Here is a 57,671-nt window from a genome sequence, read left to right as displayed (position 1 = left end):
CTATAGATTTTGAGAATGCCGGGCTTTCCAGCGTATGGCTCAAACCGCCAGGCTTTGATCCGGACAAGGTAGCTGATACCTATAAGCTTATTCCCAAGGAGTTTATCGATACCGGGGTAAAGATGCTAAAACCGGTCAATAATTTCTGGGGTACCTATACCCGTTTGTGGAAAAATATAGAAGAAGGGGTTTCGATAAGATCCTGGAAAGCCTTGAACAAATGGGTAAATGACAATGTGCATTTTCCGGGTGCTGCCTACCGCCAGTGGATAAAAGAGTTTTACCAGGAAAATAAGCTTGTAAAGAATGAATTCAGGATAAAGGGGCAGGTAGTTGACCTCAAAAATATAAAAGCTTCCCTTTTAGTTCTGGCCGGGGAAACTGACCATATAGTACTTCCCCATCAGACCAGGGCTATTCTGGAGCTTTCTTCCTCCACAGACAAAGAATTTCACCTTTTCCCGGTAGGGCATGGGGGGCTGGTATTTGGAAGTGTTGCCAAAAACAAGGTTTACCCGACTATTGCAGGCTGGCTGGCGCAGAGATCCTAGGCGGTCAGTTGTTTGTGCACCCAGGAGGCTACATTTTTAAGATACAGCAGTTCGATGTGGTTTACAGGCATAACAGTTTTTTCTAGGACTTTAGCGCCATTTTTAGCCATGCCCTCTGTATTAAGAGCACTGTCCACAAAGACTATGCCGTCACTCATAACTGCTGTTTGTATGGGAATAACCCCCATAAAGTTATTGTTGCCTGCCAGGACAGCAATTTCTATATCAGGTGATATTCCTCTGCTTTCCAGCTTGTCTATAAGAAAGCCGCCATCTTTTATGGCGGCTTTTATGCCGCGTGAATGGCTTATAAATCCAGTTCCTCCATAATAGGTTGTCCACCAGTCCTGCTGGGTGGTATCCAGCGGATATATGTCATCCCACCTGTACAGAATCTGGCTTTGCCCGGGAAAACAGCCGTCATGATAAATGGAACGGGGAGTAATATCTATCATGTTCCCCAGGTAGATAATTTTGTCCCAGGCGATGACCCCATTGCCGCCGGCCATAAAAATAAGATAGGATATGGTGGGATTACGGAAAGCATAATCGGTTCCCAGGTTGGGAACCCCTAACATTATAAAGCGCCTTACATCACCGCGGTAAGGGGTAGAAGCCAGATTGGAAAGATAGATGCGAGCAGCTATACCCCCTTTGCTGTGAGCGACCAGATCAAGCTTATGGGTTTGGCAGATTTTATTTATCTGTTTCACCGCATCGGCGATTATTTCTGCCTGTATAAAGTTATCCCCATGGGAGTGGGGAAAAGTTATGGCAAAAACTCGGTGCCCCCTTTCGACCAGCCTCTGCTGCAGTCCCTTATAACCAAGGTTGTAGATATTGGTAAATGATGAGGCATCCAGGCCAGCTCCGTGAATAAGGAGAACTGGAGGGTTAAGCTTGTTTTTGTCCCAGCCTGGCGCGTAGTGAAGGAGATAAGTATCGGAAGAAGGGGTATCGCTGCCGAACAGGTTTATAAAATCAGGGTCTACCTGGGTATTTACTTCGCAGAATCTTTCCCTTACCCCTTTTAATTTTTCCACCTTACGTACTTCAATTTTTTCCCAGTAGCAGGCACTCCCCCTGCCCGGAATGCGGGGATTTAAATGATAGTTGCCGGCATGCTTGTAATAGTTGTCATTATACATAAACTTGCCCTCTCTTTAGCCAGAATTTTATAATATCAGATTAATTTTACCAGAAATTGCTTGAACTGTCCTCAGGTAAAGTTAAAAGATGGATGACAAAATAGAGTTAGGTTATAATTATGTACATTGCTGGCTGGTGGATATATAATATAGAATGATAATTTGTAAATAAGGTTTTGAGGTGCAGAGATGAAGTTATGGAGTGGAAGATTTACTAAAAATACGGATAGGTTGACGGAAGATTTCAATGCTTCCATATCTTTTGACTGCCGTATGTATAAGCAGGATATAAGGGGAAGTATGGCCCATGCTGCCATGCTTGCCAAACAGGGGATCATAAAGGAAGAGGAAAAGGAGCTTATAATAAAAGGGCTTGCGGAGATAGAAAGAGAATTGGAAGAAGGCAAGCTTAATTTTACGGTAGAAGCTGAAGATGTGCACATGAATATCGAAACTTTTCTTATCCAGAAGATAGGTGATGTAGGCAAAAAGCTGCATACGGCAAGAAGCCGCAATGACCAGGTAGCCCTCGATCTGCGCCTGTACTTGAAAGATGAAATGAAGGAGATAAAAGGGCTTATTTTAAGCCTCCAGGAAACCCTGTTAAATCTGGCTGAGGAACATATAGATACCATAATGCCTGGGTATACCCATTTGCAGAAGGCGCAGCCGGTAAGCCTTGCCCATCACCTGATGGCCTATTTTGAGATGCTGCGCCGGGATGTGGAAAGATTGGAAGACTGCTGCAAGCGGACAGATTACATGCCTTTAGGATCTGGAGCTTTGGCGGGGACCACTTTTGATCTGGACCGCGATTTTGTGCGTGAACAGCTGGGATTCAGGTATACGACCAGAAACAGCCTGGATGCGGTGAGTGATCGGGATTTTGCCCTGGAATTTTTGAGTTTTGCCAGCATACTTATGATGCATCTTTCCCGCTTTTCGGAAGAGCTTATTCTCTGGTCGACTGAAGAATTCGGTTTTGTGGAGATGGATGATGCCTTTGCTACCGGTTCCAGTATCATGCCCCAGAAAAAGAACCCGGATCTGGCTGAACTGGTGAGAGGAAAAACCGGGCGGGTTTATGGGGATCTGGTAGCCCTGCTTACAGTTATGAAAGGACTTCCTTTGGCGTATAACAAGGATATGCAGGAAGATAAAGAGGCCGTTTTTGATGCAGTTGATACCGTGAAAAAGTGTTTGTTAGTGTTTGAACCTATGCTTAAAAAGGCTAAATTTAAAAAAGAAAAAATGGAAAAAGAGGCCAGGGGCGGGTTTACTAATGCTACCGACCTGGCAGACTATCTGGTAAATAAAGGGCTTCCTTTCCGGGATGCCCATGAAGTAGTAGGCAGGACGGTTTTGTACTGCATCCAGAAAGGAGTAAGTTTGGAAGAATTGAGTTTAGAGGAATATAAGGCCATGTGTCCCCTTATTGAGGAAGATGTCTACGGATTTTTAGATGTAAGGATGTGTGTAGCTCGCCGCAGGGTTAAAGGGGGGCCGGCACCAGAACAGGTTAAGGCAGCGATTGAGGAAGGAAAACAGTGGCTGGGGGGGAAGAAAAATGTATAGTTTGAGCAGATTTGCTTCTGTAAATGGAGTGCCGGACAGGGAAGAGGTTGAGAACTGGGCGGAAGCTTATTTTTATAATATGCTGAACCTTTTGAACGCTTTCTTTTGCCAGGTGGAGATAGGCGACGCTCTGGACAGGATGCGCAAAATACCTTTTGCCAGGCTGGTAGAGGAAGAGCTGGAAAATGAAAGCGAAGAAGTAAAAAATATCGCATTAAGGAAAGTTATGGAGCTTTGGGAAGCGGAAATAAAGTATATGGAGGCTTATGTTGGATAGAGTGGAGGCTTTTTAGTCAGAAGGGGGAGGATTATTGTGGATAAGTGCAGCATATGCGGTAAAAATTACCCAGAGGCTACATTAAAAAAAATGGTTCAGATTTCAGGGCGTAAAGCATATCTGAACCAGATTTGTCCTGCCTGCCAGGCTATAGTATTGAATAACCCAAGTTATTACTACCTAGAAGAAAAAGCGGCTAAAAAAAATAATTAAGTATTGACGCAGAATAAAATGAGCTGTTATTATTAACTCTGTATAAAGTTAGAATAGTTAGCCGATGTGGCTCAGTGGCAGAGCAGCTGATTCGTAATCAGCAGGTCGCCGGTTCGAATCCGGCCATCGGCTCCAGTCCTGAAAATAGGTATTTTAGACTTCTATAAGGAAAGTAAAATGGTTGATAGTCAATTGTCGATAAAAGTCGCTTTCGTGGCGTGGTTTGCCATGAAAGCGACTTTTTTATATATGGATATATATGGGAAACGGAACAAAACTTTATTGAGCTTATCTTAAAGAAGAGGAGATATTGGAAATAAAAAAGTGTAAATAACTGAACAAAGTTATTAGATAATTTATAATTAAAAATATAGATAATGAAGAAGGAGGGTTTTTATGGGAAAAAGGCTGGTAATCATTGGGGGAGTAGCAGCTGGCATGAGTGCTGCTGCTAAAGCGAAAAGAGTTAATCCTGATTTGGAAATAAAAGTTTTTACTGAGGGGCAATACATATCTTATGCTGCTTGTGGCCTGCCTTATTTTATAGGTGATAAGATAAAAGAAGTTGATAAATTGTTTGCCCGGGATCGGGATTTTTTTGTCAAGCAGGGGATAGAAGTACACACAGGATATCGCGCAGAGGAAATTATACCGCAAAAAAAAGAAATTTCTGTATTTTCTACAGCAGACAAAAAAATGATGAAGGTGAATTATGATAGGCTGATTATCGCTACAGGAGCAAGGGCTTTTGTGCCTCCTATGGAAGGGATATTTCTTGAAGGGGTATTTACATTGCGCAATGTAGAAGATGGCTTGCGCATAAAGAAGTATATTTTAGGGAAAAAGCCTGGAAGAGCAGTTATAGTTGGGGGCGGGTATATAGGTTTAGAAATGGCCGAGAATTTGGCTGAATTAGGGATAAAGGTTAAGATCCTGGAAAGATCTAAACATATACTGCCTAACATGGATATTGATATGGCTGAACTGGTAAAGGGATATTTGCTGGATAAAGGAATAGATGTTGTTACAGAAGTAGGTGTGCAGAAAATTGATGGGGACATTAAGGTAGAAAAAGTTATTACGGAAAAAGGCGATATAGAAACTGACATGGTTATTTTATCTGTAGGGATAGTCCCTAATACTGAACTGGCAGCTAGAGCAGGTATAGAATTAGGTTATAAAAACGCAATAAGGGTGAACAGTAAGCAAGAAACTAATATCCCTGATATTTACGCTGCTGGTGACTGTGCTACCGTTTACCATTTGCTAACTGGCAGGGAAGTTTATGTGCCTTCAGGGCCTACTGCCAATAAGCAGGGGCGTATAGCAGGAGAAAATGCAGCGGGCGGCAATGAGGCTTTTTATGGCGTGGTTGGCACTGCTATTACTAAAGTTTTTGATTTGGAAATAGCACGTACAGGCCTTAGCTGTCGGGAATGTGAAGAAATAGGCTGGCCTTATGAAACTAGTTTTATCAAGGCCAAGAATGCCGCTGAGTTTTACCCGGGAAACAGGGAAATAAATATAAAGCTGATAGCCCATAAAGGGACGGGAAAGCTTTTAGGGGGACAGATTGTTGGATTTAATGGCGCGGGCAAGAAAATAGATGTCATTGCTACTGCGATAACCTTGGGAGCTACTGTGCAGCAGTTGAAAAATATGGATTTAGCATATGTGCCTCCTTTAAGTCCTGTATGGGATGGTTTGCTTATAGCCTTAAATCAGTTTGCATGATTTAAAAAGAAAGTTAAAATCCGGCAGAAGAAAAACCTAGTTTCTGCCGGATTTTTTTTACGCTTTTTCAAAAAGATGTTTGGGAATTGGCTTTTGTTCATCCTCATCGTAATATTCGAAGCCGATGTCGGTGCTTATTATTTTGACCTTGTTTTTGGTTACCAGTTTGTTGATGGTCTGGCTTATATCATCTAGAAGCGATATCAGGGTGCTGTTTTCTTTGATTATAAGGAGAATCCCCAGTTCGCCGTAGTATTCAAAACCATTGTTCTCGCCTACCTTGGAAGCTTCTTCGGTTATTACCTTAAATTCCTGCACAAATATATCCGGATTTTTGATAAAGTTTACCGGTATTTTGGTTAGTATTTCGCTTTTACGGGCAAATCCCTTGAATATGCATTCCACCTGATACATATAAACACCCTCTCCCAGTTTTCTGTTTAAAATTTTTTGTAATTAAAAGATAACATAAAAATCTTATAAAATCACAATTTTTATTAATTATATCTTTAAGCTTGATGTATAAAAAGGATGCCTTTAAGCAAAATAGAGAGAGGAGGTGTTTAAAATGATAAATCTGACCCAGAAGGAAAAGATGCTTTTGGAAGATCAAAAGAGCCATGAACAGATATGTGTACAGAAGTATAATGAATATGCAAACAAAGCGACTGATCCCCAGTTAAAGCAGCTTTTTGCTGCCTATGCCAAACAGGAGCAGATGCATTATGACACTATTAACCAGATCTTAAACGGTCAGCTTCCATCAATAGGAGGAGGACAGGGAGGGGGATTGGCGCCTCTGCAGGGAGGAGTACAGCCAGGCTCTGGCAATCCTTCTGATGCTGCTTTATGCAATGACATGCTGATGACGGAGAAGTATGTATCTGATACCTATAATACGGCGATATTTGAATTCCGGGACAGCAATATACGCAATATATTAAATCATATTCAGAAAGAAGAACAGCAGCATGGGGAAGGGATCTTTACCTATATGAGCGCCAAGGGCATGTATAATCCGCAGTAAAAACAAGAAATTCAAGTATTTATAATAAAAAGGCATCAAACCTGAAGTTTGGTGCCTTTTTTGTATAGAAAAGCATTAAAACGTAAGAGAGAAGTCCTGTTTTTTTTGTAGGGGAAAGGAGGAAAAAGTAGAAAAAAGGAGAATATAATCAAAGATTAAGATAAACGGTTTCGAAAAATAAGTTCAGCTTGGGGGGAAGGTAATGAAGTTAAAGTTTACCCAGAGCATCCGGTTTAAAATCCTTATTTCCGTAGTTTTGGCCTGTATTATAGCCAATGTAGTACAGGGGACGGTTGCAACTCTAAGCGGCAGAAAACTTCTGGAAGAAGAGATAAAAAATCACCTTAAAGATGTAGCTTCTGGTTACAGCAGCCAGATTAGTGCTGTTCTGGAAGGAAGGCTTAATGAATTAAAGATTTTGGCGCTGGCGGAAGATGGAAGTTATGAAAATATGAGCGATGCGGAGATTATAGGCTACCTTAAAAAGGCCAAGTCAGATGCCTATGATAACCTTTATTTTATCTGGCCGGATGGGAGAGCAGTTACCGATGGGGGAACTTATGTAGACCTTTCTGACCGGGAGTATGTTAAGAAAGGGCTTAAAGGGGAAGCCAACATCGCCAGTCCAGTGATATCCAAAGCTACAGGCCATATGGTGGCTCCCATGGTGGTGCCGGTTTACAACCAGGAGGGGAAAATTATAGGCCTTTTAGGCGGCGCCCTTAAAATGGATTCCCTGGTAGAACTGGTAGGAAGCATTAAAGTGGGAAAAACCGGAGCTGCCTATATGATAGACAGCCAGGGCAATTGCGTGGCGCATCCTAACCGGGACTATATTTTAAAGCTCAACCAGTTCCAGCTGGGAGATGAAATGGCTAATATAGGAAAAGATATGGTGGCCTTAAATACAGGTATAGGGGAATACACTTTTAAAGGGGAGAAAAAATATTTGGCCTATGCTCCGGTTAAAGCTGCCAGCTGGTCTGTAGGGGTTAATATTCCGGTCAGGGAAGTAGCTGAGCCTTTGGCAATCATGCTAAGGAATAACATAATTGCGGTATCCCTGGTTCTTATAGCTTTAGCCCTTTTTATCTGGTACATTTCCGGGGCTTTTGCGCGTCCGGTATGGGAAATGGTCAAAGTTACTTCCCGTTTGGCTGGCAAAGATTTAACGGGGGATATAAAGGTGACCAGCTCTTCGGAATACGGCATCCTGCAGCGTTCGTTTATTGAACTAGGCCAGAATTTAAGGGATATAATCGGTGATATCAGGGGGACTTCGGATGAGCTAAGCCAGACTTCCAGCCAGCTGGTAAGTATAGCCCTTGATACCCAGTCAGCAGCAGAGCAGGTGGCTTCAAGCTCAGAACAGGTAGCCAGGGCAGCTTCTTCCCAGGCAGAAGATGCCGCCAGGATGAGCGAGCTGGCCAGGCAGGTAAACAAGGCTATGCAGAATGTAGGGGAAACTACTGAGGAAATAGCCCGCCAGTCTGCTAACTTTAAGGGCATTGTTGACAAGGTAACCGGCATAATGAGGTTACAGCAGGACAAGATGGGACAAACCGTTTCTACTGCCCATAATGTGGCTGGAGTTATCGAACAGTTGAGCCGCAAGACCGGGGAAATAGGAGAAATAGTTACGGTAATAACTGGTATTTCTGAACAGACTAATCTTTTGGCCCTTAATGCCGCTATTGAAGCTGCCAGGGCAGGAGAGGCAGGAAGAGGGTTTGCTGTGGTAGCGGAAGAAGTTCGCAAGCTGGCAGAAGAGACTTCAGCTGCTACCCTTAATATAGCAGCTATCATCAAGGAAGTGCAGGCCGAAGTAGAAAGAACTGTAAAACAGGTAAAAGAAGTAGCAGACCTGGTAAGCGAACAGGGAGTTTCCTTAAATGAAAGTGCAGCTGCCTTTAAAGATATAGAAACGGGAGCCGATCGTATTGACCAGTCCATACATGATATTACCGCCGCTTTTGAGGAGGTTATTGCTTCGGTAGATGAAATAACCAGGGCGATTGAAAATATTTCGGCGGTTACCCAGGAGTCAGCTGCCGCAGCCGAAGAGGTTACTGCTATTACCCAGGGGCAGCTTAATGCGGTACAGAATATAAAAGACATAAGCCAGGAACTTGATAGTTTGGGCAGGAAGCTTAAAGATATTATTAACCAGTTTAAATTATAAAAATAAATATAAAAGGGCAGTTTTCTCATAAGGAGAGAAAAGCTGCCTTTTTTCATGCATAAGAAACCCTTTTTTAAATAAACTAATAGCCAAAAGAGGATATAAAGGGGTAATCGGATTTGCTGCACCACTTTATGCACATAACTTTGGAGCTGCTGGCTGGCTTTATAGCCCTGATGATCATAATAAAGTTTTTGGGCAAATCACAGATAGGAGAGCTGCACCCTTTAGATTTTATAACCGCTATTGTGTTGGGGGAGCTGGTAGGGGCAGCTATTTATGAGCCGGAGGTTAATGTTTTTTACATACTCTATGCCCTTTTTTTTTGGGGGCTTTTGCATTTGGGGACCAAATATATTACCCTGAAATTTAACGAAACCCGGTATTATATAGATGATAGCCCCTCTATTGTTATAAGAAACGGGCAAATAGATAAAGAGGAACTGGGAAAGAACAAGATGGATATAAACCAGCTGCAGAACCTGCTCAGGCAAAAAGGGGTTTTTTCAGTAAAAGAAGTGGCTTATGCTATCCTGGAACCGGATGGTTCATGCAGTGTCATGAAAAAGCCTGAATACAGCACCCCTACCCTGGCAGACCTTAAGCTGCCGGGCAAGCCGGCCGAGCTTCCAGTAACGGTAGTTCTGGATGGAGAGGCTATAGAAGATAACCTTGCCCTTATTGGCTTTGACCGGGATTGGCTCGAAAGGGAGCTCAGTTTGCAGGGTATAGATGACATAAAAAAGGTTTTGCTGGCTGAATGGCAGCCCAGTTCAGGGCTTTATGCCGTACTGGATAAAACAAAAGATGGTTCTTCTTGAACCATCTTTTGCCAGGGAGGGAAGCTAATCCATTGGTCCACCTTCGATGTACTGCCGGATTTTGCGCAGGGCATAACCGCCGAAATATAATCCGTTGATAAAAGCCAAAGGTATTGCCAGAGCTCCAAACCAGTGGAATTTTTCTTTTAAATCTTCTCTGCCGTCTGTTGTACGGTATCTGGTCATATTATCCCCCCTTTGGTCTTATTTTTTGCCTGAAGACCTATTATGATACAGGGGGATGATTTTTATTTTTTGTTTAAGATAGTAGGTATTACCTTAAATGCCAGAAGATAGGCAAAAGTGCCTCCTAAAATGAGAAGGAGAAAAAAGCTTATTATTTTTTCTGCCAATTTTATCACCCATTTTAGTTTGCGAAGAAAAAAATTTTTTATTCCTGTTTTTTATTTCTTGGCATACATATTATTTCTTTTACTTCGGTAGCGAAAAAATTATTGGAATGGGCAGGTGTGATTATTATGGCGGCATCAGCTCCGCTGCCTGTTCCCCCGATAGATATTATTTCTTTTCCATAGGGGATAAGACCAGCATCCAGTGCCATAACAGCTATTTCTACTGCCACTTTTATACCTTGCCCAAATATGCGCAGGGTCTGGGCCATTATTTCAGCCGGGTATACTCCCCCAAAATGGTTGCGGATAGCTCTATCTACCCCAGCCAGCAGATGAGTGGTGGTAAGCACTTTTACTCCCTGATCTTTAAGCTTTTTTCTTACTTCCTCGCTCATTTCATTGACTCCCGGCTCTCTAAAACCGGTGTGGTGGGTTACGCATACTATATTAAAGCGGCTTGGGGCCAGGGATACTAATTTTTCAGCGGTTTCTCCCTCGCAGGAAGCTACTACTATATCTTTTATCCCTTTTGCTTCTGCTTTTTGCAGAGCCAGTTTTAAAGTTTCTTCAGTATTATGTTCTCCTGCTCTTTCGAAAAACAAGGAAAATGCCTCCTTTCAGCCTTTGATAATTTCTGCCAGCTCTTCCCGGGAAAGGGAGCGGGTTATTATTACCGTAGTCAATTTGGAAAGATCAACTTCGTAAGGCCTGCATATCCTGCTTGAGCTCCGGTTGTAAATCATTTTTAATACCGGGCGGGTAGGGGCTTCTTTGTTTACATCGACTACTATGCCTATATCGCCGGTATTTAGTTCTACAATAGTCCCTATAGGATATACGGCTATGTTGTTAAGCAGTGCGCTTACACATCTTTGTTCCAGATAAATCCCCGCCATGCGCGTTAATATGGTTATGGCCTGGTTTATAGTATACGAAGGGCGGTAGGGCCTGTCAGCCAGAAGGGCATCATATACATCGGCCACTGCTACTATCCGTGCATATTCGTGTATACTTTCCCCGGAAAGGCCTCGGGGATAACCTTGCCCATCCCAGCGCTCATGGTGCTGAAAAGCTACATGGGCAGAAAGTAAAGGTATATCTGGATATTTGCGCAGTATTTCAAATCCGTATTCGGTATGGCGTTTTATTTCTGCATATTCTTCTCTGGTAAGGTCATCTGGCTTGTTTAGTATAGATTTGTCGATGTAGACTTTTCCTATGTCATGCAGCAATGAACCTATGGCCAGTTCTTTGAGTTTTAAATCATGATATCCCAGTGTGATGCCAGTCATAATGGAAAGGATGCATACATTTACCGAATGGCTAAAGGTGTAATCGTCAAATGTGCGTATATCACACAGATTTATGAGTATATCATTGTTGGAAAGGATTTCATCCAATATTTTATTTACCAGGCTGCTTATGGCGCGCGTATTCATACAGCGGCTCTGTTCGATGGCCTCAAAAGCATTTTTTACTTCTTTTACCGTTTCTATGCGTGTTTGTTCAGATACAGGCTCTCTTATGGGCAGAGGGATTTGTTCGTCAAATTCGTCTTTTATGTATACCGAACCTATACCCAGATTCTGCAGGCGTTTGATATAGTTTTCGTTAAGTTCGATGCCTGCATGCAGCAGTATACGGCCATCGCTGCTGTAGATGCTGCGGGCGGTTATCATGCCAGGGGCTAGATTTTCAACTCTTATTCTTATCATAACATCCCTCAAGAAAAAATATTTTAGACATTTTATGCGACGAATAGCTATTTTCTTCGCATTATACTTTATTTCCTGCTCATAAAATTATTTTTTTGTCGTTTTATAACTGGTTCTAGGATAAAGAGTAAAAAAATAAACTTATACCATAAAAAACCAGAAGGATAACAGGTTTGCTATTTCTTGAATAAAATGATACATTACTTGTTAGCACTACAGCATGTACAGGAGTTGAAGATGAAGAGAAAGACATATCTACCCAAACCGGTTTTGAAAGGAATAGTTGCAGACATAAAGAGATTTGTCCATGACAATGAAGGAAGGTTTATGATTCTTGAAGTAGCCAGAGAGATTCCCCATGAGATAAAAAAACATCTGCTGGAAGAATTATCCTTGTTTTATGATGAGGACCTGGCAGTATTTTTTAAGCTGTTTTTGGAAGAATATGACGAAGAGTTTAAGCCTGTATGTGTGCGGGCATTAAATAAATACCGCATGGCAGGATGTGATGTAGATAATATTTCTTTTCGGGAAGGGACTTTTTATAAAGCTTATGCCAGTTTAAGCAGGCAGAGCGGCAGCATAACCCTGGAGGTTGCCTGGCAAACAGGAAGCAGGTGTCTTGATATAGAGTGTTTTTATTTATCTTATGGAACAGAAGGGATTCACAGTTTTATGCTGCTTGGGGATATGCCGGCAAGAAGGTATGAAGCGGAAAGGCGTCAAGCTCTGGATATGGTAGAGCTGGATTTAAAAGAAGTTTGCCTGCTCGTTAGGCAGGCTTATGAGGTAAATAAGAGAAATATGACTCGTCCCGCTACCGGCAGATTTTTATACAAGAAATATCTGGATACAGAAATAGAGGTGGGAGAAGAAGAAGTTTATTCCCTTACCTGTAAACTTTCTCCTGAGCTTATGCCAACACAGCTTATAAATAGTTTTTTCTATGCCTTGAAACAGAAAGATTATACCTATATTGCTTCGGTGCTGGACAGGCAAAAACTCCCTCTCAAGAAGGTCAAAAAATTGTTCGCCCCGGTTATTATACCGGGCAATCTTTTGCTGGAAGCCAAAGCAGATGAGGCCTATCTGGAAGGGGATATGGTTAAGGTTAGTGGACATCTTTGCCTGATGGATAAAGAAGGAATTTATAGATATGATTATGTGTTTGTTGTAGACAAAGATGAAAACCTGAAAGGGAAGATAAATGATATACAGATAGCAGACAGGAGCAGAACAGATGCTTACCTTGGCCTTAAACCTGATAAAAAAGCTTTTTACTGTCTGGTTTATGAGATTGCGGATATTGATGAACTTTTTATTTGGCTGGAAGGGATAAGGCTGCTTAAGGTGGTAGGAGAACTGCCCAGGGGTATACATTTGAGGATTTCCCCTCTATATGATGAAGAAGAGTGGGATAACGGGATATCTTTTTTGGGTCCAGGCGAAGTTGACATCGTTATAAATGGGGATGAACTGGTTATCATATGTCTGGATGATGATTTTCTAAATGAGCTGGATGAAGAGATAGAGAGGGAACTGGAAGAAACCCTGGAGTTTAAAGGCCGGTATGAAGTTGATTTAATGGCCGTTTACAGTTATATAGAGGGGCAGTATGCCAGTTTTGAAGATATTGCTGTATCCAGGGAGGAGGAGAAAAGCTTTTCAGGGGGCATGCGCTTTTTGTCTGCCCGTTATCTGGTAAAGAATTATCGTCAGGTTTATGATTTTTTGGCTCTGGTAAGCGATCATTTTTATGACCTTAATGATTACTGTATTTTTTACCGGCTGGAAAAAGATGAAAAGGAACCTCTTTTCCTGGCTGAATATATACTGGATGAAGAATACCTTACTGTATCAGCTTTTGGCGAAGATGATTTGAGCCGCCTGCGGGATGACCTGGCGGAAAAGGTTTGTGACTATCTGGAGTTTGTTGGCATTGAAACGAGGAGGGAGGGGCTTTTTGCCGTTCTTTCCCCGGAAGTTAAGCGTTCTTACCCTCAGCTGGAAATGGTATTGAAAGAGTTTTATTTAAATAAATGGGTAAAATCCAGCCTCCCGCTTTTGAAAGGAATGACTCCCAGGGAAGCTTTTCAGAGTCCGGAGGGACAGAGAATGCTGTGGGATATGTTTAAGCAGATGAAGAAGAGCGAGAATAGCTGGCAGAATAAATCCTGTATTATAAAATTCAGGGACTATATGAGCAAGCTGGAAAATAAATGGGAAAAAATAAAATAAAAAAATCATTGACATGGCAAGGGAGTTTAAATATACTATGTAGATAAATAAGTGAATCGATGTAACAGGCTGTGAAGGGAAAGACTTATGAAATCACTTAATCACAGAGAGCCGGGGGTAGCTGAAAACCTGGTATTAATATTTCATAAGGGATCATCCCGGAGCCGCGATCTGAAAGGCCTTTTTAAAAAAGGCTTAGTAGGTGATGCCGGATTTTAAGGTCCGTTATCATGCCTTATTGTGCGGAGAGTGGTCGCATTTTGCGACAAGCAGGGTGGTACCGCGGGAAATCCCTCTCGTCCCTGAATGGGTAGAGAGGGTTTTTTTATACCTAGTTTTTAGACAATGCGATAAACTATAGAACCTATCTTTGAGGTTTAAAGGGAGGAGATTCTTATGATCAGCGATCGGGTCAAAAAAGGACTGGAAAAAGCTCCCCACCGTTCGCTATTTAAAGCACTGGGCTTGACTGATGAAGAAATCAGCCGTCCTCTTATTGGGATTGTGAACTCCAAAAATGATATAGTGCCTGGACATATAAATCTGGATAAAATAGTAGAGGCTGTGAAAGCCGGGGTGAGGCTTAAGGGGGGAACCCCTTTAGAATTCAGCACTATTGCTGTTTGTGACGGTATAGCCATGAACCATATAGGTATGAAATATTCCCTGGCCAGCCGGGAACTTATCGCTGATACGATTGAGGTAATGGCTACTGCTCACGCCTTTGATGCTTTAGTTTTTATCCCCAACTGTGACAAGGTGGTTCCCGGGATGCTGATGGCTGCTGCCCGCCTTAATATACCTTCTATTTTCATAAGCGGTGGGCCCATGCTGGCAGGAAGCTTTAAAGGGAAAAAAGTAAGCCTTTCCCAGGTTTTTGAAGGGGTAGGGGCTGCTGCTGCTGGAAGGATGACGGAAGAAGAACTCTATGAACTGGAGGAAAATGCATGCCCTACCTGTGGTTCCTGTTCCGGGATGTTTACTGCCAATTCCATGAACTGCCTTACGGAGGCTTTAGGCATGGCGCTTCCTGGCAATGGAACGATTCCTGCTGTATATGCGGAAAGGATAAGATTGGCTAAAAAAGCCGGCATGCAGATAATGGAGCTTCTTTATAAAGGGATAAAACCGCTGGATATCATGACCGAAGATGCCTTCTACAATGCTATCCGTTTGGATATGGCTATTGGATGTTCTACCAATTCCGTTTTGCACCTTATGGCTATTGCGCATGAGGCGGGAGTAAAGATTGATTTAAACCTTTTTAACCGGATAAGCCAGACTACGCCTCATCTGTGCAAGATAAGCCCGGCCGGGGAACATCATATGGAAGATTTATACAGAGCAGGAGGGATTTCTGCCCTTTATAATGAGCTTAACAAAAAAGGGCTTATAAAGACTGATTGTCTTACGGTTACCGGCTTTACTGTAGGGGAAAACATAAAGAATACTCCGGTTTTGGATTATTCAGTGATAAGGCCGATAGATAGTCCACACAGTGAAAGTGGTGGATTGGCCATACTTTTCGGCAATCTTGCCCCTGAAGGGGCAGTAGTCAAAAAAGGGGCGGTAGCTCCGGAAATGATGCAGCACGAAGGGAGAGCACGGGTTTTCGATTCAGAAGAAGAAGCAGTGGAAGCTATACTGGGTGGAAGGATAAGTAAGGGCGATGTCATTGTTATACGCTATGAAGGGCCTAAAGGAGGGCCAGGCATGAGGGAAATGCTTACTCCTACCTCGGCAGTGGCAGGTATGGGTCTGGATAGGGATGTAGCCCTTATAACCGATGGACGTTTTTCCGGCGCTACCAGGGGAGCTTCGATAGGCCATGTATCTCCGGAGGCTGCTGCTGGTGGGCCTATTGCCCTGGTGGAAGAAGGGGATATTATCCGTATCGATATACCTGCCTGTAAGCTGGAACTTCTGGTAGATGAAGAAACTTTGCAGGCAAGAAGGGCCAGATGGAAAGAGCCGGAGAGCAAAATAAAAACCGGATATATGAAGCGATATGCCCAGATGGTGGAATCAGCAAGTACGGGTGCTGTTTTCAGGAAATAAAGCGGTTAAACCACAAAAAGCGGGCATATTAGCCTGCTTTTTTTGTAAAATATAAGTTTTGCGATGATTTTTAAGATTTAGTTAATTGAGGATTAACATCAAAAAGGCATAATTTTATTTAAAAAAACGGAGGTGAATCTATGAAGCTTAAAGGGGCGGAAATTCTGCTGCGCTGCCTGGAAGAAGAAGGGGTAGATACTATTTTTGGCTATCCAGGGGGAGCAGTTCTTCCTATATATGATGCGCTTTACCATTCCAAGATAAGGCATATTTTGGTCCGCCATGAGCAGGGGGCTGCTCATGCTGCTGATGGCTATGCCAGGGCAACCGGAAAGGTAGGGGTATGTATAGCTACTTCCGGGCCGGGAGCTACCAATCTGGTTACCGGGATTGCGACTGCTTATATGGATTCCATACCGATGGTTTGTTTTACAGGGCAGGTAGCTACCCATCTTATAGGAAAGGATGCTTTTCAGGAAGCAGATATAACAGGAATTACCCTGCCGATAACCAAGCATAATTATCTGGTGGAAAAGACCGAAGATGTAGCCAGGGTGGTGAAGGAGGCTTTCTACATTGCCCGTACCAACCGTCCGGGGCCAGTAGTAGTGGATTTGCCAAGAGATGTAATGGACAGGGAAATCGAATATGAGCCGACTGCGGAAGAAATCAACATAAGAGGCTACCGGGTTATGAAAGGGTATAACATGGGACAGGTAAAGCTGGCTGTAGAGCTTATAGAGAAAGCTGAAAGGCCGGTTATTTATGCCGGTGGAGGAGTGATAACTTCCGATGCTTCTTCAGAGCTTATAGAGCTGGCAGAAAAAAGGAAAATACCGGTTACTACCACTTTGATGGGCCTGGGGGCTTTCCCTTCCCAGCACTATCTCTCTTTAGGCATGCTGGGCATGCATGGAACCCGTTATGCCAATTATGCGATTTCCGAAAGCGATCTGATTATAGCCGCTGGAGTAAGGTTTGATGACCGGGTTACCGGCAGACTGGATGCTTTTGCTCCCCGGGCCAAGGTAATTCATATCGACATAGATGCTGCCGAAATTGGAAAGAATGTAGAGGCCCATGTACCTATAGTAGGACAGGTAAAGGAAGTCCTGCGGGCGATAAATGAAAGGCTTGAGCCGGTAGAGGAATACAGTGAATGGCATAAGACGATAGACCGCTGGAAAGATGAATATCCCTTAACCTATGGGGCCCCTTCCGAAGGAAGGATTATGCCCCAGCATATAATAGAGAAAATATCAGAGATTACTAATGGAAAAGCTATAATAGCTACCGAAGTGGGGCAAAACCAGATGTGGACTGCCCAGTATTATAAGTTCAGGTATCCCCGTACTTTCATAAGTTCCGGGGGATTGGGGACTATGGGTTTTGGATTCCCGGCTGCCATTGGAGCCAAGGTAGCGCGGCCTGATTGGCCAGTTTTTGATATAGCTGGGGATGGGAGTATTCAGATGAATATTCAGGAACTGGCCACTGCTGTCCAGTATAAACTGCCGGTTATCATATGCATACTGAATAATCAGTATCTGGGCATGGTAAGGCAGTGGCAGGGACTTTTCTATAACCGGCGCTATTCTTATACAGATATAAGCCATCAGCCGGATTTTGTCAAACTGGCAGAAGCCTATGGAGCAGTAGGCATGAGGGTTAAAGATTCTGCTGAGGTAGAAAGCGCGATAAGAAAAGCCCTGGAGGTCAAGGACCGTCCTGTAGTCATAGATTTCTGGGTAGAAAGGGAAGCTGATGTATATCCCATGGTGCCTCCTGGCAAATCATTGCTGGAGATGGTAGGGGGTGACTGATAGAGATGAAAAAACATATACTGGCCGTTACGGTAGAAAATAAACCGGGGGTATTAACCCGGGTAGCCACCCTGTTCAGGCGCAGGGGTTATAATATTGAAAGTTTGGCAGTAGGAGAAACCGAAAACCCGGATATTTCCCGCATGACCATAGTGGTAAGCGGAGATGACCGGATTATTGAACAGGTAACCAAACAGCTCTACAAGCTGATTGATGTTATAAAGATTGTTGATATATCAGAAGAAAAAGCGGTAGAAAGAGAACTGATGCTTATAAAGGTTAAGGCTGATGCTACAGTGAGGGCAGAAATACTGCAGATTGTTGAGATTTTCAGAGCCAGGATAGTAGATATAGGGAGGGACAGCCTTATAATAGAAGCAACAGGCGATTCTGAAAAGATAGAAGCTATTGAAGATTCATTAAGGCCTTTTGGCATAATAGAGCTGGTTAGAACCGGGAAAATAGCCATGGTTAGAGGTGGCGCCAGAAGTTAACAAAAATAAATATTAAGGAGGAAGTTTAAAATGGCCAGAATGTATTATGATGCAGACGCTAATTTAGATTTGCTTAAAGGAAAAACTATTGCTGTAATAGGTTTTGGATCCCAGGGGCATGCCCAGGCTCAGAATCTTAAAGATAGCGGATTGGATGTAGTGGTAGGTTTGAGAAAACCTTATGATGAAGCTACCCAGGCCGAATGGGACGCGGTAATAGCAGCCGGCATTACCCCTATGACAGTGGCAGAAGCTGCCCAGAAGGGGGATATTATCCAGATTCTGGTTCCTGATCAGATTCAGGCCGCTGTCTACGAAAAAGAAATTAAGCCTTATCTTAAGGAAGGCGATGCTTTAGGGTTTTCCCACGGCTTTAACATCCACTATGGACAAATAGTTCCTCCCCCCTATGTGGATGTTTTTATGGTGGCTCCCAAGAGCCCTGGACATCTGGTACGCAGAATGTATGTAGAAGGAGCCGGGGTTCCAGGTTTGGTAGCTGTTGAACAGGATTATACCGGAAAAGCCAAGGAAATTGCTCTGGCTTATGCATGCGGTATAGGCTGTACCAGGGCAGGAGTAATTGAGACTACTTTCAAGGAAGAAACCGAAACTGACCTTTTTGGTGAACAGTGTGTACTTTGTGGAGGAGTTACAGAACTGGTCAAAGCCGGGTTTGAAACCCTGGTAGCTGCTGGTTATCAGCCGGAAATAGCCTATTTTGAATGTTTGCATGAGCTTAAACTTATAGTTGACCTTATGTATGAAGGCGGCATGAGCTATATGCGCTACTCTATAAGTGATACCGCTGAGTGGGGCGATTATATCATAGGGCCTCAGGTAATAGGAGAGGAATCAAGAAAAGCTATGCAAAAAGCCTTGAAGGATATCCAGGAAGGAAAATTCGCGACAGAATGGCTCCTTGAAAATCAGGTAGGAAGGCCGCGTTTCAATGCCTTGAAGAAGAAGAATGCCGAGCATCTGATTGAAAAGGTGGGCAGAGAACTTAGAGCCATGATGCCCTGGCTCAAGAAAAACAAGTAGGGATTATAAAGGGGTGGGGTGATTTTTCACCCCCGTTTTTTAAAAATTAAAACCTTGGCAAGGAGGGGTATGATGGCAGAGAGCAGCCGTATTTATATTTTTGATACTACTCTGCGGGATGGAGAACAATCTCCCGGGGTGAGCCTTAATGCGGATGAAAAGCTGGAGATTGCACGTCAGCTGGCTCGCCTGGGGGTTGATGTCATAGAAGCCGGATTCCCTATCGCTTCTCCCGGAGATTTTGCAGCAGTCAAAAAGATTGCGGATAATGTAAAAGGGCCAGTTATTGCCGGTTTGTGCCGGGCTAATTATAAAGATATTGACCGGGCCTGGGAAGCGGTAAAAGGAGCCGAATCCCCCCGTATTCATACTTTTATTGCTACTTCTGACATTCATCTCAAGTACAAACTGAACAAAACCCGGGAACAGGTGCTTGAACAGGCGGTAGAGGCTGTCCGTTATGCCAGGAAGTACTGCAGTGATGTGGAATTTTCGGCAGAGGATGCTTCAAGGAGCGATCTTGATTATCTGGCTCTGGTGGTAGAGAAGGTCATTGAAGCCGGGGCTACCGTAGTTAATCTGCCGGATACCGTAGGATATGCGGTTCCCGATGAATTTGGCCTTTTTATAAAGTCAATTTGTGAAAGAGTTCCCAATATCCACAAAGCGATTATAAGCGTACACTGCCATAATGACCTGGGATTGGCAGTAGCCAACTCTATGGCCGGGATAATGAATGGGGCACGGCAGGTAGAGTGTACGATAAATGGGATAGGAGAAAGGGCTGGCAATGCCGCTTTAGAAGAAATTGTCATGAACCTCTATACCAGAAAAAGTTTTTATCAGAAGGAAACCCGTATAAATTACCGGGAAATCTACCGCACCAGCCGTTTGGTAAGTACCTTGACCGGAATGCCGGTACAGCCCAATAAGGCGATTGTGGGACAGAATGCTTTTAGCCATGAATCCGGCATTCACCAGGATGGAGTATTGAAGGAACGTTCAACTTATGAAATCATGAGCCCTGAGCTGGTAGGGGTAAAGAGCAGTAACCTGGTTTTGGGCAAACATTCCGGAAGACATGCTTTCAGGGAGCGTTTGAAAGAACTGGGTTATAATCTTACGGAAGAAGAACTGGAAAAGGCCTTTATCAAATTTAAAGATATAGCTGACAGGAAGAAAGAAATAAACGATGATGACCTGGAAGCTTTGGTAAATGAGCAGGTGAGGGCTATTCCTGAAAGATTTAGCCTGGAATATCTTCATATTTCCAGCGGAACCAGCATAGTGCCTACCGCTACGGTAAAGCTGAATATAGAAGGGAATATACTGGAAGCTGCTTCTACGGGAGATGGGCCAGTTGATGCGGCCTGTCATGCGGTAGATAAAATAACCGATATTTACGGCAAGATGGTCGATTATAAGCTTAACTCTATAAGCGGCGGCAAAGATGCTCTGGGTGAAGTTATTGCCAAGATTGAAATTGACGGCAAGCTTTATACCGGACGGGGATTAAGCACTGATATTATTGAAGCCAGTGTCAAGGCTTATATAAATGCAATAAACAAGTATTATTATGAAAAGCAGCTGCGCGAATAAAGATAAAAGGGACAAAGGAGGAGTAGAATAAGATGGGGATGACCATAACCCAGAAAATACTGGCCAAACATGCAGGCAAAGATTATGTAGAGCCTGGGGAACTTATAAACTGCAAGGTAGATGTGGTGCTGGGCAATGATGTTACATCACCGGTGGCCATTGCGGAATTTAATAAATTAGGGGTAGACAAGGTTTTTGATAAGGATAGGATTATGCTGGTACCTGACCATTTTACCCCCAATAAAGATATAAAATCAGCAGAGCAGTGCAAAATAGTGCGTGAATTTGCCCGCAAGCATGAAATAACCAATTATTTTGAAATAGGCAAAATGGGCATAGAACACTGCCTGCTGCCGGAACAGGGCCTGGTTCTGCCTGGTGATCTGGTTATAGGCGCTGATTCTCATACCTGTACTTATGGAGCTTTAGGAGCTTTTGCCACCGGGGTAGGGTCAACGGACATGGCAGCAGCTATGGCTACGGGGGAAGCCTGGTTCAAGGTGCCGGAAACCATAAAGTTTGTCTATTATGGAAAGCTTCCGGAATGGGTAAGCGGCAAGGATCTTATCCTGCATACCATTGGTGACATTGGGGTGGATGGAGCCCGCTATATGGCGATGGAATTTACCGGAGAAGTAATAAAAAACCTTTCCATGGACAACCGTTTTACGATGGCTAATATGGCTATTGAAGCAGGCGGCAAAAACGGCATTATTGAGCCTGATGAAATAACCCTGGCTTATGTGAAGGGGAGAGCCAAAAGGGATTTTGCAGTGTATAAATCTGATAAAGATGCCAGGTATTTTGAAATCAGGGAATATGATGTTTCCAAAATGGAGCCTCTGGTAGCTTTCCCGCATCTTCCGGAAAATGTAAGGCCGGTCAGTGAAGCTACCCATGTAACAATAGATCAGGTGGTTATAGGCTCCTGTACCAACGGCAGAATTGAGGACCTGGAGATTGCAGCCAGGATTATGGCAGGCAAAAAAGTGAATCCCAATGTAAGGGTTATAATTATTCCTGGTACCCAGGAAATTTATCTGGAAGCTATGAAACGCGGGTATATCCAGATTTTCATTGAAGCTGGTGCGGCGGTAAGCACTCCTACCTGTGGGCCGTGTCTGGGCGGACATATGGGTATTCTGGCTAAAGGAGAAAAGGCACTGGCTACTACTAACCGCAATTTTGTGGGACGTATGGGGCATCCGGAAAGCGAAGTGTATCTTGCGAGCCCGGCGGTGGCAGCTGCCAGCGCTATCAAAGGCAGGATTACGCCTCCCTGGGAAGTTTAGATTCGAGAACTAAGGAGGAGTCGAAAATATGAAATTTACCGGCAAGGTTTACAAATTTGGTGCTGATATAGATACAGATGCCATTATACCTGCTCGTTATCTTAATACTTTTGATCCAGCTGAACTTGCCAAACATTGTATGGAGGATGCGGATCCCGAATTTCCTAAAAAGGTGAAACCGGGCGATATAATTGTGGCAGATAAAAATTTTGGCTGCGGGAGCTCCCGTGAACATGCACCGATAGCCATAAAGGCAGCCGGGGTTTCCTGTGTTATTGCCAAGTCTTTTGCCCGTATTTTCTACCGCAACAGCATAAATATCGGGCTTCCCATTCTTGAATGCCCGGAAGCGGTAGATGCTATAAATGAAGGTGATGAGATTGAAGTTGATTTTACAACCGGCAGGATAAAAAACCTGCGTACCGGGGAAGAATTTCAGGCCAGTCCTTTCCCTGCTTTTATGCAGCAGATAATGGATAAAGGCGGTTTAATAAACTATGTAAAAGCTAAAATACAGCAAAATGCTTAAAATTAAGGAGAAAGGGTGCGTAAGATGTATAAGATTGCAGTTTTGCCAGGGGATGGAATTGGGGTAGAAATTGTACCAGAAGCAATTAAGGCTCTGGAAGCTATTTCAGAAAAGTTTGGGCATAAATTCGTTTTTACTGAAGCTCTGGTGGGAGGAGCCGCTTACGATGCCGTAGGGCATCCTCTGCCTGATGAAACCCTTGAGCTGTGCCAGAACTCAGATGCGGTTTTGCTGGGAGCTATCGGAGGGCCCAAGTGGGACGATTTGCCGGTACATTTAAGGCCGGAAGTAGGTGCTTTATTACCTTTGCGCAAAGAATTGGGCCTTTTTGCCAACTTAAGGCCCTGCATGCTTTTCCCTGGACTTATTCATGCCTCTACCTTAAAGGAAGAAGTTATCGAAGGGGTAGATATTCTGGTTGTGAGAGAACTTACCGGCGGCCTTTATTTTGGGGAAAAAAGCAGGGAAAAGACAGCTGATGGAGGCCAGAAAGCCACTGATGTTTTGAGCTACTCTACCTATGAAATTGAAAGGGTAGTCCGTTTTGCCTATGAAGCGGCCCGCAAGCGGAGAAGAAAGCTCTGCTCGGTAGACAAAGCAAATGTTCTGGAAAGCTCTAGGCTCTGGAGGGAAGTAGTTACTGACCTCGCAAGGGAATATCCAGATGTGGAAACTGTTCACATGTATGTTGACAACTGTGCTATGCAGCTTATACGCAATCCCAAACAGTTTGATGTTATAGTTACTGAAAATATGTTTGGCGACATACTTACTGACGAAGCTTCCATGCTTACCGGTTCTATAGGCATGCTTCCCAGTGCCTCCATTGGCGGGGAAGTAGGGCTTTATGAACCGGCTCACGGCAGTGCTCCTGATATTGCCGGGCAAAAGAAAGCCAATCCGCTGGCTACCATTTTATCAGCGGCCATGATGCTGAGGTATTCTTTTAACCTGGAGGAAGAAGCAAGGACGATTGAAAATGCGGTAAGGCAGGTACTTATGGAAGGCTACCGCACACCGGACCTTATGGAGCCGGGCAAAATCCTGGTTAATACCGAAGAGATGGGAGATAAAGTGGCAGAAAAAATAAGACAAGCCAAATAAAAATGATAAAGGAGGAAAAATGGTTGGGAATAAAAAGCTTGATGTTGTAATTTATGATACCACTTTGCGGGACGGTTCCCAGGGGGAAGGCATATCCTTTTCCCTGGATGACAAGCTTAAAATTGCCAAAAAGCTTGATGAACTGGGAGTCGCTTATATAGAAGGGGGATGGCCGGGCAGCAACCCCAAAGACCTGGAATTTTTCAGACAGGTAAAAAACATTGAGTTTAAAAATTCTAAAATCGCTGCTTTTAGCTCTACGCGCAGGGCAGGGATACCGATAAAGCAGGATAACAACATAAAAACCCTTTTGGAGTCAGGAGCCAAAACGGCGGCTATTTTCGGAAAATCATGGGATTTTCATGTTTTGCGAGCCCTGGAGACTACCCTGGAAGAAAATCTCCGTATGGTCAGGGATACCGTATCATATCTCAAGGATAAGGGGCTAGAAGTAATATTTGATGGAGAACACTTTTTTGATGGATATATAAATAACCCTGATTATGCACTTCAGGTTTTGAAAACAGCGGAAGAGGCAGGGGCAGACTGGATTGTTTTATGCGATACTAACGGGGGCACTATGCCCTGGGAAGTGGAGAAGATAATACTTGAGGTCAGAAAACATATAAATGCTCCTTTAGGCATTCATGCCCACAATGATTCAGCCTGCGCGGTTACCAATTCCCTGGTAGCTGTAAGGGCTGGCTGCACTCAGGTGCAGGGAACCATGAATGGTTTTGGGGAAAGATGCGGCAATGCTGACTTGTGTGCGGTAATTCCCAATCTGGAATTGAAGATGGGGCTAAAATGCCTGCCGGAAGGGAAGCTGAGGCATCTTACAGAGGCTGCCCATTATATAAGCGAGATTGCCAATATGCCGCATCACAACAACCAGCCTTTTGTTGGTTATGGCGCTTTTGCCCATAAAGGCGGGGTACATGTAAGCGCACTGCTTAAAGATTCACTTACTTATGAACACATTAACCCAGAAGATGTAGGAAATCATCGGCGGGTACTGGTTTCTGAGCTTTCCGGGCTTTCTAACCTCCTTTACAAAGCACGGGAGTTTAATATGGACATAAATAATTATGACTCCAGAACCCGGGAAGTAATAAAGATGATAAAGGAGCTGGAAAACCAGGGTTTCCAGTTTGAAGGTGCTGATGCTTCCCTGGAACTGCTCCTGCGTAAAGGGTTTGGACAGTGTGAAGATTTCTTTAAGCTGAATAACCTGAAGATTATACTGGAAAAAAGTGAAGAGGAAAAGATAACTTCGGAAGCCATGATAAAAGTGACAGTAGGGGACAAGGTGTTCCATACGGCAGCAGAAGGAGATGGTCCGGTAAATGCGCTGGACAACTGTTTGCGCAAGGCGTTAACCGAGGTTTATCCTGAAATAAGCGAAATGCATCTTACCGACTACAAGGTGCGTGTGCTGAACGGAAATGAAGGTACGGCTGCCAAAGTAAGGGTACTTATCGAATCTTCTGACCAGACTTCCAAATGGAGCACGGTGGGGGTCTCCGAAAATATTATTGAAGCTTCCTGGCAGGCTTTGGTAGACAGTATAAATTATCTGCTCATGAAAAGAAGAATGCAATAAAAAAGGTAGCCTAAAAGGCTACCTTTTTTAGTTTAAAAGAAACCAGAAGGGGATAGTAAAGATAACTAGCGAAGCAAAGTTGTATATGGAAAATTCTCGCAAATATTTGCGCTTATGTTCCCGGTATTCATTTACATAAAACTTGTATGAGATTACACTGGCCAGGGAGGCAATGATAGTCCCCATACCCCCTATATTGACTCCCAGGAGCAGTTCCTGGTAATTATGGGTAAATCCTGATAAAAGGATGGAGCAGGGGACATTGCTCAAAAACTGGCTCAAGGCTATAGATGATATAAAGGTGGATTTGTTAAAACCCAGCATATGGGAGAATATATCCCTGATACCTGTAAAATGGGTAAGGTTGCCGATGAAAATAAAGAAAAAAATAAAAGTCAGCAAAAGGTTGTAGTCTACCTTTTTGAACAGTTTTCTGTCCAGAAACAGGGTAGCGGCGACTATTGTCCCTAAAGCCAGATAATAGCTTATCAGTTTCAGTATAGATAAGACAGCAAGTAAAAAAAGCAGAATAAAGGCTATGGTTTTTTCCTTATTTTCGATCTTTATTTCTTCTATATTAAATAAGATAGTTTTATTCGGAACCAGTAAATTAAGCATGGCCATTAAAAATATAAGGCCGGCTCCGGCAAAAGGCAGCATTATGTGTATAAATTCCTTGAGGGGGATGCTGTATTTATAGTATAAATACAGATTTTGCGGGTTGCCCATGGGGGTTAAACTGCTGCCTATATTAGCGGCCAGGGTTTGTAAAATTATGATCAGGGTCGGGTTTATATCTGCTTTTTTGGCTATGATAAGGGTTAAGGGAACAAAGGTTATAAGTGCTACATCGTTGGTAACCAGCATGGAGAATAAAAAAGTTATTATTATGATAACAGAGGCTACTTTTCTTTCTTCCTTGAATTTTTTAAGTATCTTTATGGAGATGGCCTCCAAAAGCTTCAGCTTTTTAAATGCTTCAACTACCAGCATCAGGTTAAAAAGGGCTATCAGGACTTTGAAATCTATATAGCTTATACTGGGCGGCTTGATAAAAGAGGTTGCTGCTGCCAGAATAAAGGCAACAAGCAATAAGGTGTCTTCTTTTATCCTGTTTATTATTTTTCCTGGCAATCTTTTTTCCCCCTCTGATAATGAAGATTTTGCCGCATTGGTTAATTTATAACGGATATATCCACCCAAGTACCAATATTAACAGATAAGAAAGGGTTGATAAAGGGGAATTTACAGGCAAAAGAAAAAGATAATGTCATAACAGTTTTTTATATAAGGGGATAAAATTATTAAGTTAGACTTAATGGGCGGGATATTTTATCATAAATTTACAGATATATACATAAAATGTAGATTACACCTCACCAGCAGGCTTTTCAAGAGGGGAGGGATATATATGCTAAAGAAGGAGGAGAAAGCAAGGATAGCCAACTGTTACCGGGCACTCCTGGCCCAGTTGAACTATCTGGACAGTGTTTATGAGGAAAAAAGGGATATGAAAGAATTATATGAGGAAATGAGCGTGCTGGCTTTTTACATAATGCAGGAAGATTATGAACGGATAATAAAGATTATAAATGAGATAAAAGATTTAAGCCGGGAAATTGCAGAATTAAGAATAAAAGAGGAAAATAAGGCGTCTGATTTAAATCTGATTTTGGAAGAGATTAAAACCCATCTGGACTATCTCCTTTTGCAGTATGCCTGAAAAAGCTGACAATTAACTTATCTTTGCCTGTTTCTTTAATAGCAGGTAACCTGCGTATTGAGCACGATGGGGCAGATTTTGCAGCCTGGAAATATCAGGGCAGTAAAAGAGCAGGAATACCTGCTTTTTTTGTTTTTAGAATATTTTTACATATTGATAGGGTGCTGACCAAAAAAGGTCTTAATGGTATAGTAAATTAAAATGGTTTTGTGCGGGGAGGGTTACAAAAATGAAAGCAATGATCATGGCAGCAGGTGTAGGCTCCCGGCTTATGCCGCTTACCTCGGAAATACCCAAACCTATGATACCGGTGGCAAATCGCCCTTTAATGGCCGGGATAGTCGAGCTTTTGCGGGAGCACGGGTTTAATGATATTATTGCCAATCTGCATTATCATGCTGATGTAATTGAAGATTATTTTGGAGATGGCAGCCGTTTTAAAGTGTCTCTTCAGTATTCCCGGGAAGAAGAATTAATGGGGACTGCGGGAGGGGTAAAAAAGTGTGCCTGGTTTTTAGACCAGACTTTTGTGGTCATGAGCGGAGATGCCCTTACGGATATTGATTTGACTGCCCTTTTGGAGGAACACAGGAAAAAAGGGGCTTTGGCTACCATTGCTATCAAAAAGGTGGACGATGTAGAAAGGTTTGGGATAGTTATAGCTGATGAAGAGGGAAGGATAAGAAGTTTTCAGGAAAAGCCGAAGCGGGAAGAAGCCTTGAGCAATTATGCCAATACCGGAATCTATATATTTGAACCGGAAATATTTGACTACATACCCCCTGATGAATTTTATGATTTTGGCAAGCAGGTTTTCCCCCATCTAGTTAAAATCGGGGCGCCTTTTTATGCTGCCTTAACTGATGCTTACTGGTGCGATGTGGGCAATATCCATACCTACCATCAGGCCAATGTAGATGTACTGCTGGGAAAGGTAAAGAGCAAAATGGAGGGCAGCCTGGTTAAAGGGGAAAATTACTGTCTGCTTGTAGGGGAAGATGCCGTGGTAGATGAGGAAGCAAGGATTATCGGCTATAATGTGGTGGGAAAAGGATGCAGCATAGGAGCGGGAACTGTTTTGCACAATGCGGTAGTATGGGAAGGCAACCGGGTAGATAAAAATACGGTGCTAAAGGATTGTATACTGGGGCGGGGATGTCTGGTTAACTGTCTGGATTTGGTGGATGCAAAATAAAAATTCGTAATTTTTTAACAAAGAACAGTTGGAAGACAGATTCTGACTGTTCTTTGCATTTTTATGCAGGAATTACTGCCAAATACCCTTATATTTAAACATTCTGTCAAAAAGGAAGGAAAAATAATTTTTAAAATAGAATAATTAAAAATTAACCAATTTTTAAAAGGTTGGCTTGGGGGGAAGGTATGGTGGATAATGTCTTGCTTAGGGAAAATATGCTAAAAAGCCATCGACGTCTTTTTATAGCGACATTGATAATTGTGGTTCTGGCGAATATGGCTACATTAGGGATTTATTTCAGCGGTACCGGCTCAGAGTCGCTTACTTTAGACAAAATCATTAAGGAAGCCCTTATTTCTGCAGCAGTTATAGCTTTGACTTATTTTTTGGTCCAAAGATACAGCGAATATTGGATAAGCAAGTATCTTACAGTTCTAATGGTTGGCATCATTATGTTTTTATTTAATTGTGTGATGCATGGCTCAAAGGAGTTGTTTGCTAATCTGTACTTGGTAATAGGGCTTAGTATTTTGTATTTTGATGTTCCTTTAGTTATATTTGCCAGCATTTTGGTAGCGCTTTTGCATACAGTATGGATAATACTCTTTCCTCAGGTTATACCAGAAGGTAATGTAGGGGCAACTCTGGGGGTGAGGTATTTTTGTTTTCTCTGGTTTGCCATAGCAGCAGCAATAACTGCCAATGTAGCCAAAGGCCTTTTGCTTATATCCATTGAAAATGAGGCCAAGGCAAATAAGCTGATGGAAAACCTTAAGAAAGCTGCTGGCGAAGTAGCAGCCAAGGCAGATTTGCTTAAAGGATCTTCCAGAAACCTTTTCAGCCTGGCTCAGGAAACGGGAGAAATGGCCAGACAGATTGATGCCAGTGCCGAGCAGATAGCCCAGGCTTCTTCCGAAGAAGCGAGCCATGCCACTAAAACAGCGGAACTGGTAAGGAGCATGGTAAATGCGCTTAGCGGGGTAGGAAGCAATATAAGCATGGTAACTGAACAGTCCCAGGAATTCAGGAATATTGTGGAAGAAGGGCTCAAGGCACTGGAACAGCAGCAAGGTTATGTAAATGAGGCTAATATGGTTCAAACCTCGGTTAACCAGGTAGTTGCTATGCTCAGCCAGAAATCATCGGAGATTGTTAATATAGTTGATCTGATAAGCGGTATTGCTGATCAGACTAACCTTTTAGCCTTAAATGCAGCGATTGAAGCAGCTAGAGCTGGAGAAGCGGGAAGAGGTTTTGCGGTAGTGGCGGATGAAGTGAGAAAACTGGCAGAAGAATCGAGATCGGCAACGCAGGAAATTGCTTCCCTGATAAATGAAATTCAATCTGATATGGAAGCAGCGGTAAGGGAGATAGCCAGATCCAATGAGGTAGCCGAAAAGCAGAATGAGGCAGTGGCGGAAAGCCAGGAGCTTTTTGCCAAAATAGAAAAAGGGGCTCAGCGTATTGACAGTGCTATTCAGGAAATATCAGCCGTACTGCAGGAAGTTTTGGCTTCCAGCCATGAAGCGGTAAATCAGGTGGAAAGTATATCGGCAGCTACCCAGGAAGCAGCAGCCGGCAATGAGGAAATAAATGCCCTTATAAGCCACCAGACAGAAGCGGTAGAAAAGATAGTAGGCATGATTGCTGAACTGGAAAAAGCATCTGATGAGCTGCATAGAATGGCGGAAGAACTAAAGTAAAAAGTAAATAATAAACCGGCCTTTTTATAAGCGGGCCGGTTTATTATTTAGGAGTTTATAAAACTGCTGGTCAAGATTTTTAATATCGTCTTTAGTTATATTTTCCAGCTCTTCCGGACTGGCAGGTGAAAAGCTTATAATGCGGAAAGCTCCTTTTTCATAAATCAGGAGAGCCATTTCCATGTGTTGTTTTTTGCCGCTTTGTATAAAACTGTAAGCCACAATAGCGCTGTTTTTGCCTTTTTTTGAATATTTTTTTTCTATATTTACAGAAAGGTCAGAAGGGAATTTATTTTGGCTTTCAATATGGGCTATTACCTGCTCTATATCTTTTATAATCTGTTCCCTGTTTTTCAAGAGCTCATCTGGGCTATAACTGCTGTACTGGGGAAGAAGCTTAAAAGCCCAGAATACGCTCAAGTTTTGCGCTACCCTTGCATAATCACGGGTGAAATAGGCATCATAAAAATCTTCCACTACATTTTCAGCGGGCGCAGTGTCTATAAAGGCGGCATAGTAGTACATTAAGGCTAGAATAGCTATAATAACGAAATAGATGTAGCGGGGTACCTTATTATTATTATTTGATTCCAATTGTAATACCTCCAAATCAGGATAGAATAATATAGATAGAATTTTAGCAGATAAAACAGGGATTTACAACTAAACCAGGGTAAAGAACAGGTGAAGGGAAGATGAATTATGGTGAAGGAGGGTGCTTTTTGGCTGAGCTAGGAATTATCGGTGGAGGACCGGCGGGGATGATGGCGGCCATCACGGCAGCCAGAAAAGGAGCGCGGGTAGTTTTATGGGAAAAGAAAAGCCGGGTAGGCTTAAAGCTCAGAATAACCGGAAAAGGGCGCTGTAATATAACTTCTGCAGAGGAAGACCGGGAAAGGTTTATCTCCTCGTATCCAGGAAATGGCAAGTTTTTATACAGTGCATTAAATGAGTTTTCCAACAAAGATTTAATCAGTTTTTTGGAAGGATTAGGGGTAAAAACCAAGGTGGAAAGGGGCAAAAGGGTATTTCCCGTTTCTGATGATGCTGACCAGGTAGCAGAAGCTTTGCAAAGAGAAATGAAAAGGTTAGGGGTTAAAATTAATCTGGGCATAAAGGTGGAAGATATAGAAATAGAAGAAGGAGGAGTAAGAGGGATAATTGCCGAAGGGAGGGCATATCCATTTTCAGCTGTAATAATTGCTACCGGAGGTTTGTCCTATCCGGGGACAGGCTCAACGGGAGATGGTTACCTTTTTGCCCGTAAGGCAGGCCATACCATAATAGAGCCCCGGCCGGGATTGGTACCGCTGGTGGTAGAAGAAGAGTGGGTACAGGACTTACAGGGCCTGAGCCTTAAAAATGTAAAAGCAGTTTCCTATACCGAGGAAGGGAAAAAAATAAATGAAGAATTTGGGGAAATGCTTTTTACCCATTTTGGACTTTCCGGACCTATTATACTCAGCATGAGCCGGGATATAGGAGACTACATCTGGAAAACAGGGAAAAAGGCCAAGTTGTTTATTGATCTTAAGCCGGCTCTGGATGAAGAAAAACTGGACCTGAGGCTGCAGCGGGATTTTACCAAATATATAAGGAAGCAGTTTAAAAACGCTTTAGATGACCTCCTGCCTAAAAAACTTATTCCTGTGGTGGTAGTTTTGAGCGGGATAGAGGAGACCAAACCATGCCACCAGATAACCCGGGAGGAAAGAAAAAATCTGGTTAGGCTTCTTAAAAATCTTCCTTTTACGGTAACTGCCACCCGGCCGGTAGCCGAAGCGATAGTTACGGCGGGAGGAGTAAATGTAAAAGAGATCAATCCGCGTACCATGGAATCAAAACTGGTAAAGGGGCTTTATCTGGCTGGAGAAGTGATTGATGTAGATGGATATACCGGAGGGTTTAATCTGCAGGCAGCTTTTTCTACCGGCTATGTAGCGGGAAAATATGCAGCAGAGGCCATTTTAAAGGGGTAAAGTTATATGACTGTTTTAAAAGGGTTTGTCCTTCTTGATGTCTCACATTGACGTCAAGGGGGATTTTTGCTAATATTTGATTTACAATCGTATAGTTAACAAATAGATATTGGAGGAATGGAAAATGGGAGATAAGATAAAAAGATACCGGGGTTCGGACAATTATATAGTATCAGAAGAGCTTATGAACAGTGTCAATATTGCCATAGCACTGGGAAAACCCCTGCTGCTTAAAGGTGAGCCGGGGACAGGCAAAACCATGCTGGCTCAGAGTATTGCTGATGCCCTCGATATGCGGCTTATTATCTGGAATATCAAGTCTACTACCAAGGCACAGGAAGGGCTTTATGTGTATGATACAGTCCAGAGGCTTTATGACAGCCAGTTTGGAGAAGGAGACGTTTCTAATATTAAGCAGTATATAAAGCTGGGTAAACTGGGAGAGGCTTTTACATCAGATGAACAGGTAGTGTTGCTGATAGACGAAATCGACAAGGCTGATCTGGAATTTCCCAATGACCTTTTGTGGGAATTGGACCAGATGAGCTTCTACATTCCGGAAACCAAGGAGACTATTGTTGCCAAACACCGTCCTATTGTTATAATAACCAGCAATGCGGAAAAAGAACTGCCGGATGCCTTTTTGAGAAGATGTATATTCCATTATATAGCCTTCCCGACCCCGGAAGAGATGGAAAAGATAGTTCGGGTACACCATCCGGATATTGACAGGAAGCTTCTGGAACAGGCGATGGAAGCGTTTTATATGCTAAGAAGCCTTCCCAATATTCAGAAGAAACCTAGTACCAGCGAGCTTATCGACTGGCTGCAGGCATTGGTCATCGGAGGCATTAAGCCGAGCAGGATAAAACAGGAACTTCCCTTCCTGGGCGTTTTGCTTAAGAAAAATGAAGATCTGGATACCGTTTTGAACCAGCTTTACAACAAGAACCAGAATAAAAACACTTCCACTTATATAAGCGGGTCTATAAACCGTTTCCGGGTTTAACCTTAAAAAGAGGGGATTAGCATATGTTTACTGATTTTTACTATGTTTTGAAAGCTTATGGGGTTCCGGTTTCCATGAGTGAATGGTATACCTTGATGGAAGCTCTGGAAAAAGGGCTGGCTGGTTCCAGCCTTACCGGTTTTTATTATCTTTGCCGCTCTGTTCTGGTAAAGACAGAAGCTCATTATGACCGTTTTGATTTGGCTTTTGCCCACTATTTTAAGGATGTGGAGACCCCCGAAGGGTTACCGGAAAAAATATGGGAATGGCTGGATAAAGAACTGCCGGAGCTGGAAATTACAGAGGAAATGAGAAGAAATCACCGGCAGCTCGACCTGGATGAATTAAAGAGAATGCTGGAAGAGAGGTTAAAAGAACAGACAGAAGAACATCACGGAGGAAATTACTGGATAGGAACGGGAGGGACTTCTCCTTTTGGACATTCCGGATACCATCCGGGAGGAATAAGGATAGGGGGGCAGTCCCGCAATCTTTCAGCTGTAAAGGTAGCCGGCATGAGAAGATTCCAGGAATTCCGCACCGATGAAACCCTGGGGGTAAGGCAGTTTCAGGTGGCTTTGCGCAAACTGCGCCAGTTTACCTCCCGTCTGGAAGGGCAGAAGACGGAACTGGACCTGGATGCTACCATACACAAGACCTGCAGCAATGCGGGAAGACTGGAACTGGTATGGGAAAGGCCGCGCGAAAACAGCATAAAAGTGCTGCTCCTGATGGATGCCGGTGGTTCCATGACTATGTACAGCCGTCTTTGCAACCAGCTTTTTACGGCGGTTAATAAGGCAAACCATTTTAAGGATCTAAAGATTTTCTATTTCCACAACTGCATATATGACTGGCTGTTTCATACTCCGCACTGCAGCTTGAGTGATTACACAGAAACCGAGTATGTGTTAAGGACTTATGATCCTGAATATAGGGTTATAATTGTTGGAGATGCCAGTATGGCTCCTTATGAGCTTACCCGGGTAGGGGGAGTAATTGACTGGGAACTTTATAATGATAAGCCGGGAATTGACTGGTTAAGAAGAATCCGAAGAAAGTTTGAATATTCAGTCTGGCTTAATCCAATTCCCCGCGATTACTGGGAATGGACAGATGGAGCCTTTACCATAAAAAAGATAGCTGAGATTTTTCCTATGGAAGAATTAACTGTAGATGGCCTGGAGAGGGCTATAACCAAACTGCGCACCCGCCAGGCTGTACAGCTGGCCTGAAACAATTGAAACAAGGGGACGAATTGAAACAAGGGGACGGCAGACTGTGTGAGAATCTGCTCTTTTAATAACTTGGCTGTTTATTTTAAAAGCATTATTTTTATTATTGAAAAAGATATAAAAAATAGGCTGGCTTCTGCTATACCAGAGCCAGCCTCTCAATTATTTCCCTAACTCCCAGGATATTTATTACTCTTTTTAAGTTATAGGCCAGTAAATGCAGTTTATTCTCTGCATTTACAGAAACTAATCCCCTTGTCAGAAAATAACCATATCCCCATATCCGCTTTATTGTGCCGAATGGGTGCTCTACTATCATTTTCCTCTGTATATACAGTTGATTGTTTTCTTTGGTCCTTTTATCTACTACTTCTAACAATGACTGTGCTAAGTTGCGACTAACAGTCCTGCCATTTTTAGATTGGGTACATTTATCCCTTAAGCTGCATTGTTTGCATGCACGGCTATTTTTATATACCTGGTATTTTACTCCTTTTTCTTGCCGTATTTTGCTTGGATATAATGTCTCCCCTGCTGGACAGATGTAGATGTCTTTCTCTTTATCATATATAAATTTGTCAGGTTGAAATTCCGGGTCAGCTATATTGCCAGTAAATCTCTGCTTTGCTACATATGCTTCTATCTGATTTTTTTCACATTCAATTAAATCGCTGGTAGAATAATAGCCTTTATCCGCTAAAACTTTTATCGATTCCACTTCAAGTATTTCTTTGGCTTTTTTGGCCATGTTGCTCAGTTGCCCTTGATCTGAAGGATTATTTATTACTTCACTATCTACTACCAGCTTATGTTTATGGTCTACTGCTATTTGTACATTATAACTTACTTCCAAACCGTTATTGTTAACTGCCATTAAACGCGCATCTGGATCAACAGTTGATATCTCTGTCGCTCCTGTTTCTCTCATCTGCTCTTGCAAAGCCGTATATTTTTCTTTCCTCGCTTTTAACTCCTCTATTCGCTTCTGAATTTCTTCTGCGCTTGGAATATGGATATTAGCTTCTTCATGATCACTACTGTCTAATTCTTTTAAATAGTTTTCTATTTTTTCATCAATATATTTTAAATGCCTTTGTATTTTCTTCTGGTTAAAGTTGTTGTGCTTGGAATTGCTGGCCCTAAATTTGGAACCGTCAACAGCCAGTACCTCTTTCCCAAACAAGTCCCACTCTTTACATAATAGTGTGAACTGCTTGAATAAGGCTTTTATTGCTTCCGGATTGTCTTTCCTAAAATCAGCTATGGTCTTGAAATCTGGCTTTAGTTTGCGTAATAGCCAAATTACTTCAAGGTTTCTTTTTGCTTCATCTTCTAGTCTTCTGGAGGATCTGATTTTATTCAGGTATCCGTATAAGTATAATTTTAATAAGTCTCTGGGATCATATGATGGTCTGCCTTTTTGGTTGGGTATCGCTCTTTTGAAACCAAGCGCTTCCATATCTAAAGATTCTACAAATGCTTCTATCACTCTTACTGGATTGTCAGGTGTAATATAATCATCTATTGCTTCAGGAAACAGGGTGATAAGTTCCCGATTTTCTCCTTCTATGTATCCCATTTTCTCACCTCTCTATCACCCTGTATTCGACTTTTCTTGCATTAATCCCTCTTTCTGATGAAAGTTTTTTCACACAGTCTGCCGTCCCCTTGTTTCCGTCCCCTTGTTTCACGCGTATTTTTTAAAAAAAGTATTTGCATAAATTTGATTTTCAATATAAAATTATTACAAGAACAAAATATTTTAAAATGGAACGTTGGGATTAAAAAAAGTGGGGAGGAATTAGATTATGGATTTTTCACTGAGTAAAGAGGAACAGCTTATTCAGAAGGCAGCTGCTGAATATGCGGAAAAGTTTATTGAACCTATTGCCAAACAGATTGATGAAGAAAATAGAGTGCCAGATGAAATAATAAAGGGATTAGGGGAATTGGACCTTTTTGGGATACCGTTTGATGAAGAATATGGAGGAGCAGGAGCTGGCTATGCCTGTTATGTACTGGCTATGGAGCAGATAGCTGCAGCTTCTTCGGGAGTAGGCATGATTTTATCTGCTCACACTTTGGGGCTGGGCGCTATCGACAAGTTTGGCACTGAAGAACAGAAGAAGAAGTATATGTTTAAACCTTGCCGGGGAGAAGAAGTGGCATCTTTTGCTTTCACGGAGCCGGCTACCGGGTCTGACCCGAAGCAGATAGCAACCACTGCCAGAAAAGAAGGAGATTATTACATTATCAATGGAACCAAGCGCTTTATATCTAATGCCGGCTATCCGGGACCTATTGTGGTATTTGCCAAAGAAGAAGAAACAGGTAAGGTTAGTGCATTTATCGTTGAAAAATGGTGTGAAGGCTATTCTATATCTGAACCCTGGGAAAAATTAGGTATGCACGGCGGACCCCTTCTGGATGTATATCTGAAGGATGTAAGAGTACCAGCTGAAAATATGCTGGGAGCTTCGGGCATGGGTTATGCTATTCTGCAGTTTGCCATTTCTTTTGGCAAGGTAGGGGTAAGTGCCTGTGCTTTAGGGGGAGCAGAAGCTGCTTACCGGGAAGCTTTCAAGTATGCGAAGGAAAAAATGCACCGCGGAGAGCCGATTACCAAGTTCCAGGGCATAAGATTAGCATTGGCGGAAATTGCGGAAAGAGTAGAAGCATGCCGCTGGATGGCTTACCGTTTAGGATATCTGGCTGATCATGCTAAAGATCCGGCTCAGTTTGCCAAAGATGCAGCTCTTACCAAAGATTTTATCTGTGCCCAGATTGTTGATATTTCCAGATTGGCTGTTAATATACACGGCTCTTATGGATTGATGAAGGATTACAAAGTAGAAAGACTGTGGAGAGATGCTATCATGGGACTTCAGATTGAAGGGGTCTCTGATATGCAGAAAGAAATAGTAGCCGGTGTACTTCTGGGAAGAAAGTAAAGGAAAAGGGGAGGTTTTTCTCCCCGCTTTTGGCTATTTTCCAGTAAAGGCGGGTGGTAAGAATGGAAGAAAGGTTTGATGCGATAATAGTCGGTGGCGGACTTGCAGGTTTGGGAGCAGCATATACCCTGGCCTCGGAAGGATTGGAAGTTTTACTTTTGGAAAGAGGAGACTATGCGGGAGCCAAAAATGTTACCGGGGGGCGTATTTATATAAACCCGGTACGGGATATGTATCCTGATTTGTGGAAAAAAGCGCCTTTAGAAAGGTTTATTGCCCATGAAGAAGTAGCCATCATGGCCAGGGGACGTTCAATAACCATGCGGTACAGTGGAGAAGAGCTTAGAACTGAACCTTACCAGAGCTACAGCATATTAAGGGCCAAGTTTGACCGCTGGTTTGCTAAACAGGTAGAACGTAAGGGGGCTATGATAGTTACCAAGAGCAAGGCTGATGACCTTATTTTTGAAAATGGCAGGGTAGTCGGGGTTAAAGCCGGTGGAGATGAACTTTATGCCAATGTAGTCATAGCCTGTGATGGAGTGCTTTCTCTTTTGGCGGAAAAAGCAGGGCTTCGCGCCCCAGGTAATCCAAAAGATTATGCAGTAGGGGTTAAAGAGGTAATTGAGCTCGATGCATCTGTAATTGAAGAAAGGTTTGGACTAAGTGAGGGAGAAGGAGCCGCTCGCCTTTTTATGGGAGAAGTTACCAAAGGGATGTTTGGTGGCGGTTTTCTGTATACCAACAAAGACAGCATAAGCCTGGGCATGGTAGTAAGCATTAAGGAACTTATGGAAAATAAGGATGGGATTGAACTGCCGGTTATGTTTGAAGAATTTAAGAACCGTCCGGAAATAGCCCCGCTTATAAAAGGAGGGCAGACGGCAGAGTATTCGGCCCATGTAATTCCGGAAGGAGGCTATAAGGCTCTAACCAGGCTTTATGGTGATGGGATACTGGTGGCAGGCGATGCTGCTGGATTTTCCATGAATATAGGGGTTACTGTAAGAGGTATGGAATATGCTCTGGCTTCCGGTTATTATGCAGCCAAAGCTGTTATACAGGCTAAAGAAAAGGGGGATTTCAGCAGCAAAACCCTGGCGGTTTATGAAAATATGCTTAAAAACAGCTTTGTAATGCAGGATTTTATCAATTTTAAAGAAGCTCCTCATGTGCTGGAAAATCCAAGATTTTTCAGCTATTATCCCGAACTGGCAACCAGTATTATGCGCGACCTCTATGCGGTGCCTGCTGGGCCTAAAGAAAAGCTTTACCCGACGGTTAAGAAGTATCTGGGCTTTAAGCAGCTTTGGGCTATGGCTGGCGATATGAGGAAGGTGATGAAAATATGAGCGAACCGTTAAATCTGAAAGCTAAACTGGGGCTTAATGTTTTCAAGGAAGATAAAGAACGGCATATAAATATAAAGCCGGGTATGGAAAAAGATTCCCGCTTAAAAAGAGCTGTTCTGGTATGTCCGGCTGGGCTTTACAGTTTGAATGATAAGGGAGAAGTGGAATTTACTATTGATGGTTGTTTGGAGTGCGGTACCTGCCGTATTGCCTGCGGAATTGAGGTTTTAGACTGGAAATACCCGAACGGAGGATCCGGGGTTCAGTTCAGGTTTGGATAAAAATTAGGCCGAAAAGGAGGTATGGTTTATGAATGTTGTGGTAGCTATGAAGCAGATTCCTGATTTGCAGCAGATAAGGATTAAAAATCGGCAGCCGGTTTTCGACGATGTACCGCTTACTTTTGGGACTATTGACAAAAATGCTCTGGAGGCCGGGGTTGTTTTAAAAGAAAACAATCTGGCAGAAAAAGTTATTGTTCTGGCTGCCGGCAGTGAAGATTTGGAAGATACTGTAAAAGAAGCGCTGGCTGCTGGAGGAGATGAAGCGTTTCTGATATTGGGTGATGAGTTAAAAGGTGCTGAAAGCAGTGTAATAGCACAGGTTTTGGCAGAAGGAGTAAAGAAGATTGATGATGTCGGGCTTTTGCTGCTGGGAGAAGGAAGCGGCGATAACTATTCCGGGCAGGTAGGCTCCAGGGTGGCAGAAATTCTGGGATGGCCGCAGGTGGGCTATGCCGGGGATATAAAGGTGGAAGGGAATAAGGCGATAGTAACCAGAGTGCTGGAAGATGCCGAAGAAGTGATAGAAGTTGCCCTGCCGGCGGTAATAACTGTTGTTTCAGGCATAAATGAACCGCGCATACCTTCGGTTACCCAGATTCTTAAAGCCGGCAAGAAGCCAAAAGAAGTAGTGGAAGAAGATGAACTTGAAGGCATAAATAAAGAAGCCCTTATAACAACAGTAAGCAATCTGGCTCCGGAAAGCGACCGCAAGCGTATAGTAGTCAAGAATGTGGCGGAACTGGTAGAAAAACTGAGAAGCGAAAACATGATCTAGGGGAGGTGGATTTTATGGCAGTTTTAGTTTTTAGTGACAAGACTAACCTGGCTCTGGAACTTTTAGGTGCTGCTGAGGTTTTGGGCGAAAAGGCCAAGGTCTTGGTTATCAATGATGATGAGCAGGCAAAAGCTTTGGCAGAGGCAGGAGCCGAAGTTTACAGGATAAATAATGATGAGATAGTTCTGGCAGATACAGCACAGGTAGCAGCTATTGTAAAAGAAGCTGCCGACAAGCTGGGAATTGATATAGTTCTTCTTTCTTCCAACCGCCGGGGAAAGGAGTTAGCAGGCAGGCTGGCACAAAAGATGGGAGCTGGCTGCCTGACAGATGTATCTTCCCTGGAAGTTAGCGGGGGAAAAATAGAATGTAAGCGCAATGCCCTGGGAGGGGCGACGGTAGCAACTCAATACATAAATACGGATAAGAAAGTTATTGCTGTATCTCCGCGCAGCTTTGCTCCCTATGCAGGAAGCGGCGGTAAAGTAGAAGATCTGGCGGTAGATGTTCCTTCAGCCTCCGTCAAAGTCCTGGAAGTAAAAACCAAAGAAGCGGATAGTGTAGATATAACGGCAGCGGAAAAACTGGTAGCTGTAGGACAGGGGCTTAACAGCAAAGATGACCTGCCTATGGTGGAAGAACTGGCCAAAAAGATTGGTGCAGAGGTAGCCTGCTCCAAGCCAGTAGCTACTGATAAAAAGTGGCTGCCTGAAGAACGTGTAATCGGGCTTTCCGGTAAGATATGCAAGCCTGAACTGGCTATACTCCTTGGTATATCTGGACAGGTCCAGTTTACGGTGGGGATAAGGGATGCCAAGGTGATTGTAGCAGTAAATACCGATGAAAATGCCAATATAAATGCTATGGCTGATTATATACTGACTGCAGATTTACATGAGGCAGTAAAAGAAATGAACAAGATTTTAGGCTAAAAAAGTTAATATAAATACAGCAATAAGAAAGCGGGAATTTTTGCTAAAAAGCAGAGATTCCCGCTTTTTATTTTGAAAATAATAACAGCGGGCAAGGCTAAAATTATGGTAAAATTACCTAGGCTGGATGGAGGTGAAAATGATGGTTGGACCGCTAGGCCTTATTCTTGTACTGCTTTTCTTGATTTTTATAGGCTGGGGAATAAAAGAGATTTCAGATAACTGGCGCAAAAAATAAGATGTTTTTACTTTATGGAAAACTTTGCAAATCAATATATTCGGGATAGGGCATACATATAAATATACTGTTAGATGCTCTGTTCCGAATTTTTGTTTTAAGGCATCAGTTCCTAAGGAGGGAGATGTTGGTTATGTCCTATGATTTTGACCGTTTAATCAAGGAAGATAGAAAAAGGAGAAAACATGAAAATTTCAGCGGCACTTTTCTTGATTACCTTAATATAGTTAAAGAAAACAAGGATGTAGCTATGCTGGCTCATGAGCGCATGTATCGCTTGATTACTGAACCGGGAGTAGAGGTGATAAAGACGGAGGATGATCCGCGGCTAAGGAGAATTTACGGCAATGATATTATAAAAAGGTATAAGTTTTTTGCTGATGATTTTTTCGGCATTGACAAGACGATTATGGAGATAGTAAGGTATTTTCATTCAGCTGCCATGCGGGGGGAAGAATCAAGGCAGGTACTTTATCTGGTGGGTCCGGTAGGATCAGGAAAATCTTCTATTATGGAAAGCCTGAAAAGGGCATTGGAGAATAGTCCGCCTATTTTTGCGCTGGAAGGCTGTCCTATGCGGGAGGAGCCTTTACATCTTGTTCCCAAACATCTGCGCCCTGAATTTGAAAGAATGCTGGGGGTAAAGATTGAGGGGGATCTATGCCCGATATGCCGCTATCGGCTGATTAATGAGTATAAAGGGGAATACGAAAATTTTCGAGTAGTAACGGTTGATTTTTCTATTCGTTCCCGCAAAGGAATTGCCGTGGTACCTCCTGTTGATCCCAATAACCAGGATACTTCTGTTTTGATTGGCTCGGTGGATATATCGAAAATGGATCTGTATCCTGAGGATGATCCACGGGTTCTATCCCTGAATGGGGCTTTTAATGCTGGCAATCGGGGGATTGTTGAGTTTATAGAAATATTTAAAAATGATGTGGAATACCTACATACCATAATCACAGCTACCCAGGAAAAATCTATACCTTCTCCAGGGAAAGGGCCTATGATATATTTTGATGGTATAATACTGGCTCATTCCAATGAGGCAGAGTGGAACAAATTTAAGGCAGACAATACCAATGAGGCCATTTTGGACCGTATTGTCAAGATAGAGGTTCCTTATTGTCTGGAATTAGATCAGGAAGTCAAGATCTATCGTAAAATCCTGCGCCAGAGCAAATTCGATGCCCATATCGCACCTCATACGCTCGAGATTGCTTCCATGTTTGCCATTCTAAGCCGCCTTAATCCTTCCAATAAAGTTGACATGATAACCAAGATGCGCATTTATAACGGGGAAGAAATTGTACAAAAAGAACTGCAGCAGAAGATAGATATTCAGGAATTACGTGAAGAAGCAGGAAAGGAAGGCTTTAAAGGAATATCCACCCGCTTTATCATGAAGGCTATTGATAATGCTCTGTCTGAATCACCCTATAACTGCATAAACCCTATTATAGTTCTGGAATCTTTGATAAAGTCGGTTAAGTCTACTGATATGCCGGATGATGAAAAACAAAAACTTCTAGGGTACCTTAAAGATACCATAAAGAAAGAATACCACCGAATACTGGAAAAAGAAGTTACCAAGGCTTTTATACATGGCTATCGGGAACAGGCGGAAGCTTTGTTCAACAATTATCTTGACCATGCGGAAGCATTTGTCAATAAGACCAAGCTTAAGGATAAAAATACTGGAGAAGAGCTGGAACCAGATGAAAAGTTTATGGAATCTATCGAATCACAGATAGGACTTACAGGAAATGCGGCTCGTGGTTTCAGGCACGATGTTACTGCTTATATGTTTACCCTCTTGCGCAACAATAAGACGATTAATTATGAAAGCTATGAACCATTAAAAGAAGCTATTGAGAAGAAATTAACATCGTCGGTAAGCGAGCTTTCCCGGATTATTACAAGTGCCCGGGTAAGGGATGAGGAGCAAAAAAAGAAATATGACGCTATGGTAGAGGAAATGAAGCGAAATGGGTATTGTGACCACTGCTGCAATGTAGTTTTGAAATATGCAGCCAATAACCTGTGGAAAGATTGAGGTGGTAGCGGTGGCTATATTCCGCGACTTTGAAGGGAGAGGAAGAGATAGAAGCGCTGAAGATCGCCGCCGGCACCGGCAGCTGGTTGAAGATGCCATAAAGCGCAATATAGGGAGTATAGTAGCTGAAGAGAGTATTATAGGGAAAAGCAAGGATAAAGTGTTTAAGATTCCTATAAGAGGAATAAAAGAATATCGTTTTATTTATGGAGAAAATAAACCTGGAGTGGCTACTGGCAAGGGGGATGAGAAACGGGGACAAAGGATTCCGGGGAACAGGGGAGGAGGCCCCGGGATAGGGGATGGAGCAGGAAATACAGAGGGAGAAGATGTTTACGAAACGGAAATTACCCTGGATGAACTGGTAAATTACCTGTTTGAAGATTTAGAACTGCCTTTCATGGAAAGAAAAAAATTTTCCTTTATTGAATCAGAAAAAAGCAGCAAACGATGGGGAATACAGAGGAAGGGGATTCCTCCGAGGCTCAATAAAAAACGTTCCATGATGGAAAGGATAAAACGGAAAAAGGCAACGGAAAGGACTTTGAGAGAACTGGGGATAGAGGAAGAGATAGAAAGATTTCCTTTTAGTGAAGAAGATCTTCGCTATCAGCGAACCAGGGAGGATATAAGACCAGAATCCAATGCCGTAGTAATCTGTATTATGGACAATTCTGGATCCATGTATCTTAACAAAAAGTATATGGCCCGCAGTTTTTTCTTCCTGCTTTATCAATTTGTTCGCTATCGTTATGTAAATGTGGATCTGGTATTTATAAATCATACTACTACGGCCAAGGAAGTAGATGAGGATGCTTTTTTCCATCGGGGGGAATCAGGAGGTACCATGATAAGCAGCGGGTATGAAAAAGCCCTGGAAATTATAGAGGCAAGATATGATCCTGCTGTCTGGAATATATATGCTTTTCACTGCAGTGATGGGGATAACTGGCCGGAAGATATACCTAAAGCAGTAGAAAAGGCTAAAGAACTTACGCAGGTATGCAACCTTTTTGGGTATGGGGAGATTATTTCTTCCTGGACTCCGGGGAAGACCATGCTGAGTGAATATAAAGCAGCTATAGATGCCCCTAATTTTGTCTGGGTTACTTTAGCCAGCAAAGAAGATATCTGGCCAGCATTTAAGAAGCTCTTGACGGTTGCTGAGAGGGAGGGATAAGGTGGGGATTGATTATGTAATAAGTGATTTGATTTACTATAATGAAAAAATAGAAGCGTTAGCCAGGGAAAAAGGGCTTGATTTTTATCCCCAGGAATTTGAACTTTGTTCTTATGAAGATATGATAGGGTATGAAGCTTATATGGGTATGCCCTCCAGATATCCACACTGGAGCTTCGGCAAGGCTTATGAAAGAAGAAAGACTTTTTACCGGTATAATTTAACTGGACTGCCTTATGAGATGGTGATAAATTCTAATCCCTGCCTGGCTTATTTGATGAAAGACAATACTCTCCTTTTGCAAATACTTACCATGGCCCATGTCTATGGCCACAATGATTTTTTTAAAAATAACCGCCTTTTCAAACTGGGCACCAGGGCAGAAAATACGCTGGAGATGTTTAAATCACATGCCGATAAGATTCGCAGCTATATTGCCGATCCCAGTATAGGATATGCAAGGGTGGAAAGAATACTTGATGCTGCTCATTCCATACGTTATCAAACGGCCAGAATTATAGGAGAAAAGCGGCTGAGCCGGGAAGAACAGAAAGAGAGGATAATAAGCCAGTTTATGCCTAAACCAGGTGATCATCCTCTGTTAGAGGATAGAAAAAAAGAGGCAATGCCGGATCTGGATAAAATACCTTTAGTGCCTGAAGAAGATCTTTTGCTTTTTTTGTATGAATATGCCCCTTTGAAAGATTGGGAAAGGGATATACTGATGATGGTCCGGGAAGAGAGCCTTTATTTTTTACCCCAGATAGAAACTAAAATAATGAATGAAGGCTGGGCCAGTTACTGGCATTATCAGATTTTAAACAGCCTGGATTTGCCTGCAGGGTTGCACCTGGAGTTTCTGAAAAGGCACAATCAGGTGGTTGCTCCTTTGGAAGGGGGAATTAATCCATATGGTTTAGGTTTTAAGATGTTTGAAAGATTGGCGGAAAAAAGCGGTGATTATAGTTTTATTTTCCAGGTGCGCGAACAGGAAAGAGATGCCTCTTTTATAAGGCGTTATTTTGATGTGGATTTATGCCGGGAGTTAAATTTTTTCCAGTTTAAAAAGAGCGGGAAAGATTATATAATATCGGAAATTGCTGATGAGGAAGGATTTGAGAAGATAAAAGAAACCTTGATTGCCAGTGTAGGCATGAACAGTATACCAAACATAAGGGTTATGGAGATTGGCCGCAATAATACCCTAATGCTGGAGCATGAATGGGATGGAAGAGAGCTTAATCTGGAATATGCTCATAATACGGTCAAACATATAGCTGGTCTATGGGGAGGAAGGGTGAGGCTTAAAACCAGGATACGCAATACTATACAGATAATAGAAAGTGAAAGGACAGAATAGTCAGATGATTTAGTTTTTGGGCGGTTGATTTTTTGTGGTAGGATTTAAGCGATTGATCTAGAAATATAAAATAGCAAGTTTGGCAGAAAGGAGACCAAAAAGGTGGAAGAGACTAACAGGGTAACTATAGTAGTAGATGGGGTAACGGGAGTAGGAAAGTCAAGTCTGGTAAAAATCTTGAGTGAAGAATTTGATCTTAAACCTTTTAGCGAGATGTTTGAAGATGAAAACATGCTTTTGCATAAATTTTTTCACGACCGGGCTAAATGGGCTTTCCCTATGCAGACCAATTTTCTTACCAACCGCTTTCGTCAGTACCGGCAGGCGATGAAAGTAGGGCGGGCAGTTATGGATCGCTCAATCTATTCTGACAGGATATTTGCCCGCATGTATCTTGAGTATGGATACCTGAATCCCGAAGAATATGCGGTATATAACAATCTTCTCAATGTTCTTCTGGATTATGTCACTCCCCCTCAGCTCATGGTTTACTTAAGGGTAAGCACGGAGGAAGCTGTACGCAGGATAAGAAAAAGAGGGAGACCGGATGAACTGGAAGTTGAATATGAATACTGGGATACTTTAAATAAGTTTTATGAAGATCATTATCAGAGTTTTGACAGCACCAATCTTTTGATATTACAGGTAGATGAACTTGATTATGTAAATAGGCCGGAAGATAGGGAGTATGTTTTAAGCCGCATAAGACAGGCTTTGAGTATGAAAGGGGAGCAAAAAGTAGGATAAAAAGTGATAGATAAAAAAATAGTTTTTTGATAAGCTTAAAATCAGTCATATCAATATGACTGGTTTTTCTGTGTTTAAGGATAAATGTATGGAGCGAGAGGTTGGGAAGAGATGGCTTTATCTTTAGGGATTTTTGCTCTGCTTATATTTTTGGGGTACATTTTTTATTTTTACAGGATAATAATAGGAAGGCCTCAGGAATTTGAGCTTAGACTTGTAAAAAGCCTGGGGGAATGGATTTTAGCGCGCCGTGTAAAAGCGCGGACTGATTTGTGGCTTATGCTTTTATTTTCAGTTATTTTGGAACTGGCTTATTTTTTGCTTGCATTTACCGTAATAAAAAATCCTTTGCTGCTCTTTTTTACTACTTTTTTTGCCGGGTTTGAGTTTTTGCATGTGTTAATGCTGAGAAGGAGATTTAGCCTCTTTTTTAAAGGAAAACTCCTTTTAAAAGAGCTTTTTGTGTGGCCGGTAGAAAGGATAAGTGCTCTGCTTTTCTTTACTCATTCCCTGCTGGTTTTGATGAGCCTTATCTTTTTAAAGACGGTTTAAAGTGCAGGAAGGGAGATGTCTTTTTTGTTCGGGGAAATGCGTCTTGCTCTGGCCAGTTTGACTGTATATCGGAATTTTTTAAGGGAGAAGCCGGGAATAGAGCTTATAAAACATCTGGATGCTGTTTTGCAGTACGGAAAAGATTCGCTTATGGCAGTGGAAAGCTATCATGCTTTTGTTTCCGCTCTTTATGAAATGGGAACATCTTTTGATGAATTTTTATTATCATTTATAATGCATGATGATAATCCTTTTTCCAGAGAAGCGGAAAATAAACCGTGGGAAGAAATTGACGGGTATCTTTTAGAAGGAGCAGCCCGGGATCTTAGCATATTGCAAAATCTTTATAATTTTCCCTGGGCGGAAATTTATCCCTTTTACCCGCTGCCCTGTTTTGAAAAGAAGGAGAGGCTTAAAATTCCAGCATTTTTCGAAAAAGAGGATTGGCGGGATGTGTTGCCTGAGCTTGCCTTATATTATGCAGAGAATTCGCGCGGGATAGTTTCTATCTACCGGGCTTTGCGCTGGGAAAGGGGAAAAGGGCTTGTTGGCATAGAAAATCCTGAGATTTGCTGCATGGAAGACCTGCTGGGGCTTGATTCCCAGATTGCAAGGCTTTGTCTTAATACTGAAAGTTTTCTTAAAGGATATCCGGCCAATAATGTTTTGCTCTACGGCCCCCGGGGAACCGGAAAATCTACCATGATAAAAGCTTTGCTGGAAAAATATAAGAATACCCGTTTGAGGCTGGTAGAGATCAGGCGGGAGGATTTGGGGGAATTAAATAAGCTGGTAGAAGCCCTGATGGATTATAAGCTCAAATTTATAATTTATATAGACGACCTGTCTTTTGAAGATTATGAAACAGGCTATAAAGGGCTTAAAGCTTTGCTGGAAGGAAATATTCGGGGAAAAAACAGCAATATTCTTGTTTATGCCACTTCTAACCGGCGCCATTTAGTAAAGGAGTATTTCAGCGACCGTCTTAAAGGAGATGATGAAGTACATCGGTTTGATTCACTGGAAGAAAAATTGTCACTGGCTGACCGCTTTGGCCTGGTGATTACGGTACCTGCTCCGGATAGAAAAACTTATCTTAAAATAGTTCATAATATAGCAGCCAAAAGAAGAATCAATATAGCTCCTGAAGAGCTGGAAAGAAAAGCGCTGGAGTGGGAAAGGATGCATCATGGGTTTTCAGGCCGCATAGCAAGGCAGTTTGTCGATTCTCTGGGAGAATATTATGAGGCTTAAAAGGGGGCTTTATTTTGGATTTTTTTGATAAAAAGATAAACTGGGGTTTGGCAGATGTAATTATTATATATTTGCTTATAGTTGTCTGCGGCTTTTTATTCAGCACGCTGGCACTGGATATTATAACTTTCATGTATTTTAAAGGGATTGAGCCCAGTGAACTTAATTTATTTCTGTTAAGTTATTTTTTACAGTTTACTGTTACAGTTATACTGGTATTTTTGTTTGTCTTATTGGTAAGGCGTAGTGAGCTAAAAGATTTAGGTATTAATTCGGTTTCTTCCCCGGTTTTTTTAAAGTACGGGGTAGGGGGAGGGGTTTTTTTAATTGTTTCCATTCTTGTATTATCTATTCCCATAAACTATTTAAATCCTGATCTTACTCCGCAGGTATATGAAGAGATATTAAGAACAGTGCATAACAACTACCAGTTTATGCTCATGTTTTTAGCTGGTGCGGTTATGGCTCCGTTTTCCGAAGAATTGTTTTACCGGGGCATGATTTACCCTGTTTTGCGAAAATACCTGGGGGCAAAATGGGGCATAGTTCTGGCAGGAATTATCTTTGGATTGGCACATCTTGATTTGTGGCGCTTTTTTCCCTTAAGCATAGGCGGCATTATCCTCTGTTATATATACGAGAAAACCGGCAGTATATGGCCTTCTTTTGCGGCTCATGGGATATGGAACGGCATCATGGCCTTAGCATTATATATGCAAATGTGAAACAGTTGAAACAGGGGACGGTTCTCTGTTTCAAAATGAAACAGAGAACCGTCCCTGCGTTTCAGGTAAGGGGAGTAAACATGAAGATGGGTGGATAGCCTTCTTTGGCAGTTTCTGGTTTGTAGTCATAATATTCAGGATCTTCATAGAGCATTTTATCTATTATATGTTTATAAGTTCTTCTTTTCATTTCTGCCAGGGTAGTCCTGGATTTGTTAAAGGTTCTGGCAAAAGCTACTGCTTCTTCCAGTGTCTTTTCACCATTTTCGCAGGCTTTAATTATCACATTGTATTTTTCGAGTTCCTTGGCGTCTATTCTTTCTCCTGTAAATTTGAGGCGGATAAACAGGTGATAGGGCATAATCCGCTTCATCCACTCGATCATGGAAGGAGCAAACTGAATGCCCAGGTCTACTTCCGGAAAACAGAAGTATCCGCGGTCAGCTCTCATGAACCTGAAATCACAAGCTCCTGCCAGCATGGCACCATTACCGAAGGCGTGTCCATTTATAGCTGCAATGGTAGGAACTGGTGAAAGAAGCATGGCTTTGAAGACTTCACTGTTGCGATAAAGCCATTTGCTTATAGTAGGATAATCGCCGATTTTCATCTGTTCTGCCAGCCAGCTGGTATCAACGCCCAATGAAAAATATTTAGGATCACTGGAGGTTAATACTATAGATTTGATTTCCTGGTCAGCTAAAATTTCTTCATAAGTGGCCAGCATGGCTTCTGCCCATTCCGGATTATGCCGGTTTTCTCCGTTGTTCATTATCATAATAGCTACCGTACCATCTTTTTGCCATTCTACAATGGCCATACAAATCGCCCCCCGATGTAGTGAGTATATATTTTTTATATTTATATTATTACACATATATGAATTTACGAATAGTATTTTTTTAAAAATAAAATACTAACCCTTGCTAAAAAAACGGGAGCAGTAATATAATTAAAAACAGGTCTAAAAGAATAAAAATCATCAAATAGGAGGAGGGGTGATAGAATGCCTATCTATGATTACAGATGTGAAAACTGTGGAAAGTTTGAAATTAAACAGCGGATTACCGAAGATCCCCTTACTTCCTGTCCTACCTGCGGCGGCAAGGTGGAAAGATTGATAGGTAAGAATATTGGGATAGTTTTTAAAGGTTCTGGTTTTTATACCACTGATACCAGAATGGCTAAAGACAGAGCAAGACAGATTAATCAAGAAAGACAGAAAGATAACCAGGCGCTTCTTGATGGAGATATTAAATCTTATGTGGAACAGGCAGAAAAGACGGATCTCAAAATAAAAGAAGCCTGATTTTGAATTAAAATCTCCCAGTAAGGGAGATTTTAATTTTATTAAGGCAGGATTTCTGGCTTCTCTGCCGTAATTATTCAGATAAACTTTATTTTTGGGGTGAATTTTTTGTTTAAGGCGATTACTTTTGATTTCTGGAATACCTTGTATAGACCGCCGAAAGCGGAAGAGGCAGGGAGGCAAAGGATAAACCTTTTCCATAATTACCTTTTGGATCTGGGGTTTACCATAGAACGCAAACAGGTGAAGGAAGGTTTTCTGAAGGCCTGGGATATAGCTCAAAAAAAGCAGAGAGAGGAAGGAATAGATATAACTCCCCGCGGACACCTTAATATTATACTGGAACACCTTAAAATAGAACTGGCACCGGAGAAAGAGGAGAAGGCATATATTATTTATACCGAAACCTTGCTTGACTATCCTCCGGTTTTAAATGATGATGTAAAGGATATTTTGCCTTTGCTCAAATCCAGGTACAAGCTGGCCGTAATCTGTAATACAGGTGTAACTCCCGGCAGAAATCTCAGGGAACTTATGAAAAAAGATGAGATATTGGGTTTTTTTGATTTTCTGGTATTTTCGGATGAAGTGGGGTTTGCCAAGCCAAGCGAGCAGATATTTAATTTTACCTTGAAAAATTTGGGGGTTGAGAATACTTTTTCTGCTCATGTAGGTGATGATATTTTAACCGATATGTGGGGAGCCAAAAATGCAGGAATGACTACGGTGTGGCTGGCACCGGAAGGAGAAGGGGATTTTGATTATGTGGATTATCATATTTTAAGGCTTGGTGAGCTGAAGGGGATTTTTGGTGTGTAAGGGGAAGGTAATATGCAGATTGTGAATATAGTTGAAAAAATGGTATGGGATAAGCTGGACATTGTACTGGATAAGAAAGGCGACATCTGCAGGTGTGAAAAATGCAGGGCAGATATAGCTGCTTATGCGCTTAACAAGCTGAAACCCCGTTATGTTACCAGTGAAAAAGGAGAAGTTTTTGTAAGGGCACAGTATATGGATGTTGACCTGGCTGCCGCTATTCTGGTAGCCTTAACTGAAGCGGCAGAGGTAGTAGGGAAAAATCCACGCCATGATAAGGAGTAGGTGATGAAAAAGGTAGTTATATATACAGATGGAGCATGTTCGGGCAATCCGGGACCAGGGGGATGGGCGGCTGTTTTGCTGTATGGTGAGCACAGAAAAGAGATAAGCGGAGCTGAAAAAGAAACTACCAACCAGAGAATGGAGCTAAAAGCGGTGATAGAAGCCTTAAAGGCTTTGAAAGTTACGGGATGGGAGGTTACTGTCTACTCTGACAGTGCCTATATTGTCAATGCCTTTAAGGATAACTGGGTGGAAAAATGGCAGAGGAACGGGTGGAAGAACAGCAAAAAAGAAGAAGTAGCCAATAAGGATTTGTGGCAGGAACTGTTAAAATTGATGGAAAAAAATCGGGTAACCATAGAAAAGGTGAAGGGTCATGCCGGCGATGAGCTGAATGAGTATTGTGACAGGCTGGCCAGGAATGCTATTCTAAAGCTAGAGCAGGAAACATTATAAGGGTGGGTGAAGCAGATGTTTCAAAGTCTTTATGACCGGTATTCTACTTTTATGGTAAAAAGGCAGCTTACCAGCTGTGGAGCCAATTTGAGGGCACGTAACGTGGGAGAAATATTTAAAGGCAAAGGGGCTGAAATCCACGTAGGTAACAATGTACTGCTGGAAAGGAAGGTGCGTTTATCTCTGGGGGATAATGCCCGTATTTATATAGGAGATAATACCTATCTGGGAGATTTTTGCAATCTGCTGGCGGTAAAGGAGATAAGGATAGGAAAAAATTGTGCCATAAGCTGGCATGTGCTTTTTATGGATACTTCTTCCCATCCTCTGGGTTTTAGGGGAGAAATTCCCCAAACCAAGATAGCTCCTATCGTAGTGGAGGATCATGTCTGGATAGGATGCCGGGCGGTAATCTTAAAAGGGGTTACTGTAGGGGAAGGGGCTATAATAGCCAATAATGCAGTAGTTACCAAAGATGTCCCGCCCCGTACTATGGTAGCAGGTAATCCAGCCCGCGTGATAAAAGAGGATGTAATATGGGAATAAGCAAGGTAAGGATAGGTAAGGAAAAAGGCAGGATAAAAATAGAAAAGATTGATGAAAATGCCAGCCTTAAGGATCTTATTGCTGCCTGGCAGCCTTTGTGTGATGATGCTGATGTTTATAAGCTTTATGCTGACGAGACTAATATCTGCAAGGGATGCAGGGTTAACTGCTGTAATACTGCCTATGTGATTCCTGATATTATCTCTTTTAAAAAACTGGCTTCTTTTCATAAACTGGAATACGATGATTTTATTTCCTTTTATTTTCAGGAAGAAAAGGTTAAAAGGGGTATCCTGCGCTTAAAGCCTGAACCATGTGTATTTTTAAAGGATAACATCTGTACCGTTTATCCCATGCGCACCCTGCTTTGCAGATTTTATCTGTGCAGTGAGATAGAAGGGGATACCGAGGAATTCATATACCGGATAACCTGGACCGGTATAGCGGCTGCCCAGCTTTTTGCCCTGCAAAACGGCCTTTTAAAAGACATCCACAGCAGCGGGCTTACCAGTTTTGACCTGCTTTTTAAAAATAATATAGATTATTATCTAAGAAGTCCTAATGTAAAGAGTTTTCTTTTAGCTGATGATTATGAGGAGATAATGCTCAGGGATTTTGGTATTTGAAAGAGAAAGAGCCTTAAGGGGCGGTTCTTGTGGCTGTTTTAGGATCACAAGAACCGCCCCTTTTATTAGGTGTTTTATTTGCTATTTTTATAGGCGGACAAAATAGAAGTTATTGCCTGATTTGTTGAAAAAATAGGATTTTTAGTATATATTGTTGGAAGATGTAGTAGTTTAGTTAAATTTTATAGATTTCATTTGCCTGTTTGATATTAAGTTATAAAAAATCGTGAGTGGGGTGATATAAAATATAGTCTGCCGTCTGCGCAGTCCAGATGTTGACAAATTAGGAGCAGGGGAGGAGAGTTGGTGCAGGATAAAAATATTTTTGTAAAGATTATTGTTTTGCTTGTAATTGCTGCGGTTGTTCCTATGCTGGTTTTAAGCGGGATATCTGTTTTTAAATCAAGGAGCATGATCAGTACTAAAACTGGAGCCTTGCTGCAGAGTGAAACTGCTAACCGGGGCAAGATATTTTATAATTATCTTAATGGATATATGGATCTGGTTGATTTTCTTTCCAGTGACAGCAATGTGGTGGGGTGCTACCAGGATAAGTTTGATGAATCGAAATGGATGATGTTTGTTTTTGAAAATGTGAAAAACAAGTACCGGGATTGTGAGAGTGTATATGTAGGACTTAAAGACGGACGGCTGTATTCAGTACCTGCACTGCGGCAAAATAATCTTGATCCCCGTGAGGAAGCCTGGTATAAGGAGGCTTTGGACAGTCCAGGAAGGGTAATAATTACTGAACCTTATAACGATGAAGAAACCGGCAAAACCGTGATAACTTTAGCCAAAGCCATAGGGGATGACCAGGGGTATACCGGTGTAGTAGCGGTGGATATTAATGCTGACAATCTTACCAATAAAATTTTAGTCAGCAATAACAGCAATACATATAATTATATAACTGACAGCGATGGGAAAGTTTTGCTGCACAGTGATAAAGGCAGTATAGGAAAAGATTGGGGAGGAGAATCCTGGTTCAAAAAGGTAAAAGAAGAACGCAAGGTTAGCGGGGTTGTTACCTACAGCCAGGCTGATGGCAAACGGGTGGCAGCTTATGCCTTGCTGGAAAACGGATGGTATCTTTTTACAGCCATACCGGAAAAAACAGCCTATAAAGATGTTTATAGCCTGCAGAACCTGCTCATTATCATAACCATTCTGGCTATTGCATTTGGATTTTTAGCTGGCAACCTTCTGGGGAGAAATTATATCATAAAACCTATAGCCATAATAAAAGAGGCTCTGGAAAAGATGGGACAGGGGGATTTAACTGTCCAGGCAGCCTGGGATGCTGAAGACGAAATCGGGGTTATGGCTAAAGCCCTTAATCAGACAACAGGTGAACTTAGAGGCGTTGTGCATAATATAAACACCTCGGCACTTGCGGTGGAAAAAGGAGCCGAGAAGGCCATGAGCATGGCTCAGGAGACTGGAGCCATGGTAGAAGAGCTTACGGCACAGGCGGATGAAGTGAATGATAATGTGCAGAATGCTTCCCACTCCATAAGGGCGATAACGGAAGGTATAGAAAACCTGGCGGCTAATGCAGAGCAAGTATCTGCTTCAGCTCAGGAACTATCGGAAAGAGCAACTGCAGTAGCTGAAGAAGCAGGGCAGAGCCAGGAGGCAGTGGAAAGGATTGTGGGGGTTATTGCGCAAACCAGTGAAAAGGCTGTTTTTACTGAAAACAAGGTGGCAAGTCTGGCAAGCAGTGCTCGCAATATAAGTGCCATACTGGATTTGATTAATTCTGTAGCCGAACAGACCAATCTTTTGGCTTTAAACGCTGCTATTGAGGCGGCCAGAGCCGGTGAAGCAGGAAGAGGATTTGCGGTAGTTGCTGATGAAATCCGCAAGCTGGCTGAAGAGAGCAAACAGGCTACTGATAAGATAGCTTCCATTTTGGAAGAGATTAAATCTGGAGCGGAGGAAGCTAACCTGGCGACAGCGGAAACGGTTAGAATTGTAAATCAGGCTACCAGCGAATCGGAAGCCGTAAAGCAAAGCCTCTTTAAGATTCTGCAGGATATAGGAAGTATTGCCTCTATGGTGGAAAACTTAAGCGCTGGTGCTGAACAGCAAAGTGCAGCTACCCAGCAGATGAGCGGGGCTATGGAGTCGGCTATGGCTTCCATCAGGCAGATAACTGCCCAGATTGATGAGATGGCAGCAGCTATAAGGCATCTGGCCGGAAATAGCCAGGAAATGAGCAGGACCAGCGAAGAGCTTTCTTTTGTTGCGGAAAAACTGGTAGAGCAGGTAGGAAAGTTTAAAATATAAAGGACAGCTGGGGAACATTAAACCGGGAGGCTAAAAACTTCCCGGTTATTTTTTGATTTATGCAGGATTTTGTTTAATAATACAGAATAGAATAATGTTGAACTTTTTTCGGGGAGGGATGTGGGGGAAAAGCAGAAAAATACCGGATGAAGCAAAAATTATGTAAGGAGGGATTATTTTGTATAAAATCCGGAATAAAAGTTTAGCTGTGCTTTTAATTATGGCTTTGCTTCTTATTCTCCCTGGCTGTGGCAAAACGCAAAAGGCCGGCACCGGGAGTGAAGATGTGATCAAGCTTGGTTTTCTGGGGGCTAAAACGGGACCGGTTGCCAACTACGGAATTCCTGGCGAAAAGGGAATGAAACTGGCTATCGAGGAGCTAAATGCCAGAGGCGGAATCTTAGGTAAAAAGGTAGAAGGCATTTATGAGGATAACAAGGGGGATAGTGCCGAGATTGCCTCTATTGCTACCAAGTATATAACCAGGGATAAAGTGGTGGCCATGATAGGGGATCCCTGTACTGGCCTTACCAAGGTAGCTGCCGATATCGCGCAGAAGAATGGAGTAGTTATCTTCTCACCCGGAGCTACCGGACCAGGGGTAGTGGAGATTGGAGATTATGTCTTTAGAAATACCCTTTTGGATATTTTTGCGGTTCCGGCGGTAGTAGACTGGATGATGAATGAGAAAGGGTGGAAGAATTTCGCCATTATAACCTCTCTTAATAACGGATACAGCACTGCTTTAACTCCGGTATTTAAAGATGCTATTACCAAAAAAGGCGGCAAGATTGTACTGGAAGACAGCATAAATGATGGGGAAACTGATTTTACGGCTCAGGTTACCAAGCTTAAAAAATCAGGAGCTGATGTTCTGGTATTTACTGGATATTATACGGAAGCTGCCCTTATCATGAATGAAGTCAAGAAGCAGAACTTTGACATTACCCTGGTAGGCGGAGATGGGCTTTACGGTCAGGATTTAGCCAAACTTGGAAAAGATGCGGTGGAAGAAAAGGTTATATTCTACTGCGGTTTTTCCAGCGACCAGCCTAGTCCGGAAACGGAAGCTTTTCTTAAGAAATATCGGGAAAAATACAATGAAGAACCGGACATGTTCTCGGCCCAGTATTATGATGCTGTAATGATTCTGGCCAAAGCTATGGAAGATGCAGGGAGCACGGATCCCAAAGTATTCAAGAATGAGCTGGCCAAACTCAAGGATTATCCAGGAGTTTCTGGAAAGACTACTTTCCTTGAAAACCGTGAACCGGTCAAAAGCCCGGTATGCCTTATTACTATAAAAGATGGAAAATTTAAACTTCTGGATAAGATTGAAGTCAATGTACAATAAGGTTTAATATATTATAAGTGTCCTGCCTTTTAACAGGCAGGACACGATTGGTTAATGACGAATGAATGCTTGCCAGGAAGCGGTTATTCGTTATTAACCAATTATCAGGAATTTAGCTTGAGGAGGAAGCTGATGTTTTGGGAACAGCTTATTAACGGACTTACCCTGGGCAGCACTTATGCCTTGATAGCCCTGGGCTATACCATGGTTTATGGTATTATACAGCTTATAAATTTTGCCCATGGGGAAATTTATATGTTTGGAGCTTTTGCTGGCCTGTTTCTGGTTACTGTTTTTGGGGTAAATATTTTTGTAGCCCTTATCGGGGCTATGATTTTTTGCATGATTCTGGGGATGCTGATAGAAAGGATTGCTTACCGGCCTTTGCGGGGCAAGTCTTCAAGGCTTTCGGCATTGATAAGTGCGATTGGGGTATCGATATTTTTATCAACCTTGATGGCACTTTTGAGAGGACCCAATACCACCCGCTATCCGGAAGTGTTAAGGATAAAAACTTTCAGTTTGGGCTCGGTAGAAATATCTTCCCTGCAGATTGTAATTCTTCTGGTAGCCTTCCTTTTGATGGCGGGGCTTACTTTTATGGTGCAGAAAACGAGGCTGGGAAAAGCTATGCGTGCATGTTCGCAGGATTTGGATGCTTCTTATCTCATGGGCATAAATGTAAACCGTATCATATCTTTCACTTTTGCCATAGGGTCTGCACTGGCTGCAGCTGGCGGAGTAATGGTAGGTATATATTACAATGCAGTATGGCCTTATATGGGAACGATGGCGGGGCTTAAAGCTTTTTCGGCAGCGGTTCTGGGCGGAATAGGCTCTATTCCCGGAGCGATGCTGGGCGGAATTATCCTGGGAGTTTTAGAGATTTTGGGGGTAGCTTATCTTTCTTCCTCCTATAAAGATGCGATAGCTTTTGCTATACTTATTCTGGTTTTGCTCATTCGCCCGCAGGGCATAATGGGGCAGAAGAAAATGAAAAAAGTGTAGGTGGATGGCTTAATGGATGGATGGCTTGCGCAATATATCGATGCCTATTATCTGCGGATAATGGTCCTTATAGGGATAAATATAATTCTGGCTCTGGGGCTTAATTTGATAACCGGGGTTACCGGGCAGCTTTCTATGGGACATGCCGGTTTTATGAGTATAGGCGCTTATACGGCTGCCATTTTGACTCTGCATTACGGCACAGGTTTTATCCTTGCTCTCCTGGCGGGAGCAGCAGTAGCCGCTTTTTTTGGCTTTATAATTGGTATTCCTACTTTGCGGCTGGAAGGCGATTATTTGGCCATGGTTACCATAGGTTTTGCCGAAATAATCCGGGTAT

At 42.5% G+C, this 57,671-nt stretch carries 55 protein-coding genes, 1 tRNA gene and 1 other annotated feature (2 of these 57 only partly in view); of the genes, 47 read left to right on the top strand and 9 right to left on the bottom strand.

Annotation, left to right across the window (positions count from 1 at the left end):
• Positions 1–551 carry the 3' portion of an alpha/beta fold hydrolase gene (locus ACZ42E_RS09600; protein WP_464892110.1) on the top strand. Its footprint begins 544 nt before the window's first position, so 551 of the gene's 1,095 nt are visible here — the last part of the coding sequence; its start codon lies beyond the left edge, outside the window; it ends in the stop codon at positions 549–551.
• Here ACZ42E_RS09600 and ACZ42E_RS09595 read toward each other — a convergent pair.
• Positions 548–1,699: an esterase/lipase family protein gene (locus ACZ42E_RS09595; protein WP_464892109.1), complete on the bottom strand. Its 1,152-nt coding sequence runs from the start codon at positions 1,697–1,699 to the stop codon at positions 548–550. The two genes, ACZ42E_RS09600 and ACZ42E_RS09595, sit on opposite strands and share 4 nt — an antisense overlap.
• A gap of 189 nt (positions 1,700–1,888) precedes the next feature.
• Between ACZ42E_RS09595 and argH the strand changes: the two genes are divergently transcribed.
• From argH to ACZ42E_RS09570, 5 genes are all read left to right on the top strand, one after another.
• Positions 1,889–3,274, top strand: coding sequence for an argininosuccinate lyase (argH, locus tag ACZ42E_RS09590; RefSeq protein WP_464892108.1), 1,386 nt, complete (start codon positions 1,889–1,891; stop codon positions 3,272–3,274).
• Positions 3,267–3,551 (top strand): hypothetical protein, encoded by a 285-nt coding sequence (locus ACZ42E_RS09585; protein ID WP_464892107.1) that lies wholly within the window; start codon positions 3,267–3,269, stop codon positions 3,549–3,551. Before argH ends, ACZ42E_RS09585 begins: the two co-directional genes overlap by 8 nt.
• A gap of 36 nt (positions 3,552–3,587) precedes the next feature.
• On the top strand, positions 3,588–3,764 hold the full coding sequence (locus ACZ42E_RS09580; protein WP_464892106.1) for a hypothetical protein: 177 nt from the start codon (positions 3,588–3,590) through the stop codon (positions 3,762–3,764).
• A 60-nt stretch (positions 3,765–3,824) separates the two neighbouring features.
• A tRNA-Thr gene (locus tag ACZ42E_RS09575) sits at positions 3,825–3,899 on the top strand.
• A gap of 261 nt (positions 3,900–4,160) precedes the next feature.
• Positions 4,161–5,498: a CoA-disulfide reductase gene (locus tag ACZ42E_RS09570; protein WP_464892105.1), complete on the top strand. Its 1,338-nt coding sequence runs from the start codon at positions 4,161–4,163 to the stop codon at positions 5,496–5,498.
• 57 nt (positions 5,499–5,555) lie between these two features.
• Here ACZ42E_RS09570 and ACZ42E_RS09565 read toward each other — a convergent pair whose 3' ends face one another.
• Entirely contained in the window at positions 5,556–5,912 is a 357-nt protein-coding gene (locus tag ACZ42E_RS09565) for a hypothetical protein (protein WP_464892104.1), read from the bottom strand.
• Between the two features lie 154 nt (positions 5,913–6,066).
• On the opposite strand from ACZ42E_RS09565, the gene ACZ42E_RS09560 reads away from it, so the two are divergent.
• The 3 genes from ACZ42E_RS09560 to ACZ42E_RS09550 all read left to right on the top strand — a co-directional run bounded on the left by ACZ42E_RS09560 (position 6,067) and on the right by ACZ42E_RS09550 (position 9,528).
• Positions 6,067–6,525 carry a spore coat protein gene (locus tag ACZ42E_RS09560; protein WP_464892103.1) on the top strand — a complete coding sequence of 153 codons (459 nt, stop codon included), beginning with the start codon at positions 6,067–6,069 and terminating at the stop codon, positions 6,523–6,525.
• 202 nt (positions 6,526–6,727) lie between these two features.
• The gene (locus tag ACZ42E_RS09555; protein WP_464892102.1) at positions 6,728–8,707 is read left to right on the top strand and encodes a methyl-accepting chemotaxis protein; all 1,980 of its coding nucleotides are present in this window, start codon (positions 6,728–6,730) and stop codon (positions 8,705–8,707) included.
• 119 nt (positions 8,708–8,826) lie between these two features.
• Positions 8,827–9,528 carry a DUF421 domain-containing protein gene (locus tag ACZ42E_RS09550; RefSeq protein WP_464892101.1) on the top strand — a complete coding sequence of 234 codons (702 nt, stop codon included), beginning with the start codon at positions 8,827–8,829 and terminating at the stop codon, positions 9,526–9,528.
• A gap of 24 nt (positions 9,529–9,552) precedes the next feature.
• On the opposite strand, the gene ACZ42E_RS09545 is transcribed toward ACZ42E_RS09550, so the two are convergent.
• The 3 genes from ACZ42E_RS09545 to ACZ42E_RS09535 all read right to left on the bottom strand — a co-directional run bounded on the left by ACZ42E_RS09545 (position 9,553) and on the right by ACZ42E_RS09535 (position 11,596).
• Positions 9,553–9,714, bottom strand: coding sequence for a hypothetical protein (locus ACZ42E_RS09545; protein WP_464892100.1), 162 nt, complete (start codon positions 9,712–9,714; stop codon positions 9,553–9,555).
• Positions 9,715–9,919: 205 nt separating this feature from the next.
• A complete protein-coding gene (locus ACZ42E_RS09540; protein ID WP_464892099.1) occupies positions 9,920–10,483 on the bottom strand; it encodes a pyruvate kinase alpha/beta domain-containing protein in 564 nt (187 codons plus the stop codon).
• Between the two features lie 15 nt (positions 10,484–10,498).
• Positions 10,499–11,596 carry an HD-GYP domain-containing protein gene (locus ACZ42E_RS09535; RefSeq protein WP_464892098.1) on the bottom strand — a complete coding sequence of 366 codons (1,098 nt, stop codon included), beginning with the start codon at positions 11,594–11,596 and terminating at the stop codon, positions 10,499–10,501.
• A gap of 237 nt (positions 11,597–11,833) precedes the next feature.
• Between ACZ42E_RS09535 and ACZ42E_RS09530 the strand changes: the two genes are divergently transcribed.
• The 10 genes from ACZ42E_RS09530 (at position 11,834) to cimA (ending at position 25,380) form a co-directional block, all read left to right on the top strand.
• Entirely contained in the window at positions 11,834–13,834 is a 2,001-nt protein-coding gene (locus ACZ42E_RS09530; RefSeq protein WP_464892097.1) for a hypothetical protein, read from the top strand.
• A 62-nt stretch (positions 13,835–13,896) separates the two neighbouring features.
• Positions 13,897–14,141: a binding site (T-box leader), on the top strand.
• Between the two features lie 89 nt (positions 14,142–14,230).
• The gene (ilvD, locus tag ACZ42E_RS09525; protein WP_464892096.1) at positions 14,231–15,892 is read left to right on the top strand and encodes a dihydroxy-acid dehydratase; all 1,662 of its coding nucleotides are present in this window, start codon (positions 14,231–14,233) and stop codon (positions 15,890–15,892) included.
• A gap of 140 nt (positions 15,893–16,032) precedes the next feature.
• Positions 16,033–17,715 carry a biosynthetic-type acetolactate synthase large subunit gene (gene ilvB / locus ACZ42E_RS09520; protein ID WP_464892095.1) on the top strand — a complete coding sequence of 561 codons (1,683 nt, stop codon included), beginning with the start codon at positions 16,033–16,035 and terminating at the stop codon, positions 17,713–17,715.
• Between the two features lie 5 nt (positions 17,716–17,720).
• Positions 17,721–18,209: an acetolactate synthase small subunit gene (gene ilvN, locus ACZ42E_RS09515; protein WP_464892094.1), complete on the top strand. Its 489-nt coding sequence runs from the start codon at positions 17,721–17,723 to the stop codon at positions 18,207–18,209.
• Between the two features lie 30 nt (positions 18,210–18,239).
• Complete coding sequence (gene ilvC, locus ACZ42E_RS09510) at positions 18,240–19,253, top strand: ketol-acid reductoisomerase (RefSeq protein WP_464892093.1); 1,014 nt, start codon at positions 18,240–18,242, stop codon at positions 19,251–19,253.
• A gap of 72 nt (positions 19,254–19,325) precedes the next feature.
• Positions 19,326–20,852 carry a 2-isopropylmalate synthase gene (locus ACZ42E_RS09505; RefSeq protein WP_464893524.1) on the top strand — a complete coding sequence of 509 codons (1,527 nt, stop codon included), beginning with the start codon at positions 19,326–19,328 and terminating at the stop codon, positions 20,850–20,852.
• A gap of 32 nt (positions 20,853–20,884) precedes the next feature.
• Complete coding sequence (leuC, locus tag ACZ42E_RS09500) at positions 20,885–22,144, top strand: 3-isopropylmalate dehydratase large subunit (RefSeq protein ID WP_464892092.1); 1,260 nt, start codon at positions 20,885–20,887, stop codon at positions 22,142–22,144.
• 28 nt (positions 22,145–22,172) lie between these two features.
• Positions 22,173–22,673: a 3-isopropylmalate dehydratase small subunit gene (gene leuD / locus ACZ42E_RS09495; RefSeq protein ID WP_464892091.1), complete on the top strand. Its 501-nt coding sequence runs from the start codon at positions 22,173–22,175 to the stop codon at positions 22,671–22,673.
• Positions 22,674–22,697: 24 nt separating this feature from the next.
• Positions 22,698–23,777: a 3-isopropylmalate dehydrogenase gene (gene leuB / locus ACZ42E_RS09490; RefSeq protein WP_464892090.1), complete on the top strand. Its 1,080-nt coding sequence runs from the start codon at positions 22,698–22,700 to the stop codon at positions 23,775–23,777.
• 19 nt (positions 23,778–23,796) lie between these two features.
• Positions 23,797–25,380: a citramalate synthase gene (gene cimA / locus ACZ42E_RS09485; RefSeq protein WP_464892089.1), complete on the top strand. Its 1,584-nt coding sequence runs from the start codon at positions 23,797–23,799 to the stop codon at positions 25,378–25,380.
• A 27-nt stretch (positions 25,381–25,407) separates the two neighbouring features.
• On the opposite strand, the gene ACZ42E_RS09480 is transcribed toward cimA, so the two are convergent.
• The gene (locus ACZ42E_RS09480) at positions 25,408–26,514 is read right to left on the bottom strand and encodes an SLC13 family permease (protein ID WP_464892088.1); all 1,107 of its coding nucleotides are present in this window, start codon (positions 26,512–26,514) and stop codon (positions 25,408–25,410) included.
• A 277-nt stretch (positions 26,515–26,791) separates the two neighbouring features.
• Here ACZ42E_RS09480 and ACZ42E_RS09475 point away from each other — a divergent pair, with 277 nt between their 5' ends.
• The 3 genes from ACZ42E_RS09475 to ACZ42E_RS09465 all read left to right on the top strand — a co-directional run bounded on the left by ACZ42E_RS09475 (position 26,792) and on the right by ACZ42E_RS09465 (position 30,004).
• The gene (locus ACZ42E_RS09475; protein ID WP_464892087.1) at positions 26,792–27,103 is read left to right on the top strand and encodes a hypothetical protein; all 312 of its coding nucleotides are present in this window, start codon (positions 26,792–26,794) and stop codon (positions 27,101–27,103) included.
• Positions 27,104–27,332: 229 nt separating this feature from the next.
• Complete coding sequence (locus ACZ42E_RS09470) at positions 27,333–28,298, top strand: nucleotidyltransferase family protein (RefSeq protein ID WP_464892086.1); 966 nt, start codon at positions 27,333–27,335, stop codon at positions 28,296–28,298.
• A 188-nt stretch (positions 28,299–28,486) separates the two neighbouring features.
• Complete coding sequence (locus ACZ42E_RS09465) at positions 28,487–30,004, top strand: methyl-accepting chemotaxis protein (RefSeq protein WP_464892085.1); 1,518 nt, start codon at positions 28,487–28,489, stop codon at positions 30,002–30,004.
• Positions 30,005–30,028: 24 nt separating this feature from the next.
• Here the strand turns inward: ACZ42E_RS09465 and ACZ42E_RS09460 are convergent, their stop codons facing one another.
• Positions 30,029–30,598 (bottom strand): hypothetical protein, encoded by a 570-nt coding sequence (locus ACZ42E_RS09460; RefSeq protein ID WP_464892084.1) that lies wholly within the window; start codon positions 30,596–30,598, stop codon positions 30,029–30,031.
• 128 nt (positions 30,599–30,726) lie between these two features.
• Here ACZ42E_RS09460 and ACZ42E_RS09455 point away from each other — a divergent pair, with 128 nt between their 5' ends.
• From ACZ42E_RS09455 to ACZ42E_RS09445, 3 genes are all read left to right on the top strand, one after another.
• Positions 30,727–31,983 (top strand): BaiN/RdsA family NAD(P)/FAD-dependent oxidoreductase, encoded by a 1,257-nt coding sequence (locus ACZ42E_RS09455; protein ID WP_464892083.1) that lies wholly within the window; start codon positions 30,727–30,729, stop codon positions 31,981–31,983.
• 124 nt (positions 31,984–32,107) lie between these two features.
• Positions 32,108–32,992 (top strand): AAA family ATPase, encoded by an 885-nt coding sequence (locus tag ACZ42E_RS09450; protein ID WP_464892082.1) that lies wholly within the window; start codon positions 32,108–32,110, stop codon positions 32,990–32,992.
• 23 nt (positions 32,993–33,015) lie between these two features.
• The gene (locus ACZ42E_RS09445) at positions 33,016–34,227 is read left to right on the top strand and encodes a vWA domain-containing protein (RefSeq protein WP_464892081.1); all 1,212 of its coding nucleotides are present in this window, start codon (positions 33,016–33,018) and stop codon (positions 34,225–34,227) included.
• A gap of 139 nt (positions 34,228–34,366) precedes the next feature.
• On the opposite strand, the gene ACZ42E_RS09440 is transcribed toward ACZ42E_RS09445, so the two are convergent.
• Positions 34,367–35,806 (bottom strand): IS1182 family transposase, encoded by a 1,440-nt coding sequence (locus ACZ42E_RS09440; RefSeq protein ID WP_464892080.1) that lies wholly within the window; start codon positions 35,804–35,806, stop codon positions 34,367–34,369.
• A 229-nt stretch (positions 35,807–36,035) separates the two neighbouring features.
• Between ACZ42E_RS09440 and ACZ42E_RS09435 the strand changes: the two genes are divergently transcribed.
• The 12 genes from ACZ42E_RS09435 (at position 36,036) to ACZ42E_RS09380 (ending at position 48,636) form a co-directional block, all read left to right on the top strand.
• Complete coding sequence (locus ACZ42E_RS09435; protein ID WP_464892079.1) at positions 36,036–37,178, top strand: acyl-CoA dehydrogenase family protein; 1,143 nt, start codon at positions 36,036–36,038, stop codon at positions 37,176–37,178.
• 62 nt (positions 37,179–37,240) lie between these two features.
• The gene (locus ACZ42E_RS09430; RefSeq protein WP_464892078.1) at positions 37,241–38,530 is read left to right on the top strand and encodes an FAD-dependent oxidoreductase; all 1,290 of its coding nucleotides are present in this window, start codon (positions 37,241–37,243) and stop codon (positions 38,528–38,530) included.
• Positions 38,527–38,811 (top strand): ferredoxin family protein, encoded by a 285-nt coding sequence (locus tag ACZ42E_RS09425; RefSeq protein WP_464892077.1) that lies wholly within the window; start codon positions 38,527–38,529, stop codon positions 38,809–38,811. The genes ACZ42E_RS09430 and ACZ42E_RS09425 overlap by 4 nt, the downstream gene beginning before the upstream one ends.
• 28 nt (positions 38,812–38,839) lie before the next feature.
• Positions 38,840–39,589, top strand: coding sequence for an electron transfer flavoprotein subunit beta/FixA family protein (locus ACZ42E_RS09420; RefSeq protein WP_464892076.1), 750 nt, complete (start codon positions 38,840–38,842; stop codon positions 39,587–39,589).
• A gap of 14 nt (positions 39,590–39,603) precedes the next feature.
• Complete coding sequence (locus tag ACZ42E_RS09415; RefSeq protein WP_464892075.1) at positions 39,604–40,521, top strand: electron transfer flavoprotein subunit alpha/FixB family protein; 918 nt, start codon at positions 39,604–39,606, stop codon at positions 40,519–40,521.
• Positions 40,522–40,892: 371 nt separating this feature from the next.
• A complete protein-coding gene (locus ACZ42E_RS09410; RefSeq protein WP_464892074.1) occupies positions 40,893–42,818 on the top strand; it encodes a serine protein kinase in 1,926 nt (641 codons plus the stop codon).
• A gap of 10 nt (positions 42,819–42,828) precedes the next feature.
• On the top strand, positions 42,829–43,998 hold the full coding sequence (locus ACZ42E_RS09405; RefSeq protein WP_464893523.1) for a YeaH/YhbH family protein: 1,170 nt from the start codon (positions 42,829–42,831) through the stop codon (positions 43,996–43,998).
• Between the two features lie 7 nt (positions 43,999–44,005).
• Complete coding sequence (locus tag ACZ42E_RS09400; RefSeq protein ID WP_464893522.1) at positions 44,006–45,358, top strand: SpoVR family protein; 1,353 nt, start codon at positions 44,006–44,008, stop codon at positions 45,356–45,358.
• Between the two features lie 102 nt (positions 45,359–45,460).
• On the top strand, positions 45,461–46,105 hold the full coding sequence (locus tag ACZ42E_RS09395; protein WP_464892073.1) for a deoxynucleoside kinase: 645 nt from the start codon (positions 45,461–45,463) through the stop codon (positions 46,103–46,105).
• A gap of 84 nt (positions 46,106–46,189) precedes the next feature.
• Positions 46,190–46,657, top strand: coding sequence for a hypothetical protein (locus ACZ42E_RS09390; RefSeq protein ID WP_464892072.1), 468 nt, complete (start codon positions 46,190–46,192; stop codon positions 46,655–46,657).
• A 15-nt stretch (positions 46,658–46,672) separates the two neighbouring features.
• Positions 46,673–47,911 carry an ATP-binding protein gene (locus ACZ42E_RS09385; protein WP_464892071.1) on the top strand — a complete coding sequence of 413 codons (1,239 nt, stop codon included), beginning with the start codon at positions 46,673–46,675 and terminating at the stop codon, positions 47,909–47,911.
• 14 nt (positions 47,912–47,925) lie between these two features.
• Positions 47,926–48,636 carry a lysostaphin resistance A-like protein gene (locus ACZ42E_RS09380; RefSeq protein ID WP_464892070.1) on the top strand — a complete coding sequence of 237 codons (711 nt, stop codon included), beginning with the start codon at positions 47,926–47,928 and terminating at the stop codon, positions 48,634–48,636.
• Positions 48,637–48,697: 61 nt separating this feature from the next.
• Here the strand turns inward: ACZ42E_RS09380 and ACZ42E_RS09375 are convergent, their stop codons facing one another.
• A complete protein-coding gene (locus ACZ42E_RS09375) occupies positions 48,698–49,456 on the bottom strand; it encodes an enoyl-CoA hydratase/isomerase family protein (RefSeq protein WP_464892069.1) in 759 nt (252 codons plus the stop codon).
• 186 nt (positions 49,457–49,642) lie between these two features.
• On the opposite strand from ACZ42E_RS09375, the gene ACZ42E_RS09370 reads away from it, so the two are divergent.
• The 10 genes from ACZ42E_RS09370 to ACZ42E_RS09325 form a co-directional block, all read left to right on the top strand.
• A complete protein-coding gene (locus tag ACZ42E_RS09370; protein ID WP_464892068.1) occupies positions 49,643–49,945 on the top strand; it encodes an FmdB family zinc ribbon protein in 303 nt (100 codons plus the stop codon).
• A gap of 108 nt (positions 49,946–50,053) precedes the next feature.
• On the top strand, positions 50,054–50,764 hold the full coding sequence (locus ACZ42E_RS09365) for an HAD family hydrolase (RefSeq protein ID WP_464892067.1): 711 nt from the start codon (positions 50,054–50,056) through the stop codon (positions 50,762–50,764).
• Between the two features lie 12 nt (positions 50,765–50,776).
• Positions 50,777–51,049, top strand: coding sequence for a late competence development ComFB family protein (locus tag ACZ42E_RS09360; protein ID WP_464892066.1), 273 nt, complete (start codon positions 50,777–50,779; stop codon positions 51,047–51,049).
• Positions 51,050–51,052: 3 nt separating this feature from the next.
• Positions 51,053–51,505 (top strand): ribonuclease HI, encoded by a 453-nt coding sequence (rnhA, locus tag ACZ42E_RS09355; RefSeq protein ID WP_464892065.1) that lies wholly within the window; start codon positions 51,053–51,055, stop codon positions 51,503–51,505.
• 15 nt (positions 51,506–51,520) lie between these two features.
• Positions 51,521–52,051, top strand: a complete 531-nt coding sequence (locus tag ACZ42E_RS09350) for an acyltransferase (protein ID WP_464892064.1) — start codon at positions 51,521–51,523, stop codon at positions 52,049–52,051.
• Complete coding sequence (locus ACZ42E_RS09345; RefSeq protein WP_464892063.1) at positions 52,042–52,677, top strand: YkgJ family cysteine cluster protein; 636 nt, start codon at positions 52,042–52,044, stop codon at positions 52,675–52,677. The genes ACZ42E_RS09350 and ACZ42E_RS09345 overlap by 10 nt, the downstream gene beginning before the upstream one ends.
• A gap of 306 nt (positions 52,678–52,983) precedes the next feature.
• Complete coding sequence (locus tag ACZ42E_RS09340) at positions 52,984–54,969, top strand: methyl-accepting chemotaxis protein (protein WP_464892062.1); 1,986 nt, start codon at positions 52,984–52,986, stop codon at positions 54,967–54,969.
• 178 nt (positions 54,970–55,147) lie between these two features.
• Positions 55,148–56,323, top strand: a complete 1,176-nt coding sequence (locus tag ACZ42E_RS09335) for an ABC transporter substrate-binding protein (protein WP_464892061.1) — start codon at positions 55,148–55,150, stop codon at positions 56,321–56,323.
• Positions 56,324–56,455: 132 nt separating this feature from the next.
• Positions 56,456–57,331: a branched-chain amino acid ABC transporter permease gene (locus ACZ42E_RS09330; protein WP_464892060.1), complete on the top strand. Its 876-nt coding sequence runs from the start codon at positions 56,456–56,458 to the stop codon at positions 57,329–57,331.
• Positions 57,332–57,343: 12 nt separating this feature from the next.
• Positions 57,344–57,671, top strand: partial view of a branched-chain amino acid ABC transporter permease gene (locus ACZ42E_RS09325; RefSeq protein WP_464892059.1) — the 5' portion only. Its footprint extends 560 nt past the window's final position; the window shows 328 of its 888 coding nt (coding positions 1–328); it begins with the start codon at positions 57,344–57,346; its stop codon lies beyond the right edge, outside the window.

This window comes from Thermosyntropha tengcongensis, from assembly GCF_055381335.1.
Note: the sequence above shows the minus strand (reverse complement) of the source record. Positions and strands in the feature narration are given on the sequence as shown.

What these genes read in the sequence shown, in the direction of transcription:
- ACZ42E_RS09595 (WP_464892109.1), bottom strand. Translation starts at nt 1,699, where the DNA reads ATGTATAATGACAACTATTACAAGCATGCCGGCAACTATCATTTAAAT.
- argH (WP_464892108.1), top strand. Translation starts at nt 1,889, where the DNA reads ATGAAGTTATGGAGTGGAAGATTTACTAAAAATACGGATAGGTTGACG.
- ACZ42E_RS09585 (WP_464892107.1), top strand. Translation starts at nt 3,267, where the DNA reads ATGTATAGTTTGAGCAGATTTGCTTCTGTAAATGGAGTGCCGGACAGG.
- ACZ42E_RS09570 (WP_464892105.1), top strand. Translation starts at nt 4,161, where the DNA reads ATGGGAAAAAGGCTGGTAATCATTGGGGGAGTAGCAGCTGGCATGAGT.
- ACZ42E_RS09565 (WP_464892104.1), bottom strand. Translation starts at nt 5,912, where the DNA reads ATGTATCAGGTGGAATGCATATTCAAGGGATTTGCCCGTAAAAGCGAA.
- ACZ42E_RS09560 (WP_464892103.1), top strand. Translation starts at nt 6,067, where the DNA reads ATGATAAATCTGACCCAGAAGGAAAAGATGCTTTTGGAAGATCAAAAG.
- ACZ42E_RS09555 (WP_464892102.1), top strand. Translation starts at nt 6,728, where the DNA reads ATGAAGTTAAAGTTTACCCAGAGCATCCGGTTTAAAATCCTTATTTCC.
- ACZ42E_RS09545 (WP_464892100.1), bottom strand. Translation starts at nt 9,714, where the DNA reads ATGACCAGATACCGTACAACAGACGGCAGAGAAGATTTAAAAGAAAAA.
- ACZ42E_RS09535 (WP_464892098.1), bottom strand. Translation starts at nt 11,596, where the DNA reads ATGATAAGAATAAGAGTTGAAAATCTAGCCCCTGGCATGATAACCGCC.
- ACZ42E_RS09530 (WP_464892097.1), top strand. Translation starts at nt 11,834, where the DNA reads ATGAAGAGAAAGACATATCTACCCAAACCGGTTTTGAAAGGAATAGTT.
- ilvD (WP_464892096.1), top strand. Translation starts at nt 14,231, where the DNA reads ATGATCAGCGATCGGGTCAAAAAAGGACTGGAAAAAGCTCCCCACCGT.
- ilvB (WP_464892095.1), top strand. Translation starts at nt 16,033, where the DNA reads ATGAAGCTTAAAGGGGCGGAAATTCTGCTGCGCTGCCTGGAAGAAGAA.
- ilvN (WP_464892094.1), top strand. Translation starts at nt 17,721, where the DNA reads ATGAAAAAACATATACTGGCCGTTACGGTAGAAAATAAACCGGGGGTA.
- ilvC (WP_464892093.1), top strand. Translation starts at nt 18,240, where the DNA reads ATGGCCAGAATGTATTATGATGCAGACGCTAATTTAGATTTGCTTAAA.
- ACZ42E_RS09505 (WP_464893524.1), top strand. Translation starts at nt 19,326, where the DNA reads ATGGCAGAGAGCAGCCGTATTTATATTTTTGATACTACTCTGCGGGAT.
- leuC (WP_464892092.1), top strand. Translation starts at nt 20,885, where the DNA reads ATGGGGATGACCATAACCCAGAAAATACTGGCCAAACATGCAGGCAAA.
- leuD (WP_464892091.1), top strand. Translation starts at nt 22,173, where the DNA reads ATGAAATTTACCGGCAAGGTTTACAAATTTGGTGCTGATATAGATACA.
- leuB (WP_464892090.1), top strand. Translation starts at nt 22,698, where the DNA reads ATGTATAAGATTGCAGTTTTGCCAGGGGATGGAATTGGGGTAGAAATT.
- cimA (WP_464892089.1), top strand. Translation starts at nt 23,797, where the DNA reads ATGGTTGGGAATAAAAAGCTTGATGTTGTAATTTATGATACCACTTTG.
- ACZ42E_RS09475 (WP_464892087.1), top strand. Translation starts at nt 26,792, where the DNA reads ATGCTAAAGAAGGAGGAGAAAGCAAGGATAGCCAACTGTTACCGGGCA.
- ACZ42E_RS09470 (WP_464892086.1), top strand. Translation starts at nt 27,333, where the DNA reads ATGAAAGCAATGATCATGGCAGCAGGTGTAGGCTCCCGGCTTATGCCG.
- ACZ42E_RS09465 (WP_464892085.1), top strand. Translation starts at nt 28,487, where the DNA reads ATGGTGGATAATGTCTTGCTTAGGGAAAATATGCTAAAAAGCCATCGA.
- ACZ42E_RS09450 (WP_464892082.1), top strand. Translation starts at nt 32,108, where the DNA reads ATGGGAGATAAGATAAAAAGATACCGGGGTTCGGACAATTATATAGTA.
- ACZ42E_RS09445 (WP_464892081.1), top strand. Translation starts at nt 33,016, where the DNA reads ATGTTTACTGATTTTTACTATGTTTTGAAAGCTTATGGGGTTCCGGTT.
- ACZ42E_RS09440 (WP_464892080.1), bottom strand. Translation starts at nt 35,806, where the DNA reads ATGGGATACATAGAAGGAGAAAATCGGGAACTTATCACCCTGTTTCCT.
- ACZ42E_RS09435 (WP_464892079.1), top strand. Translation starts at nt 36,036, where the DNA reads ATGGATTTTTCACTGAGTAAAGAGGAACAGCTTATTCAGAAGGCAGCT.
- ACZ42E_RS09430 (WP_464892078.1), top strand. Translation starts at nt 37,241, where the DNA reads ATGGAAGAAAGGTTTGATGCGATAATAGTCGGTGGCGGACTTGCAGGT.
- ACZ42E_RS09425 (WP_464892077.1), top strand. Translation starts at nt 38,527, where the DNA reads ATGAGCGAACCGTTAAATCTGAAAGCTAAACTGGGGCTTAATGTTTTC.
- ACZ42E_RS09420 (WP_464892076.1), top strand. Translation starts at nt 38,840, where the DNA reads ATGAATGTTGTGGTAGCTATGAAGCAGATTCCTGATTTGCAGCAGATA.
- ACZ42E_RS09415 (WP_464892075.1), top strand. Translation starts at nt 39,604, where the DNA reads ATGGCAGTTTTAGTTTTTAGTGACAAGACTAACCTGGCTCTGGAACTT.
- ACZ42E_RS09410 (WP_464892074.1), top strand. Translation starts at nt 40,893, where the DNA reads ATGTCCTATGATTTTGACCGTTTAATCAAGGAAGATAGAAAAAGGAGA.
- ACZ42E_RS09390 (WP_464892072.1), top strand. Translation starts at nt 46,190, where the DNA reads ATGTATGGAGCGAGAGGTTGGGAAGAGATGGCTTTATCTTTAGGGATT.
- ACZ42E_RS09385 (WP_464892071.1), top strand. Translation starts at nt 46,673, where the DNA reads ATGTCTTTTTTGTTCGGGGAAATGCGTCTTGCTCTGGCCAGTTTGACT.
- ACZ42E_RS09375 (WP_464892069.1), bottom strand. Translation starts at nt 49,456, where the DNA reads ATGGCCATTGTAGAATGGCAAAAAGATGGTACGGTAGCTATTATGATA.
- ACZ42E_RS09370 (WP_464892068.1), top strand. Translation starts at nt 49,643, where the DNA reads ATGCCTATCTATGATTACAGATGTGAAAACTGTGGAAAGTTTGAAATT.
- ACZ42E_RS09360 (WP_464892066.1), top strand. Translation starts at nt 50,777, where the DNA reads ATGCAGATTGTGAATATAGTTGAAAAAATGGTATGGGATAAGCTGGAC.
- rnhA (WP_464892065.1), top strand. Translation starts at nt 51,053, where the DNA reads ATGAAAAAGGTAGTTATATATACAGATGGAGCATGTTCGGGCAATCCG.
- ACZ42E_RS09350 (WP_464892064.1), top strand. Translation starts at nt 51,521, where the DNA reads ATGTTTCAAAGTCTTTATGACCGGTATTCTACTTTTATGGTAAAAAGG.
- ACZ42E_RS09345 (WP_464892063.1), top strand. Translation starts at nt 52,042, where the DNA reads ATGGGAATAAGCAAGGTAAGGATAGGTAAGGAAAAAGGCAGGATAAAA.
- ACZ42E_RS09330 (WP_464892060.1), top strand. Translation starts at nt 56,456, where the DNA reads ATGTTTTGGGAACAGCTTATTAACGGACTTACCCTGGGCAGCACTTAT.